Genomic DNA, 57,060 nt, shown 5'->3' with positions numbered 1-57,060 from the left:
GCCGGCCGCCGACGAGGCCGAACGGCACGGCCCAGACCGCGATGTCGGCAACGGTGCCGGATCGCCCACCGCGGGCGATCCAGCGCTTGTTGCCGAGCCAGACGGCCACGAAGACGCCGATGATGATGCAGAACGCGTAGCCGCGCAGCGGAATGGGTCCTAGATAGACCACTCCGTGTGACGGGCTGGGGATGAAGGCAAGAGTCATGGCAAAGTCGACGCTACCGTGCCGGACCGTGGCGGCGGCAACCAGCCCGGCTACGGGTCCATAACGAGACCCCCGCCCCTCCTGCCCCGCACAGGGTCTTCGTCAGGCCTTGTTGGCCGCCTGCACCATCTGCTTCAGCTTCGCCGGCGTCAGCGGGTCGGCCTGGTCACCGAACACGTTCTTCCCGTTCAGGAGCACTGTCGGCGTGCCCTGGAAGCCGCCGTCCTGGAACGCCTGGTTCGACTTCTTGACCCAGCTGTCGTGGCTGCCGCCGTCGACACACTTCTTGAAGTCCGGCGTCACCAGGCCGCCGACCTTGCCGGCCAGCTCGATCAGCTTGCCGTTGTCCGCGTAGGCGTCGTCGGTCTCCGACGGCTGGTTCTCGTAGAGGACGTCGTGGTACGGCGGGAACTTCCCGGCGTCCTGGGCACACGCCGCAGCGTTCGCCGCGCGCAGGGAGCCGCTGCCGCCCATGTTCTTGTCGATGAGTGTGGCCAGGTGGTACTGGACCTTGAGCTGCCCGGAGTCGGTCAGCTCGTGGATCGTCGTGCGGTAGGCGTCCTCGAAGGACTTGCACGCGGGGCAGCGGAAGTCCTCCCACACCGTGAGCGTCGACTTCGCGCTGTCCTTGCCGACCGGGATCGCGAGGCTGTCCTTGCCGACCGCGCCCTGTGGGGCGACGACGGGACCCGCGGCGTCGCTCTTGTCGTCACCGGTATTCGCCGCGATCACACCGATCACGGCGGCCAGCGCGAGGACGCCCACGACGGCGCCCCCCACGATCACGCCCCTGCGGCGCCTGTCCTTGGATCTCTGCTTCTCGCGCTCCTCCGCCAGCCGGTCACGGGCGGTGCGCTTTCCCTCACGGTTCTTCTCGCTCACACCCGCCAAACGAACCGGGGAGGCACCAGCGTGCCTCCCCGGTCCCAGGTCCACCCATACGGGTTACGGCGCCATGGATGACGACGTGATGGGTGATGACGACGTGATGGGTTACGCCTTGGGGCGCACCCCGTCCGAGAGATCCGCCGCGAGCGCGCGCACGGCGGCGAGTCCGGCCGCCTCGTCGTCCGCGTCGAGCATCAGCTTCACGAACGCCGAGCCGACGATGACCCCGTCCGCGAACCCGGCGACCTCGGCCGCCTGCTTCGCGTTCGAGACGCCGAGGCCGACGCAGACCGGCAGGTCCGTGGTGGCCTTGGTGCGGCGCACGAGGTCCTGGGCCTGGTTGCCGACGGACTCACGGGTGCCGGTGACGCCCATCAGGGAGGCGGCGTACACGAAGCCGGACCCCGCGGCGGTGATCGTCGCGAGGCGCTCGTCCTTGCTGCTGGGGGCGACGACGAAGACGGTCGCGAGACCGTGCTTGTCCGCGTGCTCCCGCCACGTCGCCGACTCCTGGACGGGCAGGTCGGGCAGGATGCAGCCCGCGCCGCCCGCCTCGGCGAGCTCGGCGGTGAACCGCTCGATGCCGTAGCGGTCGATGGGGTTCCAGTACGTCATGACGAGGACCGGCTTGCCGGTCGCCGCGTGGGCCTCGCGGACCGTGCGCATGACGTCGACGATCCGGACGCCGCCGCGCAGCGCGATGTCGTCCGCGGTCTGGATGACGGGCCCGTCGAGGACGGGGTCGCTGTGCGGCAGCCCGACCTCCACGATGTCGGCGCCTCCGTCGAAGACGGCCTTGATCGCCTCGATGCCGCCGTCCACGGTCGGGAACCCGGCCGGGAGGTAGGCGATGAGGGCGGAGCGGCCTTCGGCGCGCGCTGCGGCGAGGGTGTCGTTCAACAGCTCGATGTTGCCGCTCACTTGGCGTCTCCCTCGATCTCCGCGCCGGTCCCGGCCGCGTCCGCCTCGACGGCGGCGTCGGTGTCGTACAGGCCGAAGTAGCGGGCGGCCGTGTCCATGTCCTTGTCGCCGCGCCCGGAGAGGTTGACGATCATCAGCCCGTCCTTGCCGAGCTCCTTGCCGACCTCGATGGCTCCGGCGAGCGCGTGGGCGCTCTCGATGGCCGGGATGATGCCCTCGGTGCGCGAGAGCAGGCGCAGGGCCTGCATGGCGGCGTCGTCGGTGACCGCGCGGTACTCGCCGCGCCCGCTGTCCTTGAGGAAGGCGTGCTCGGGGCCGATGCCCGGGTAGTCGAGGCCCGCCGAGATCGAGTACGGCTCGGTGATCTGGCCCTCGTCGTCCTGGAGGACGTACGACCGCGAACCGTGCAGGATGCCGGGCTCGCCCGCGGTCAGCGTCGCCGCGTGCTCGCCGGTCTCGAGGCCGTGTCCGGCCGGCTCGCAGCCGATGAGGCGCACGCCGGCGTCGGGAATGAAGGCGTGGAAGAGGCCGATGGCGTTCGAGCCGCCGCCGACGCAGGCCACGGCCGCGTCGGGCAGGCGTCCGGCGCGCTCCAGGATCTGGCGGCGGGCCTCGACGCCGATGACGCGGTGGAAGTCGCGGACCATCGCCGGGAAGGGGTGGGGTCCCGCGACGGTCCCGAAGAGGTAGTGCGTGCGGTCGACGTTGGCGACCCAGTCACGGAACGCCTCGTTGATGGCGTCCTTGAGGGTGCGGCTGCCGGACTTCACGGCGACGACCTCGGCGCCGAGCATCCGCATGCGCGCCACGTTGAGCGCCTGGCGCTCGGTGTCGATCTCGCCCATGTAGATGGTGCAGTCGAGGCCGAAGAGCGCGCAGGCGGTGGCGGTGGCCACGCCGTGCTGGCCCGCGCCGGTCTCGGCGATGACGCGGGTCTTGCCCATGCGCTTGGTGAGGAGCGCCTGGCCGAGCACGTTGTTGATCTTGTGCGAGCCGGTGTGGTTGAGGTCCTCGCGCTTGAGGAACATCCGGACGCCACCGGCGTGCTCGGCGAACCGGGGCACCTCGGTGAGGGAGCTGGGCCGTCCCGTGTAGTTGACGAGCAGGTCGTCGAGCTCGGCGGCGAAGGCCGGGTCGTTCTTGGCCTTGTCGTACTCGACGGCGACCTCGTCCACGGCCGCGACGAGGGCCTCCGGGATGAACTTGCCGCCGAACGCGCCGAAGTACCCCTCGCTGGTGGGGACTTGGCCTTCCGGGTCGGGAATGAAGAAGTTACTGGGCATGCGAAACCTCGTCGTGTGAGCGGTTCGGACACTACGCGCCGTGGGGGCAGGATCAGTTGGCGGCAGCGGGCTGCCTGTGGCCGCCCGCGCCGATCCCCGCGCCCCTTATGGAGCGCAGCACCATCGCATCCCGTTGACCTGACCCGGCTCGTCGCCGATGACGTAGCGCACCCGGCGCCCGTGCACACGACGCGCCGGAGCCCGGCAGCCGCGAGGGCGGCAGCCGGGTCCGAGGCGGGCGGCAATGGGCATCGGAAAGGTCAGCTCCTGCCGTGCCGCAGGGCCGGGTGGGCGCCCGCGGCGACCAGGTCGGAGACCGCGGTGCGCGGGTCGCGGCCGGTCACCAGGGACTCGCCCACGAGGACGGCGTCCGCGCCCGCGTTGGCGTACGCGATGAGGTCGTGCGGGCCTCGCACGCCCGACTCGGCGATCTTGACGATGTGGTCGGGGATCTCCGGGGCGACCTGCTGGAAGGTGTCGCGGTCGACCTTGAGCGTCTTGAGGTTGCGCGCGTTCACGCCGATGATGCGGGCGCCCGCGTCCACGGCACGCTCGACCTCGTCCTCGTCGTGCACCTCGACGAGCGGCGTGAGCCCGATGGACTCCGCGCGCTCGATGAGCGACTCCAGGGCGGGCTGCTCCAGCGCGGCCACGATCAGCAGGGCGAGGTCGGCGCCGTACGCCCTGGCCTCCCACAGCTGGTACGAGGTGACGATGAAGTCCTTGCGCAGGATCGGGATGTCGACCTTGGCGCGCACGGCCTCCAGGTCGGCGAGCGAACCGCCGAAGCGGCGCTGCTCGGTCAGTACGGAGATGACGGCGGCGCCGCCCGCCTCGTAGTCGGCGGCGAGTCCGGCCGGGTCGGCGATCGCGGCGAGCGCGCCCTTGGACGGGCTGGAGCGCTTGACCTCGCAGATCACCTTGACGCCGTCACCGCGCAGGGCGGCCACACCGTCCTTGGCTGCGGGGGCCTTGGCCGCGCGCTCCTTGAGCTCGTCGAGGCTGACGTGCGCCTGCCGCTCCGCGAGGTCGGCACGGACTCCGTCGATGATCTCGTCGAGCACACTCACGCGAGCGGCCCCCTTCCTGACGGTGGAGCGGTGGAAGCTGATTGCCCTGAGGACAATCCACTGTTCACAGCGATGATATCCGGAGGAGGGCGAAGGCTCCGCATCCGGTTGACGCCGGTCCCACTACCTGGACAAATACTGTTGATCAAGGATGGAGCCAGCCACCCAGGGGCAGGTTCCGGACAACCGTGAAGACAAGGACCACGGCGCCCAGGGCCCACAGGTGGGGGCGTCCGAGATCGATCCGCACGGGCCGTCCGCGTACCACCCGTACGGCCCACACGACCCACAGGACGGCGAACAGGGCGTAGCCCGCGACGGCGAGGGCGTTGGCCCCCAGTGCTGCCGTGAGGTCGCCGTGCACGAGCGCGTGGGCGCTGCGCAGGCCGCCGCAGCCGGGGCAGTAGATCCCCGTGTAGTGGAGCAGCGGGCAGGCGGGGTAGTGGCCGGGTTCGTTCGGGTCGACGGACCCGACGTACGCGAAGCCCAGGCCGACCGCGGCGAGGACACCGGCGGGGACGGCCAGGCGCCGCAGCGAACCGCCGGCGCCGCTGGTCAGGGCGGCCGCGGAGGTGTCCGTTTCGGCGTTCACCCGTGAATTGTGCAACGGGCCCGCCGGGTCCGCCCGTCGGCGCGCAGCGCGTGGAAAGCGTGAGAGGCGGTCCGGCACCAGGTGCCGGACCGCCTCTCAGGACGTGCGTGAGGCTCAGGCCTCCGCGGCGACGGCCTCGGGCGAGACGGCCGGCAGCGACTGCGGCTTCGGCTTGCCGAGACCCGCGGCGCTCATGGCGCCACCGACGATGGCGGCGATGGCGAGCAGGGCCATGCCCGCCCAGAAGCCGATGGGGTCGCCCATCACCATGAAGGCGCCCGCGACGCAGAAACCGATGAAGGCGATGATGACACCGGTCCAGGCGGCCGGGGTGTGTCCGTGGCTGCTGTCCGCCATGGTTGCTCCTCGTTGCTCAATGCGTGGCTGATGCGCGGCCTCGTACCCTGCGCGTGGCACCGCGCTGGGTGTGGGCCTGACGCTCTTGCCCATTGTCCCGCACTCGCGGGCATGGGCGGCACTCGGGGTCCGGGGCCCCGCTATGCCTCGTGTGTGGGGTCCTCGCCCCGGTCGAGGGCCTTCCACAGCTCCTCGGGGCGCTCCGGGTCTACGGGGCGGGCCGCCTTGCGGGGCCGCGGGGTGCCGTCGCGCTCGTAGCGTCCGCCCATCGACGGCCAGGAGCGGCCGTAGCGCAGGGCGAGCAGACCGGCCAGGAGGATGAGCGCGCCGCCAGCGGCACCGACGTACGGCCATACCGTGTGGCCGAGCGAGCCGATGGTGGCGGCGGTGTTGCCGGAGACCTCGGCGGCCTTCTCGTCGAGGGCCGCGCTGTCGGTCGCGCCGAGGACGGCGGCGACGACGGCTCCCGCGCCGCTGAGGGCGAGGAGAGCGGCGACGAGTACGCGCCCGGCGCGGCGGACCGCGAAGACGGCGACGAGGGCCGCGAGCCCCACTATGGCGAGGGCCGCGGGCACTCCGGTGACGTCGCTGCCCTTGGCGGCGAGCGGGAAGCTGCCGCCGGGCACGGTCGCGGACCCGGAGGCCCACTCCTGCCGCGAGGCGAGCAGGGCCACCGCCGCGCCGAGGGCGCCGAACAGGAGCGCGGCGGCGAGGCTGCGGCGGCCGTTGCGCGCGGCAGCCGTCTCCGGGGAGGCGGTCCCGGCTTCGGTTCGGGGGGATGGCACTGCGGAAGTCACCTCCCCACTATCCCCCACGCCGTCAGGCGCCGTGCATCCGGTTGGCCGTGTGCACGGCGCGCAGCACCGCCGCCGCCTTGTTACGGCATTCGGTGTCCTCGGCGACGGGATCGGAGTCGGCGACGACACCCGCTCCGGCCTGCACATATGCGGTGCCGTTACGCAGGAGCGCGGTGCGGATGGCGATGGCCGTGTCGGAGTCCCCGGCGAAGTCGAGATATCCGACACATCCGCCGTACAGACCGCGCCGGGAGGGTTCGAGCTCGTCGATGATCTGCATCGCGCGCGGCTTGGGCGCGCCCGAGAGGGTGCCCGCGGGGAAGCAGGCGGTCAGGACGTCGAAGGCGGTGGCGCCCGCGGCGACCCGGCCCGTGACGGTCGACACGATGTGCATGACGTGCGAGTACCGCTCCACGGACATGAAGTCGACGACCTCGACGGAGCCCGGTTCGCAGACGCGGCCGAGGTCGTTGCGGCCGAGGTCGACGAGCATCAGGTGCTCGGCGCGCTCCTTGGGGTCGGCCATGAGCTCGTCGGCGAGCGCCTGGTCCTCCTGGGGGGTGGCGCCGCGCGGCCTGGTCCCGGCGATGGGGTGCACCATGGCGCGCCCGTCCTCGACCTTGACGAGGGCCTCCGGAGAGGAGCCGACCACGTCGAACCCGTCGAAGCGGAAGAGGTACATGTACGGCGACGGGTTGGTGGCGCGCAGGACCCGGTAGACGTCGAGTGCGCTGGCCGTGCACGGCGTCTCGAAGCGCTGCGAGGGCACGACCTGGAAGGCCTCGCCCGCCCTGATGCGCTCCTTGATGTCCTCGACGGCCGCCTGGTAGTCCGTGCCGCCCCACAGAGCGGTGAACTCGGGGAGTTCGGAGGGCGGGAGGGCGGCGGGGGCCTGGACGACGGGCCGGGAGAGGTCGGCCTCCATCGCGTCGAGCCGGGCCACGGCGTCCGCGTACGCCTCGTCGACTCCGGTGTCGAGGTCGTTGTGGTTGATCGCGTTGGCGATCAGCAGGACCGAGCCGTCCCAGTGGTCGAGGACGGCGAGGTCGCTGGTGAGCAGCATCGTCAGCTCGGGGAGCTTCAGGTCGTCGCGCTCGCCGGGGCCGATCTTCTCCAGGTGGCGCACGATGTCGTAGCCGAGGTAGCCGACCATGCCGCCGGTGAACGGTGGCAGGCCCTCGTAGTGCGGGGTGTGGAGGGTCTCGACGGTGGCGCGCAGGGCGGCCAGCGGGTCGCCGTCCGTGGGGACGCCGACGGGCGGGGTGCCGAGCCAGTGCGCCTGGCCGTCGCGGGTGGTGAGGGTGCCGGCCGAGCGGACGCCGACGAAGGAGTAGCGAGACCACGAACGGCCGTTCTCCGCGGACTCCAGGAGGAACGTGCCGGGGCGTTCACCGGCCAGCTTGCGGTACAGACCGACGGGGGTGTCACCGTCCGCGAGGAGCTTGCGGCTGACGGGGATCACTCGGCGGTCGGTCGCGAGCTTGCGGAAGGTCTCGAGATCCATAGGAGGAGCTTAGGGCGTGTACGGGCAGCTCCGGTGCGCCGCCCGGTCCGTGGAACGGGCGGCGCGGCGGCGGTCTCAGGCGCCGGTGCCCGTCACGGTCAGCTCGCCCGCGTCGAAGCAGGTGCGGTCGCCGGTGTGGCAGGCCGCGCCGACCTGGTCGACCTTCACCAGGAGGGTGTCCGCGTCGCAGTCGAGGGCGACCGACTTCACGTGCTGGAAGTGGCCGGAGGTGTCGCCCTTGACCCAGTATTCCTGGCGGCTGCGGGACCAGTAGGTGCAGCGGCCTGTCGTCAGGGTCCGGTGCAGCGCCTCGTCGTCCATCCAGCCGAGCATGAGCACCTCTCCGGTGTCGTACTGCTGGGCGATCGCGGGGACGAGGCCGTCGGCGCTGCGCTTGAGGCGGGCGGCGATCGCGGGGTCGAGGCTGCTGGGCGGGGGCGTGCTGGTCATGGGGACCATTGTGCCGCGCCCCGGCCCCTCTTCGGGCAGGCGTCCACGGGTGGTGGTCGGGTGACGGGCGATTGAGAGCAGCGGCGCGGAGCGCCACGTTGAGGGGTGGTGGTCGGGTGACGGGTGGGCGGAGCGGTCGTACGCTGACCGTATGTCGACCCATGCAAAGCGTGAACGACTTCTTCTCGCCGACCTGTTGGAGGCGTCGGGCCCTGACGCCCCGACCCTGTGCGAAGGCTGGAACACCCGCGATCTCGCGGCCCATGTGGTGGTGCGCGAGCGCCGCGCGGACGCCGCGGGCGGGATCCTGATCAAGCAGCTGGCACAGCGCCTGGAGCGGGTGCAGGCCGAGTTCGCCGAGAAGCCCTACGAAGAGCTGATCCAGCTGATCAGGACGGGCCCGCCGCGCTTCTCCCCGTTCTCCCTCAAGCAGATCGACGAGGCGTCGAACGCGGTCGAGTTCTACGTCCACACGGAGGACGTGCGCCGCGCGCAGCCGGACTGGACGCCGCGCGAGCTCGACCCGGTCTTCGCGGACGTGCTGTGGTCGCGCCTCGAGCGGATGGCCCGTGTGATCGGCCGCAAGTCGCCGGTCGGCCTGGTCCTGCGCCGCCCGGACGGCCGCACGGTGGTGGCGCACAAGGGCGCGCCCGTGGTGACGGTGACCGGTGAGCCCTCCGAGCTGCTGATGTTCGCGTTCGGCCGGCAGGACGCGGCGCAGGTGGAGACGGAGGGCGAGAAGGACGCGGTCGGGAAGCTGCACGAGGCGAAGCAGCTGGGGATCTGAGGCGGGTTCACGCCGGGAGTTCGGCGCGGCGCAGGGGCGTGCGGCACAGGCCGTAGACGCCGGCGAGGGCGCAGATCGCGGCGCTGGCCACGAAGACGGGGCCGGTGCCCCACAGGCCGACGGCCGCGCCGGTCAGCGGCATGGTGAGCGGGACGAGGCCGAGGCTGGACAGGCTCGTGACGGCGGTGACCCGGCCGATGTAGGCCGGGTCCGCGTGGGTCTGGGTGAGCGCTCCGCACAGGGCGCCGCTGAGACCGGCGAGCAGCCCGATGACCAGCGCGACGGCGACCGCGGCGGCGAGGTGCGGTACGAAGGCGAGCGCGCCGATGGCGACGGCGCCGCCTCCCATGGCTGCGGCGAGGACGAGACCCGCGCGCGGCACCCGGCCGCGGACGGCAAGGAGCAGCGAGGCCGCGCCCGCGCCGACGCCGAATCCGGCGAGCACCGAGCCCATGCCGGAGGCGCCCCAGCCGCGCTGGTCGGCGAGGAGGGTCAGGCCGACGTTCAGCGGGCCGACGAAGCCGAGGTCGCTGAGGCCGATGACGACGACCAGCGGGGCGAGGACGCTGTGGCGGCGGATGTGGCGCAGGCCGTCCGCGAGGCCGTTCCTCGCCGGGGCGCCGCTCTTGCCGCCCTCGTCGGGCAGGTCCCGGATGCGCAGGGACATCAGGAGCGGCAGCGAGATCGCGAACAGCAGTCCGGCCGCGCCGAACGCCGCCGCCGGGCCGCCGAGTGCGACGCCGAGACCTCCCAGGGGCGCGCCCACGACGTTGGCCAGCCGGACCGCGACTCCGCGCATGCCCTGGACCCTGGCGAGCTGACCGCGCCCGGTGACGCGGGCGGGCAGCGCGCCGACGGCCGGCAGGAAGAGGGCGTCTACGACGCCGAAGACGAGGCCGAGGAGGGTGAGCGGCCACAGGCCCGGCCGGGTCGCGAGGAAGAGCCCGGCGACGCCGAGGACCGCCGCGCTGCGCACCGCGTCGCCGGCTATGACGATCCGGCGCGGCCCGAGCCGGTCGGCGATCACTCCCCCGCCGAGCATCAGCAGGGCCCGGGGCGCCGCGCTCACCGCCATGACGAGCCCGGCCTGCGAGGGGCTGCCCGACTGGACGGCCGCCCAGGACAGGGCGACGTAGTAGATGTTGTCGCCGATCATCGAGGAGGCGTACGCCCCGAGCCAGCGCAGCACGTTGCCGTCGCGGTGGGCGGGCTTATCGGGGGCGGGTGTGCGGGTGAGGGGCGCGGTCACGGTCATGGGAGGTGGTCCTCTCAGGCGCGGAATCAAGCGCGGAATCAGGCCCGGAATCAGGCGCCGTATCGGGCCCGGCATCAAGCCCGGAATCAGGCGCGGAACGGGAAGCCGTACACGTGCAGCGCGACGTTCTCGCGCCCTTCGGTGTCGCCCGCGGCCTGGGCGGCGCGGCCCTGCTCGTCGTACTTCCTGATGACGGCGAGCAACTCGCTTGTCAGCTCGGTCAGTTCGGCCGCCGTGAGGGGCATCAGAGCTTCCGAGTCCGAGGACGCGGCGCGCCACTCGGACGGCCAGGTGGTGCGCTCGTCGAGGTAGCGGCGGTAGAGCTCGCTGCGCTGTTCGTAGAAGAGCCGGGTGGCCGCCTGGTGCGCCGCGGCCTTCTCGGGGGCGTCGCCGAAGTCCGCCTCGTGGATGCTGACGCCTTCGGACGCGGGCCGCCACCAGCGCTCGCGGCCGTCCCGCTGCGCCCCGGGCGCCTCTTCGATGAGCCCGGCGTCCGCGAGCTTGCGCAGGTGATAGCTGACGAGGGAGACAGCCCCGTCGACCTGCTCGGCGAGCTGCGACGCGGTCGCCGTGCGGGCGACGACCAGACCGCGGTACAGCTGCGAGCGCAGCGGGTGGGCGAGCGCCTTGAGGGTGCCGAGGTCGGTGATGCGGTGGGTCTGCTTGTCGGCCATGGCACGAGACTAGATACGAAAGAAATATTGCGCAACAGAAATTGCGCAACTGATCCTGCGCATCGGGGCCAGGCGAATCCTGCGCGTCAGGCCAGACAACGCGTCAGGCCAGACAAAAGGCCCCGGCCGCCCTTGAGGGCGACCGGGGCCTGAGAGCGTGCGCTCCCGGTGTCAGCGGACGGGGTGCCCCGCCTCGCGCAGCGTCTCCTTGACCTCGCCGATCCGCAGATCGCCGAAGTGGAAGACGGACGCGGCGAGCACCGCGTCGGCGCCCGCGGCGATCGCCGGCGGGAAGTGCTCGAGGCGGCCGGCGCCGCCGGACGCGATCACCGGCACCGTGACGTGCTTGCGTACGGCCGCGATCATCTCGATGTCGTAGCCGTCCTTCGTGCCGTCGGCGTCCATCGAGTTGAGCAGGATTTCGCCCGCGCCGAGCTCGGCGGCCTCGTGTGCCCACTCGACGGCGTCGATCCCGGCGGACTTGCGGCCGCCGTGCGTCGTCACCTCGAACGTGCCGGACGGCGTGCGGCGCGCGTCGACCGACAGGACGAGCACCTGGCGGCCGAACCGCTCGGCGATCTCGCGGATCAGCTCGGGGCGGGCGATGGCGGCCGTGTTCACGCCCACCTTGTCCGCGCCGGCCCGCAGCAGCTTGTCCACGTCGTCCGCCGTGCGGACGCCGCCGCCGACGGTGAGCGGGATGAAGACCTGTTCGGCGGTGCGGCGCACCACGTCGTAGGTCGTCTCGCGGTTGCCGGAGGACGCCGTGATGTCGAGGAACGTCAGCTCGTCGGCGCCCTCGGCGTCGTACACCTTCGCCATCTCGACGGGGTCGCCCGCGTCGCGCAGGTTCTGGAAGTTGACGCCCTTGACGACCCGGCCGTTGTCCACGTCCAGGCAGGGGATGACCCGTACAGCCAGCGTCATGACGGTGTGTCTCCTCGGTACGCCTCCACCTCGACCTCGACGACCAGGCTCGGGTCGATGAAGCCGGAGACGATGATCATGGATGCGGCGGGGCGGACGGCGTCGAACAGCTCCTTGTGGGCCCGGCCCACGTCGTCCACATCGCGCGCATGGGTGATGTACATACGGGTGCGCACCACATGTTCGCTCCCGAGTCCCAGGGTCTTGAGGGCGTCGAACGCGACCTGGAACGCGTTGAGCGTCTGCTCGTACGGCGTTCCCGCGTCGATGACGCCGTTGACGACAGACGTACAACCGGACACCAGGACAAGGCCGTTGGGCAGTTCGACCGCGCGCGAGTAGCCCACGGCCTCCTCCCACGGCCCGTCCGAGCCGACCCTGCGTACGCCGTCACTCATGACGCCACGGCGGCGAGCGCCTCTTCCAGCGTGAAGGCCTTCGCGTACAGCGCCTTGCCGACGATCGAGCCCTCGACGCCCAGCGGGACGAGCTCGGAGATGGCGCGCAGGTCGTCGAGCGAGGAGACGCCGCCGGAGGCGACGACCGGGCGGTCGGTGGCCGCGCACACGTTCTTCAGGAGCTCCAGGTTCGGGCCCTGCAGCGTGCCGTCCTTGGCGATGTCGGTGACGACGTAGCGGGCGCAGCCCTCGGAGTCGAGGCGCGCGAGCGTCTCGTAGAGGTCGCCGCCGTCACGGGTCCAGCCGCGGCCGCGCAGCGTGGTGCCGCGCACGTCGAGGCCCACCGCGATCTTGTCGCCGTGCTCGGCGATGACCTTGGCGACCCACTCGGGGGTCTCCAGGGCGGCGGTGCCGAGGTTGACGCGGGTGCAGCCGGTGGCGAGCGCGGCGGCGAGCGTGGCGTCGTCGCGGATGCCGCCGGACAGCTCGACCTTGATGTCCATGGCTCCCGCGACCTCGGCGACCAGCGCGCGGTTGTCGCCGGTGCCGAACGCGGCGTCCAGGTCCACGAGGTGCAGCCACTCGGCGCCGGAGCGCTGCCACGCGAGGGCGGCCTCGAGCGGGGAACCGTAGGAGGTCTCCGAGCCGGACTCGCCGTGCACGAGACGTACGGCCTGGCCGTCACGGACGTCGACGGCGGGGAGGAGTTCGAGCGTGCGGGACATCAGAGGGTTCCGATCCAATTCGTGAGGAGCTGAGCGCCGGCGTCGCCGGACTTCTCGGGGTGGAACTGCGTCGCCCACAGTGCGCCGTTCTCGACGGCGGCGATGAACGGCTCGCCGTGCGTGGCCCAGGTGACCTTGGGCGGGCGCATGTGGACGTTGCCGACCTCGAAGTCCCACTGCTGCACGGCGTAGGAGTGCACGAAGTAGAAGCGGGCGTCACTGTCGAGACCGGCGAAGAGCTCGGTGTCCTGCGGCGGGCGGACCGTGTTCCAGCCCATGTGCGGGACGATCTCGGCCTTGAGGGGCTCGACCGTGCCGGGCCACTCGTCGAGGCCCTCGGCCTCGACGCCGTGCTCGATGCCGCGCGCGAAGAGGATCTGCATGCCGACACAGATGCCCATCACGGGGCGGCCACCGGCGAGGCGGCGGTCGATGATCCAGTCGCCGCGGGCCTCTTTGAGGCCCTTCATGCAGGCGGCGAAGGCGCCGACGCCGGGCACGAGGAGGCCGTCGGCATTGAGCGCGGTGTCGAAGTCACGGGTGATCTCGACGTCCGCGCCCGCGCGGGCCAGAGCCCGCTCGGCGGAGCGGACGTTGCCGAACCCGTAGTCGAAGACGACGACTTTCTTGCCGGCGTTGCCGGCTTTCCCGGCGGGGTTGGCTGAAGTCATGGCTGGCTGCTCCCTGCCCCTCAGTTCCAGTAGTCGAGCCGCAGGACGCCGGAGACCAGGCACATGGCCGCGGCGATGGAGAGCAGCGCGATCAGGCCCTTGGGCAAGCCCTGCTTGAGGAAGGAGATGACGCCGCCGATCAGGAAGAGACCGACGACGATGAGGATGGTGTTGAGGCCGTTCATGGCTTAGAGAGCGCCCTTCGTGGACGGAAGGATGCCCGCGGCACGCGGGTCGTGCTCGGACGCGTAACGCAGCGCGCGGGCCAGCGCCTTGAACTGGCACTCCACGATGTGGTGCGCGTTGCGCCCGTACGGGACGTGGACGTGCAGCGCGATCTGGGCCTGCGCGACGAACGACTCCAGGATGTGCCGGGTCATCGTCGTGTCGTACGAGCCGATCATGGGGGCCATGTTCTCGGGCTCGGTGTGCACCAGGTAGGGGCGGCCGGAGAGGTCGACCGTGACCTGGGCGAGCGACTCGTCCAGCGGGACGGTGCAGTTGCCGAAGCGGTAGATGCCGACCTTGTCGCCGAGTGCCTGCTTGAAGGCGGCGCCGAGCGCGAGGGCGGTGTCCTCGATGGTGTGGTGCGTGTCGATGTGCAGGTCGCCCTCGGTCTTGACCGTGAGGTCGAAGAGGCCGTGGCGGCCGAGCTGGTCGAGCATGTGGTCGTAGAAGCCGACCCCTGTTGATACGGCCACTTCGCCCGTGCCGTCGAGGTCGATCTCGACGAGGACCGAGGTCTCCTTGGTGGTGCGCTCCACCCTGCCTACGCGACTCATGCGTTCCGCTCCTTCTTGATTGCGCGTACCGCATCGAGGAACGCGTCGTTCTCGTCCGGGGTGCCCGTGGAGACACGCAGCCACCCGGGTACGCCGTTGTCCCGGACCAGGACGCCCCGGTCGAGGATCTGCTGCCACACCGCGTGCGCGGCACCTTCGCCTTCGAACCGGCCGAACTGCACGAAGTTGGCGTCCGAGTCGGTCACTTCGTAGCCGGCTGCCCGCAGTTCGGTCACCAGGCGGTCGCGCTCGTCCTTCAGCTGCTCGACGTAACCGAGGAGCGTGTCGGTGTGCTCCAGGGCGGCCAGCGCCGTGGCCTGGGTGACGGCCGACAGGTGGTACGGCAGGCGCACCAGCTGGACGGCGTCCACGACGGCGGGGGCGGCGGCCATGTAGCCGAGGCGCAGTCCCGCGGCGCCGAACGCCTTCGACATGGTGCGCGAGATGACGAGGTTCGGCCGCCCTTCGAGCAGCGGGAGAAGGGACTTCCCGTGGCTGAACTCGATGTAGGCCTCGTCGACGACGACCATGGACGGCTTGGCCGCCTGCGCGGCCTCGTACAGGGCGAGGACCGTCTCGGGCGGGACCGCGCTGCCGGTGGGGTTGTTGGGCGTCGTGATGAAGACGACGTCCGGGCGGTTCTCGGCGATGGCCGCCACGGACGCTTCCACGTCGATGGTGAAGTCCTCGCTGCGCGGTCCGGAGATCCAGCCGGTGCCGGTGCCGCGTGCGATGAGGGCGTGCATCGAGTACGAGGGCTCGAAGCCGATGGCGCTGCGGCCGGGGCCGCCGAAGGTCTGCAGCAGCTGCTGGAGGACCTCGTTCGAGCCGTTGGCGGCCCAGACGTTCTCGATGCCGACGTGGTGGCCGCCGGTCCGCGTGAGATAGCCGGCGAGCTCGGTGCGCAGCTGGACGGCGTCGCGGTCCGGGTAGCGGTTGAGGCCGCGGGCCGCCTCGCGCACCCGCTCCGCGATCCGCTCGACGAGCGCCTCGGGCAGCGGGTAGGGGTTCTCGTTCGTGTTCAGGCGTACGGGTACGTCGAGCTGGGGGGCACCGTACGGGGACTTGCCGAGCAGCTCGTCCCGTACGGGCAGATCGTCGATGCCGGTCACTGGCCGGGAACCTTCCATTCGAACCTCGCCTTGATGGCCGCGCCGTGCGCGGGCAGGTCCTCCGCCTCGGCGAGCGTGACCACGTGGTGGGCGACGTCGGCGAGGGCGTCGCGCGTGTAGTCCACGATGTGGATGCCGCGCAGGAAGGACTGGACGGACAGACCCGACGAGTGGCAGGCGCAGCCGCCGGTGGGCAGCACGTGGTTGGAGCCCGCGGCGTAGTCGCCGAGGGACACCGGCGCCCAGGGGCCGACGAAGATCGCGCCGGCGTTCTTCACGCGCTGGGCGACCGCGGCGGCGTCGGCGGTCTGGATCTCCAGGTGCTCGGCGCCGTACGCGTCGACGACGCGCAGGCCCTCCTCGACCCCGTCGACCAGGACGATCGCGGACTGCCTGCCGCGCAGGGCCGGGACGATCCGGTCGTCGATGTGCTTGGTGGCCGCGACCTGCGGCTCCAGCTCCTTCTCGACGGCGTCCGCGAGCTCCACCGAGTCGGTGACGAGGACGGCGGCGGCGAGCGGGTCGTGCTCGGCCTGGCTGATCAGGTCGGACGCGACGTGCGCCGGGTCGGCGGTGGCGTCCGCGAGGACCGCGATCTCGGTCGGGCCCGCTTCGGCGTCGATGCCGATGAGGCCGGTGAAGTAGCGCTTGGCCGCGGCGACCCAGATGTTGCCGGGTCCGGTGACCATGTTCGCCGCGGCGCAGGACTCGGTGCCGTACGCGAACATCGCGACGGCCGTGGCGCCGCCCGCGGCGTACACCTCGTCGACGCCGAGGAGTGCGCACGCGGCCAGGATCGTCGGGTGCGGCAGTCCGCCGAACTCGGCCTGGGCGGGCGAGGCGAGGGCGATCGACTCGACCCCGGCCTCCTGCGCGGGCACCACGTTCATGATCACGGAGGACGGGTAGACGGAGCGGCCGCCCGGCGCGTACAGGCCGACGCGCTCGACGGGCACCCACTTCTCGGTGACCGAGCCGCCGGGGACGACCTGCGTGGTGTGGGTGGTGCGGCGCTGCTCGCGGTGCACGATGCGGGCCCGGCGGATCGACTCCTCCAGGGCCGCGCGGACGGCGGGGTCGAGCTGCTCCAGGGCGCCCTTGAGGGCCTGGGCGGGAACCCGTACGGACTCCAGCTTCACGCCGTCGAACTTCTCCGCGTAGTCGATCAGTGCCGCGTCGCCACGATGATGCACGGCCTCACAGATCGGACGCACCTTCTCGAGGGCGGCCGAGACATCGAAGTCGGCTCGGGGCAGCAGGTCGCGCAGTGCGGGGCCCTCGGGGAGGGCGTCGCCGCGCAGATCGATTCGGGAGATCACGTGCTCAATTCTCGCAGACGCCACATGAGCGACCGACGTCCGTATCAATGGCTGATACGGATCACCGCGCAAGACCTTCACCAATAGCGTTCAGGCCGTCACTCAGCGGGCATGAACAGTTGTACTAAACCCGCGAGTAGCGGAGCCGTACCGGGACGGGCGGGCTCCGTGAGGATCCGGGGGACTACGGGTACTACGGGGTACCACGGGGAGGATGAGAAGTCGTGGTCGACGGTACCGGCATCGGTGACCCGCCGGACGGCCTCACGGGCGCCGAGATGGGCATGTGGCAGGCCTTTCGCAACGGCAGTGTCTACGACCTGAGCTCGGGCGACCCGGACGTGGACGACCCGCACGGCGGGCACGCCTGGGGGCCCGGCCGCAGTGTGCGCGCGCGGATCGTGGCCTGGCTGCTGCTCGACGGGCCGCCCGCGCTGTCCGGGCGGGTCGCGTCGCTCAAGCTCACGGGCGTACAGATCACCGACGTCCTCGACCTCGCGGGCGGCGGCATCGTGCCGTACGTGGAATTGAAGCGGTGCCGCTTCGAGAAGGAGATCCTGCTTCCCGAGGCCCGGTTCACCACCCTGCGCCTGGTCGACTGCTCGATCCCCCGCCTGGAGGGCGCCCGCGTCCACACGGAGGGCGACCTGCACCTGCCGCGCTGCCGCTTCCACAGCGGAGTACGCCTCACCGACGCGCACATCGGCACGGATCTGCTGCTCAACCAGGCCGTCGTGTACCGCGACCGGCGCGGCAAGTCGATCATGGCGGACGGCATGTCCGTCGGCCAGGACCTCCAGGCCGAGATGCTGGAGACGCACGGCGAGGTCAGCCTGCGCGGCGCGCAGATCGGCGTGTCGCTCAGCCTGCGCGGCAGCCGGCTCTCCAACGCGTACGGGCGCCGCGCGCTCAACGCGCCGCAGCTGACGGTCGAGCGGTCCCTCTATCTGACCCCCGCCGGCGTCGGCAATCCGCTCCAGACCAGCGGCACGACGCCGGCCCGCGGGACCCGCGTGCAGCGCTTCGAGTGCCAGGGCGGGGTGCGCCTCGACGACGGCCGGTTCGGGGACGCCCTCGACCTCGACCAGGCGCGTTTCCACCTGGAGAACGACCAGGAGGTGTCGCTGCGCCGCATCCAGACGCCCGAGCTGCGCTTCCTGTGCGAGCGGCCGCAGCGCGGGCGGATCGTCCTGTCCGGCGCGAAGGTCGTCAACCTCATCGACAGGGCGGCGAGCTGGCCGGGCCCGGGCGGACTTCGCGTGGGCGGCTTCACGTACGAGAACCTCATCCCCTCCGGCCCGTTCCCGCTGGCGCGGCGCCTGGAGTGGCTGTCGGCCGCGACGCCGGAGTACAGCCCGGAGCCGTACGAGAAGCTCGCGACCGTGCTGCGCAACAGCGGCGAGGACGCCGACGCGCGGGAGGTGCTGCTCGCCAAGCAGCGCCGGCGCCGCGAGACGCTGCCGCCGGCCGCGAAGATCTGGGGGTACATCCAGGACTGGACGGTCGCCTACGGGTACCGGCCCGGCCGGGCCGCCGTGTGGATGGCCGTCCTGTGGGCGGCGAGCACGCTGGCCTTCTCCCACGCGTCACATCCGGCCATCAAACCGGGTGAGTCGCCGCACTGGAATCCGGCCCTGTTCTCGCTCGATCTCATCCTGCCGGTCATCGACCTGGGCCAGGACGGCTACTGGCAGCTGCAGGGCGGCTGGCAGTGGGCCGCGACCGCGCTGATCCTGCTCGGCTGGATCCTCGCCACGACGGTCGCGGCGGGGGCCACCCGGCTGCTCCGCAGGAACTGACCGGGCAGCCTCGCATTTTTTGCCGGACCGCGGGCAACCATGGGTGCATTTCAGCCGTCATCCCAGCGCAACCATCAACCGAGCGACGGGGAGCGGGGTCCACACCTTGGCACTGCTGCGCGCCCTCATCCGCACCGCGCGGATGGTCCGCCACACCTCGGGCCTCGCGGCCGGGCTGCCCGCCGACGACGACGTCCTCCTGGACGTCCCCGACGAACGCCTGGCCCCCGCGCTCGTCGCCGCCGGCCGGGGCGAGTACGAGGCGGCCGCCAAGCTGCTCGCCGCCACCCGCGAGGCCGGCGAGTGGGAGAACAGGGACCGCTACGTCACCCGGCTCGCCGCCTTCGCCAGATCGCGCGGCGAATGGTTCGACGACTGGCGGTTCGCGTCGCCCCACGACCCGGACGCCCTCCTCGTCAAGGCCGAGCTGGAAGTCGCGCGCGGCTGGGAGTCGCCCGCCCGCGCCGAGCTGCTGCGCGAGGTGACCCCGCTGATCACCGCCGCCGCCGAGGGTGACCCCGGCGACCCGGTGCCCTGGCGGGTCGCCCTCGACCACGCGCGCGGCACGAACGCCTCGCACACCGTCTTCGAGAGGCTCTGGGCCGAGGCCATAAGGCGCTCCCCGCACCACTACGGCTGCCACGTGTCGGCGCTCCAGTACCTGTCGGCCGCCTGGTACGGCTCGCACCGCGAGTGCTTCGACTTCGCCGAGCGCGCGGCCCAGGACGCCCTGCCGGGGTCCCTGGTACAGGCGCTGCCGGTGCGGGCCGCGTTCGCGTACCTGACGAGCGGACAGGGCCCGGGACCGGCCGCGAAGGTGCCCCGCGGGCGCCTGGACGAGGCCGCCGACCTGGCGATCGCCCTGTCCCGTGAATACACCGCCGACGACCCCTGGCCGGCCGAGGTCCGCAACCTCCTCACCTACGTCCTGGTCCGCCTGGAGCGCTGGTCCGACGCCCTGGACCAGCTGCGCCTGACCGGCCCGTACGCGACGTCGTTCCCCTGGGACCGGATCTCGGACGACCCGCTCGGACAGTTCCTGGAACTGCGCGACGGCGTACGGATCGAGGTCGCCGCGGCCCGTCCCCTCGGCGGTCGCGACGCCGGTCGCGGGCCCCTCGCCTCCGGCTCCCATTAGGCTTGACCGTCGTGACCACCGTCCGGCTTCCGCTCTTTCCGCTCAACTCGGTGCTGTTCCCGGGACTCGTGCTCCCGCTGAACGTGTTCGAGGAGCGCTATCGCGCCATGATGCGCGACCTGCTGAAGACCTCCTCCGGGGGTTCCGAGGCCTCCGGCGACCCCGCCGACTCCGACGAGCCGCGCCGGTTCGCCGTCGTGGCGATCCGCGACGGCCACGAGGTCGCGCCCACCGCCCCCGGCATGCCGGACCAGACAACGAAGACCGCGGCCGAGGCGGGCCCCGCGGCCGGCTTCGGCGACGACCCGGTCAAGGCCCTGCACGGCGTGGGCTGCATCGCGGACGCCGCGACGATCCGGGAGCGTGCCGACGGCAGCTTCGAGGTGCTCGCCACCGGCACGACCCGCGTGAAGATCCACTCGGTCGACGCGTCGGGCGCCTATCTGACCGCCGAGGTCGAGGAGCTGCCCGAGGAGGCCGGCGACGAGGCGGGCGCCCTGGCCGAGGGGGTGCTGCGCGCCTTCCGCTCCTACCAGAAGCGGCTCGCGGGCGCCCGCGAGCGCACTCTGGCGACGGGCGCCGAACTGCCGGACGACCCGTCCGTCGTGTCCTATCTGGTGGCGGCGGCGGCCGTCCTCGACGTACCGACCAAGCAGCGCCTCCTCCAGGCCCCGGACACGGCGTCGCGCCTGCGCGACGAGCTGAAACTCCTTCGCTCCGAGACCGCGATCATCCGTAATCTGCCGTCCTTGCCGGCCGGCGACCTGACCCGGCAGGCGACCAGCCTCAACTGACGTGGCCGGTCCTGACTGACGTAAGGCATGAGGACGTTGGCGAAGAAGTCCAAGAAGCAGCAGTCCGGCGGAACCCCGGCGACCGTGGCGCTCACGGCCGCGGGTACGCCTTTCACGACGCACGCGTACGAGCACGACCCGGCCCATCCCTCGTACGGGGACGAGGCGGCGGAGGCGATGGGGGTCTCCCCCGACCGGGTGTTCAAGACGCTCGTCGCCGATGTGGACGGCGAGCTGACCGTGGCCGTCGTGCCGGTGGCGGGCCAGCTCGATCTGAAGGCCCTGGCCACCGCCGTCGGCGGCAAGCGCGCCGCGATGGCCGACCCGGCGGCGGCGGAGCGCACCACGGGCTATGTACGGGGCGGCATCTCCCCGCTGGGTCAGCGCAAGAAGCTGCGTACGGTCCTGGACGACTCGGCGCGGGCGCACGACACGATCTGCGTCTCGGCGGGCCGCCGCGGCCTGGAGGTGGAGCTGGCACCCACGGACCTGGCGACGCTCACGTCCGCAGTCCTGGCCCCCATCGGCCGCACCTGACCCCGACCGGAATCGCCGCCACCTCTCGACGCACGACATGTCCTCGGCTAAGTACCGAGGACATGTCGAAGAGGACGCGCAAGCGGAAGTGGCGGATCAGGAAGCACAAGGCCAATCACGGGCGCAGGCCCGCCTGAGAGGCGCCCTCAGGCCGCCGGAGGGCTGTCCTGCGGGTAGCGGGTGTCGAAGTACGGGTCGGGATCGCGGGGCCCGAACAGGCCGGTCAGACCGAGGTGGACGATCATCGCGGCGAGCGGCCAGGCGAGGAGCGCGCCCTTCGCCTTGAGTTCGAGCGGCGCGTCGAACGTGACGCCCTTGCCGACCTCCTTGGCATGGGCGGCCACGTCCTGCGTGGGGCCGAGCCAGATCCCGAACCGCCAGGCGAGGAGACCGCCGAGGAGTCCGCCGACGGCCAGGGCCACGACGAGCGGCACGCCGCCGCGCTTGCGCCACAGGAACACGGCGACCGCGCTGACGACACCGAACGCGATGCCGAGCAGCGTGAACGTCCCGTCGACGCCGACGGCCTGCTCGCCCTCGGTGTCCTTGAGGTAGACGGCCTGGGCGTCCGCGATGAGCGGCACGTGCGGCGCGAGCCACAGCCACAGCGCGCCCAGCAGCAGCCCGCACACGGCCGACGCGACCGCGACGACGGCGGCCTCCCGCAACTCGGTCCTCATCCCTGGCCCGTCCTCCTGGTGCTCGTGAGCGTGCGACGGCACAGCACCCGCGGGCCCGGAGGCCTGCCAGGGGTCGTGCTGGGGTTGCTGGGGTCGTGGCGTCAGCGGTGCGGTCACCCTGCCATCGTGCCAGGCCCCTGCGAGACGCGCGTCACCGGACGGCTGCCCGGCGGTACGCCCAGGTGGCGAGAGCCAGCGAGGCGACGCCGACGCCCGCGCAGACCCCCAGATCGAGGAGCACGACGCCCCAGTCCGGATGGTCCCCGAAGGTACGGGCGAAGGCCTCGACGCCGTACGTCGACGGCAGCAGATCGCGCGCGTACTGGATGATCCCCGGCATCCGGTCGGCCGGCAGGACGCCGAGCAGGAGGGCCGCGGACATGCCCAACTGACCGAGCAGCGTGGCCAGTTCGGGCCGCGGCGCGAGCAGCCCGAGCGCGGCACCGAGCCCGGAGAGCGCGGCACCGGCGAGCGGGATGACGGCGGCGAGCACCCACAGGTGCGCGAGCGGGAGCTGGAACATGACACAGCCGACGACGGCGGTCACCACGGTCCCCGGCACGGTGAAGGACGCGTACGCGCCGGCGGCGCCCAGCACCACGGCGGCGGGCGGCACGGGCAGCGTCGCGTAGTGATCGAGCCCGCCGGCGGCCCGCAACTGCCCGAAATACTGCGCGAGCAGATTAAGAGCCACGAACGCCACAACCAGCACACTGGACCCGGCGACAACGGCCTGGGCCTCCCGGCCCCCGTCCACCACGCCCCGCATCAGGATCATGATGCCGACGGACTGGAAGGTGGCGACGAAGAGGAGCGGGATCCTGGCGACGCGCGCCCGCGAGAGCTGCGCGCGGTACACGGCTGCGAGGGACGGCAGCAGCCGGGCCCGCGGGGCGAGCTCGCCGACGGCATCGCCCTCGGCACTCCGCCCGCTCGCGCCCGTCCGGGCGCCGCCCTGAAGGACCTCAGCGGGTACGACACTCACGGTGCGTGACTCCTGTCGTGACTGTTCCGTCGGGTACCGGGGCCGCCGTGTTCACGACTTCACCAGCCCCTTGGCCTCGCCGCCGAGCGCCAGGTACACATCTTCCAGGCTCGGTGTGGTCAGGGAGAAATCGTCCAGGTCGGAGAACGCGGGACCGCCCGTGACGGCGGCGACGGCGGCCCGCGCCTCGTCCGGGCCCAGCCGCAGCGACCAGCGGCGCCCGGACTCGACGGCGAGAGCGCGCAGCGCGGCGACGGCAGGTACATCGAGCGGCGCCCGTTCCCGCCACACGAGCTCGACACGCACGTCGCCGGCGACCTTCTCCTTCAGCCCGGCCGGGGTGTCGCAGGCGATGACGCGCCCACGGTCCAGAACAGCGACACGATCGAGCACGGTCTCGGCCTCGATGACGTTGTGGGTGACCAGGACAACTGTGGTCCCGCTCTCGGCCCGCCGCCGGTCGACGGCGGCCCAGACGGCCCGGCGGGCGACGGGATCCATCCCCGTGGTCGGTTCATCGAGCACCAGCAGCGGCCGCTCCCCCACCAGAGCAGCGGCAAAGCAGGCAAGCCGGCGCTGCCCGCCGGAAAGCTTCTTCAGGGGCCGCGACGCGATCGCCCCGAGCCCCAGCTCCTCCAGCACGGCGTCCCGCTCGGCGCGGGCCGTACGCAGATCGAGCCCCCGCAGCCGCCCGGTCGTCTCGGCGGCCAGCGACACGGTCAGCTCGTCCAGAGCGCTCGACTCCTGCCCCAGATAGGCCAGGATCCGTGAGGCCCGCTCCGGATACCGCACGATGTCGTGCCCAAGAATCCCGACGCTCCCGCTGTCGGGCCGCATCAGCCCGGTCAGCTGGCGTACGAGGGTGGACTTACCGGCGCCGTTGGGCCCGAGCAACCCGAAGATCTCCCCGCGCCGGATCTCGAGGGACACCCCGTCGGTGGCCCGGATCGCAGCACTCCCGGGCGCTCCACGACGCCCGCGGGTGGCGGGATACGTCCGCACGAGATCCCGCACGACGCACACCAGATCTCCCCGTCGCCCTCTGGGGGCCGCCTGTGCCGTGCGCGTACTCACGAAGGACGAGACTACGGGGTCGCACCCCTCGCACGACCCCCGGGTCAGGACATGCCACCGAAACCGGACGAGCCCCGCACCCATTCACGTACAAGGCCGGAGACCCCCGGCCCCGAACCAGTCGCACCCGCAACAGAACGGAAGGGGACGGGCCGGTATGTCCGCCCGGAGCCGGCACCCACTACCGACGCCCACAAAATCCAACGCCGAACCATCCAAGCGAGGACGGACATACCGGCCCGGCCCCGCACCCCCCACCGGCACAAGCGAACCCAGAACAAGCCCGCACCCGAAACCGCACCCCGGCACCGGCACCGGCACCGGCACCGGCAAGCGCAGCACCACCCCCGGCAAACAACCCGCCGCCCCCTACTCCGCAGCCACCCGCTCCGCAGCACTACGCACATCGACCTCACGCCAGAACCCGGCCCGAATCGCATAGCGATCGTGCTCGTCGATCTGATCGTCCTTGTGGGCGAGCAGCCCGAACCGCGCGGCATACCGCAGCAGTTCCCCGTCGATGCGATGCGGCACCCGCGGATACATGGTGGACAGCTTCTGCAACTGAACCTCGTCCCCCAGCCGCTCCATCCACCGCCGGGCGAACACCTGCCCCACCTCGAAGGGGTCACCCCCGACGGTGGTGATGTCCTCCTCGCGGTCGGCCCACCGCTGCTCCGCGGTGGTCAGCTGGGCCAGCGTCGGCAGGGACGCCGCGTCCGCGGACTCCCCCACGACCCCGGGCCGCTCGACCCACCCCTTGTCGGACGACCACCGCAACGTCGCGTTGGCGGGGTGCTGCCCGGGATGAACCTGGGGATGCCCCCCGAGCCCCGGCGCGGCGCCGGGCCCCCGCAGGGCGGCGAGGTCCTTGGGCGTGGGGACACCCTTCCCCGCACCACCCCGCTCGTCCTCGGTCCCCCCACCGTCGCCCTCACGAGGAGCCACCCCATGGTCCACACCGGAACCGGCCGCCGCACCCCCTTGCCCGGCACCGCCGGGGCCGCCGCTGCCCGCCACATCGGACAGATCCGCGGAGCGCCCCGCCGCGGAGGCGAGCGCGGACTCGGGCAACGGCGCGGACAGAATCGCCGCGATCTCCGGCCGCGGAGCGGGCTGGGGCGTGCAGATCCCGCCGAGTTCCTTGGCCCGCACGGCCTTGGTGATCCAGGTCCGGTCGAGCACGCGCCGCTCATCGGCCTCGGCGACGAGGTCCTCGGACTGGTTGTAGTCGCCGTCGGCGGCCTGCACGGCCCACAGATGCACGGCGACCCCGTGCTCCTTCGCGGCCATCATGCCGGGGAGCAGATCACCGTCGCCGGTGACGAGCACGATGTCGGAACAGGCACGGTTACGGGCGAGTTCGGTCAGCTCGGCGTGCATCGCCGCGTCGACACCCTTCTGCGCCCACCGCCCGTCACTACGGGTGAGTGCGCCGAGTCGTACGGTCACTCGGGGCATCACGCGGAGCCGGCGGTGCTCGGGCTGGGGCACCCGGTCCGGAGCTCCGTCGAACCAGTAGATCCGCAGAAGTGGCCGCTCGGTGTCGGATTCGGCGCGTTCACGCAAGCCCTGGATGAGGGAGACGTGATCGACGGTGATCCGGGACCGGGACGGCTCCCCCGCGAGGAGACTCGCGGCGGCCCCCAGCAGGTAACCGGCGTCCACCAGGACGATGCAACGGTCCACGCGATCCACCCTCTTTCGCTGAATTACCGGCGTCCGGAGGTCCCACGGTGTTGACGATCGCGGGTTCGCTTCGGGTTTCCTTCGAGTCTGCCCGACCACGCGGGGGTTAACGGCCCGAACTCGATCTTCGGCGTGGCGGATCGGACGAATTCCCGAATCGGCCCGCTCACAGAACTCCCGATGCGACTCCGACAACGCCCTGACAGCGCTTATTACGCACGGTAATTCTCTGAAATGCGTGCCTCGTCAGCATATGTGAATCTGAATCCGGCCCTGGCCCCTAGACCCCCCGCAGGAGGCAGTCACCATGGCCAAGAACAAGAACCGCAAGCAGGGCGACCAGCGCAGCCGCGCTTCCGCCTCCGAGCAGGCTTCCGAGCAGGCCAAGTCGGCCGGTATGGAAGCACAGTCGGAGATGCAGTCGCAGGCTCAGGGCACCCCCGCGGACGTTGCCCGTAAGCACCAGCGCCGCTTCGGCCACAACTGACGCCTTGCGCAAGGCTAGTGGCCCTTCGGTCACACAGTGAGGGGCGCTCCCGGAATCTTCCGGGAGCGCCCCTCACTCATGTAACGGCCAAATCCCCAGGGCCTCTCAGCCCGCGAGGCAGGACGGCCCGAGGAGCACCTTCAGGTCGCCGAAGAGCGCGGGATCGGGCTGCACGCGGTGCCGGTCGAGCCGAAGCACCGTTGTCTTGCGGGCCCCTTGGAGCTTGATCCGCACTTCGCTGTTGCCCCGGTGGTGGCTGAGGATCTCGCCGAGCCTGCTGACCATCGGCGGGGTCACCTTCACCGTGGGGATGGTGATCGTCACGGGCGCGTTGGTCCCGGCGTTCGACAGGTCGGGGACCATGAGCTCCATCGCGACGAGGCGCGGCACGTCCTCGCGCTTGTCGAGGCGTCCCTTGACGAACACGACGGCGTCCTCGACGAGTTGGGTCGACACCAGCTGATACGTCGCCGGGAAGAACATGCACTCGATGGAGCCGGCCAGGTCCTCGACCGTCGCGATGGCCCAGGCGTTGCCCTGCTTGGTCATCTTGCGCTGGAGGCCCGAGATGATGCCGCCGATGGTGACGATCGAGCCGTCCGAGTAGTCGCCGCCGGTGAGTTGCCCGATGCCCGCGTCCGCCTTGTCAGACAGGACGTGTTCGAGACCGAACAGCGGGTGGTCGGAGACGTACAGGCCGAGCATCTCGCGCTCCTGGGCGAGGAGATACGTCTTCTCCCATTCGTCCTCGGAGAATTCGACGTCGAGCCCGAAGCCCGGCTCAGTGCTGTCCTCCTCGCCCATGCCGCCGAAGAGGTCGAACTGGCCCTCGGCCTCCTTGCGCTTGACCTGCACGACGTTGTCGATCATCGGCTCGTACTGTGCGGTGAGGCCCTTGCGGGTGTGCCCCATCGTGTCGAACGCGCCGGCCTTGATCAGCGACTCCGTGGTCCGCTTGTTGCACGCGGCGGCCTCGACCTTGTCGAGGTAGTCGGGGAAGGAGGCGTACTTCCCCTTCGCCTTGCGGCTGCGGATGATCGACTCGACCACGTTCGTACCGACGTTGCGGACGGCGGAGAGGCCGAAGAGGATCACATCGTCGCCCTGGGCGGCGAAGTTGTGCTCGGACTCGTTCACGTTCGGCGGGAGGACCTTGATGCCCATGCGCCGGCACTCGTTCAGGTAGATCGCGGACTTGTCCTTGTCGTCCTTGACCGAGGTGAGCAGCGCGGCCATGTACTCGGCCGGGTAGTTCGCCTTGAGGTAGGCGGTCCAGTAGGTGACGAGGCCGTACGCGGAGGAGTGCGCCTTGTTGAACGCGTATCCGGCGAAGGGCACCAGGACGTCCCACAGGGCCTGGATCGCCGCGTCCGAGAAGCCCTTCTTCTTGGCGCCGCCCTGGAAGAGGACGAAGTTCTTCTCCAGCTCCTCGGGCTTCTTCTTGCCCATCACGCGGCGCAGGATGTCGGCCTCGCCGAGCGAGTAGCCGGCGATGATCTGGGCGGCCTTCTGCACCTGCTCCTGGTACACGATGAGGCCGTAGGTGAGACCGAGGGTCTCCTTCAGCGGCTCTTCGAGCTCCGGGTGGATCGGGGTGATCTCCTGGCGCCCGTTCTTGCGCTCCGCGTAGTTCGTGTGGGAATTCATTCCCATCGGGCCCGGTCGGTACAGGGCCGAGACGGCGGAAATGTCCTCGAAGTTGTCGGGCTGCATCTGGCGCAGCAGGGAGCGCATCGGACCGCCGTCGAACTGGAACACGCCGAGCGTGTCACCGCGGCACAGCATCTCGTACGTCTTGGGATCGTCCAGGGGCAGCGCGAGCATCTCCAGGTCGATGCCCTTGTTGGCCTTCACCATCTTGACGGCGTCGTCCATGATCGTGAGGTTGCGCAGGCCGAGGAAGTCCATCTTCAGCAGGCCGAGCGACTCGCACTGCGGGTAGTCCCACTGCGTGATGGTCACGCCGTCCGTGTGCCGGACCCAGACCGGGGCGTGGTCGACGATGGGCTCGCTGGACATGATGACGCCGGCGGCGTGCACGCCCATCTGCCGGACCAGGCCCTCGACGCCCTTGGCGGTGTCGATGACCTTCTTGACGTCCGGCTCGTTCTCGTACATCCCCCGGATCTCGCCCGCTTCGCTGTAGCGCGGGTGGGAGGGGTCGGTGATGCCCGACAGGTCGATGCCCTTGCCGAGGACGTCGGCGGGCATCGCCTTGGTGAGGCGGTCGCCCATCGCGTACGGGTAACCGAGGACGCGCGCCGAGTCCTTGATCGCGTTCTTGGCCTTGATCTTTCCGTAGGTGCCGATCATGGCGACCTTGTCGGCGCCGTACTTCTCGGTCACGTACCTGATCACTTCGACGCGCCTGCGCTCGTCGAAGTCGATGTCGACATCGGGCATGGAGACGCGCTCGGGGTTGAGGAAGCGCTCGAAGATCAGTCCGTGCGTGATGGGGTCGAGGTCGGTGATGCCCATCGCGTACGCCACGATCGAACCGGCCGCGGAGCCTCGGCCGGGGCCCACCGCGATGCCGTTGTTCTTCGCCCACATGATGAAGTCGGCGACCACGAGGAAGTATCCCGGGAACCCCATCTGGATGATGATGTCCATCTCGTACTCCGCCTGCTTCTGGCGGTCGTCGGGGACACCGTCCGGGTAGCGGCGGTTCATGCCGACCCGGACTTCCTCCTGGAACCAGGTGACCTCGGTGAAGCCTGCCGGGATGTCGAACTTCGGCATGAGGTCGCGCTTCTCGAACATGCCGGTGGTGTCGATCTGCTCGGCCACCAGGAGCGTGTTGGCGCAGCCCTCCTGCCAGGCGTCCGAGGAGTCGACGGCGTACATCTCGTCGGTCGTCTTGAGGTAGTAGCCGGTCCCGTCGAAGCGGAAGCGGTCCGGGTCCGAGAGGTTCTTGCCGGTCTGGATGCAGAGCAGGGCGTCGTGCGCGGTCGCCTCGTGCGCGTACGTGTAGTGCGAGTCGTTCGTCACCAGGGGCGGGATGCCGAGCTTCTTGCCGATCTCCAGGAGTCCGTCGCGGACCCGGCGCTCGATCTCGATGCCGTGGTCCATCAGCTCCAGGAAGTACCGGTCCTTGCCGAAGATGTCCTGGTACTCGGCGGCCGACTTGAGGGCCTCGTCGAACTGGCCGAGGCGCAGGCGCGTCTGGAGCTCGCCGGACGGGCAGCCGGTCGAGGCGATCAGCCCCTCCGACCACTGGGAGATCGTCTCCTTGTCCATACGGGGCCACTTCTGCAGCCAGCCCTCCGCGTACGCGTCCGAGGACAGGCGGAAGAGGTTGTGCAGGCCCGTGCTGTTCGCCGCCCAGATCGTCTTGTGGGTGTAACCACCCGAACCGGACACGTCGTCCCGCTTCTGGTGCGGCTGGCCCCACTTGACCTTCCGCTTGTTGCGCCGGGACTCGGGGGCGACGTACGCCTCGATCCCGATGATCGGCACGACCCCGGACTTCTTCGCCGTGTGGAAGAAGTCGTACGCCCCGTGAAGGTTGCCGTGGTCGGACATGGCGATGTGCGTCATGCCCATTTCATTGCAGGCATTGAACATGTCCTTGAGCCGCGCGGCACCGTCCAGCAGCGAATACTGGGTGTGGACGTGCAGGTGCGTGAACGGCGGCTTTGACACGGTTTCGGCCTCCAGCGAGAACGGACGGAAACGGACCGGTGACGGGCAGCGGTCGGTCTCGGGGGACAGCTTGGAAGTCTACGGGTGGGCACTGACAACCGGTGGGCACTCGGGGGTACGGTCGTGCGTTGGACAGAACAGAATCTCTGTTCCTCACCTCACGATCCACGGCACAAGCCCGCACCAGGAGGCACCCCGCGATGTCGGTCCCGCAGCCCACCGCTGAGCAGCGCGGCGAGCAGATCCTCACCGTCTTCGACACCGCGTTCGGCGAGCTCCTGGCCGCCGACCCGGCGGCGTTCCGCGTCAAGTTCCGCAAGATGGCGTCGTCCGCGTTCGCGTTCTACCGCGGGACGGCGTGCCTGTTCTACGCGGACCTGGAGCGCGAGCGACACGGCGGCCCGTACCTGGACGACCGCACGGGCCGGGTGTGGATCCACGGCGATCTGCACGCGGAGAACTTCGGCACGTACATGGACTCCACGGGCCGCCTGATCTTCAATGTGAACGACTTCGACGAGGCGTACGTCGGCCCCTTCACCTGGGACCTCAAGCGCTTCGCCGCCTCGGTGGCCCTGATCGGCTACTCCAAGGCGCTCGGCGACGAGCAGATCACCGAGCTGGTGCGCACGTACGCGGGCGCGTACCGCGAGCGGATCCACGCGCTGGCGACGGGCGCCAAGAGCGACGAGGTGCCGCCCTTCACGCTGGACACCGCCGAGGGCCCGCTCCTGGACGCGCTGCGTGACGCCCGCTCCCTGACGCGCTTCGGGCTGCTCGACTCGATGACGGAGATCCGCGACTTCGAGCGCCGCTTCGCGCCCGGCGGCGGCTCCATCGAGCTCGACGCGGCGACGCGCTACAAGGTCCTCGCGGCCTTCGACGGATACCTGGAGACGCTCCCCGACTCGTCCCTGACCCGTCCCGACTCCTACCGCGTCAAGGACGTCGTGGGGCGGCGCGGCATCGGCATCGGCTCCGCGGGCCTGCCCTCGTACAACATCCTTCTGGAGGGCAACAGCGACGCCCTGGAGAACGATGTCGTGATCTATCTCAAGCAGGCGCAGACGCCGGCCGTGTCGCGGCACATCACCGACGCGGCGATCCGCGACTACTTCCAGCACGAGGGCCACCGCACGGTGATCTCGCAGCGTGCTCTCCAGGCGCATGCAGACCCGTGGCTGGGCTGGACCGAGCTGGACGGCTCGGGGCAGCTGGTCGCCGAGGTGTCGCCGTACGCGGTGGACCTCGACTGGTCGGACATCGACGACCTGGACGAGATCGCCGCGGTCGTCGCCGACCTCGGCCGGGCCACGGCGACGATGCACGCGGCGGCCGACGACCTGTCCGGGCAGTCCCTGGTGCCGTTCTCCACGGAGCGGGCCATCGACGCGGCGATCGCGGCGGACGAGGACGGCTTCGCGGGTCTCCTGGTCGACTTCGCGCACGACTACGGCGCACGCGCACGTGCGGACCACCAGATCTTCGTGGACCTCTTCCGCAACGGCCGGATCCCGGGCCTGTAGGCCACACGCGCCGACAACGCTCCCGTAACGCACAGCGACCCTTTAGGGGTCCCTTACAGGAACGCATGGGACACTCCTCCGCGATGGACGACATATCCGGGACCCAGCTCAGAGCCGTGCGCGCGGCGCTCTTCACGGCGCTCGTCGTGACGCTCTCCGCCGCGTCGCACGTCCTGCTGTCCCGGGTCCCCCTTCCCGTGGTGACGGTGGCGGCCACGGCCCTCGCCGTCTTCGTCCTCGCGTACGCGCTGGCGGGGCGTGAGCGCAGCTTCGGCCGGATCGCGGCCCTGCTCGTGCCGCTGGAGCTGGCCGCCGACACCGTGTTCACCACCGGCCAGCACGTCTGTTACGGCCAGGCGGGCGGGCCCGTCGCCGGGCCGCTGCGCGCGGTCGGTCTCGACGTCCTGTGCGGCGGCAGCGTCGGTACGCCGCTGGCCGGGATGACCGGCGGCCACACCGACAAGGCAGCCGCGCTCCTCGCGCACACGGATCCGGCCGCCGCCTGGCTGCTCCTCGGCGCGCACGTCGCCGTGGGGCTCCTCGCCGCCGCCTGGCTGCGCCGCGGCGAGCAGGCGCTGGCCCAGCTGCTGCGCGCGGTCGCCGGGTTCTCCTTCCGCCCGCTGCTGATCGCCTTCGCCGCGGTGCGGGCCCGCCTGGAGCCCGTACGCCGCCTGCCGCGGCGGCCCTCGCGCGGGGTGCGGGCCGCGCGTACGCAGCTGTGGGCGCACTCCGTGGGACGGCGCGGACCGCCGTGCACGGTCCTGGCCGCCTGAGGCCCGGACCCAGCACAGCAGTCCCCCTGAAGACTTCGCAGAACCCACACGGAGAACGATCATGAGCCAGAGGAACAGCCAGGCCGCGAAGACGGCGGCCCGCGAGCGGCTTCGCGTCGAGCGCGAGAAGCAGGCCAAGAAGGACAAGGCGAAGCGCCAGGCGACCGTCGCCGGTGGCGTCGTCGCGGTCCTCGCGATAGCCGGCGGCATCGGCTTCGCCGTGATGCAGGGCAACAAGCCCTCCTACTGGGAAGCGGCGAAGGACGACAAGCTGGTCGCGCCCAAGAACACCACGGGCAAGAACAACACGACGGTGACCCTCGGCAAGGACTCCGCCAAGAAGACGCTCATCGCCTACGAGGACTCGCGCTGCCCGGTCTGCGCCGCCTTCGAGCAGACGGTCGGCCCGACGGTGAAGAAGGACCTCGACGACGGCAAGTACAAGATCCAGTACGTCGGCGCCACCTTCCTCGACAAGAACCTCCAGGGCGAGGGTTCCAAGAACGCGCTCAGCGCCCTCGGCTCCGCCCTGAACGTCTCCAAGGACGCCTTCTGGGACTTCAAGGAGGCGCTGTACTCCACGAAGTGGCACCCGGAGGAGACGGACGACAAGTTCAAGGACGACGCGTACCTCATCAAGATCGCGAACACGGTCCCGGAGCTGAAGAACGACGCGGCCTTCCAGAAGGACGTCAAGGACGGCACCTTCGACAAGTGGGCGCTGGAGATGTCGAAGAACTTCGACAAGAACAAGTACGGGGTCCAGGGCACCCCGTCGTTCGTGATGGACGGCAAGCAGCTCACCGGCTCCGACGGCAAGACCGCGCCCAGCACCGTCGCCGACTACAACACCGCGGTCGACAAGGCGCTCAAGGGCTGACGCGAATCGGCGGCCTCAGCGGCTGACGCGAGCCGGCGGCCTCACCGGCTGACGCGCCGTCGAAGTGTGGGCGAACTCTTCGGAGTTCGCCCACACTTTGCTCTTACTGATCAGTAATGTGATCACTCGTGACCAGTCGACTCAACATAGACAGCCCTCTCGGCAACGCTGCCGGAACGGCCAACTCCCTTGCCCCGCGCCGCCGTTCGGTCGTGAAGGCCGCCGCCGCCACGGCAGGCGCCGCCGCCCTCGCCCCGCTCGCCACCGCGCCCGCCGCACACGCGGCCGACGGGCCCGCCTTCCTGCACGGCGTCGCCTCGGGTGACCCGCTGCCCGACGGCATCCTCCTGTGGACGCGCGTGACGCCCACCCCCGACGCCGTGCCCGGCTCCGGAAAGGGCGCCGACACGGACGTCCGCTGGGAGGTCGCGCAGGACAAGGACTTCCGCCAGGTCGTCGCCCACGGCACGACCACCGCGCGGGCGTCCGCCGATCACACCGTCAAGGCCGATGTAAGGGGCCTGCTCCCGGCGAGCGTCTATTACTTCCGCTTCTCCGTAGAGGGCACCTTCTCGCCCGTCGGCCGTACGCGCACGGCGCCCGCGCTCGACGCGCAGGCCACGGGCGTCCGGTTCGGTGTGGTCTCCTGCGCCAACTGGGAGGCCGGCTACTTCTCGGCGTACCGCCATCTCGCCGCCCGCACCGACCTGGACGCGGTCCTCCATCTCGGCGACTACATCTACGAGTACAAGACCGGCGAATACCCCGAGGCCAAGTACGTCGTACGGCAGCACGAGCCACGGCACGAGATCCTCACGCTCGCCGACTACCGCGTGCGCCACGGCCTGCACAAGACCGACGCCGACGTGATGGCCGTGCACGCCGCGCACCCGCTCATCGCCATCTGGGACGATCACGAGTTCGCCAACGACGCCTGGTCGGGCGGCGCCGAGAACCACACGCCCGGCACCGAGGGCGACTGGGCGGCGCGCCAGCAGGCCGCCAAGCAGGCCTACTTCGAGTGGATGCCGGTGCGCCCGTCCATCGCGGGCACGGTCTACCGCCGCCTGCGCTTCGGCAAGCTGGCCGATCTGCACCTGCTCGACCTGCGCTCCTTCCGCTCCCAGCAGTCGACCGTCGGCAACGGCGACGTGGACTCCCCCGAGCGCTCCATCACCGGCCGCGCCCAGCTCGACTGGCTGAAGGCGGGCCTGGCCGCGTCCGACGCCTCGTGGAAGCTGGTCGGCACCTCGGTGATGATCTCGCCGGTCGCCTTCGGCTCGCTGCCGGCCCATCTGCTGGAGCCGCTCGCCGAGTTGCTCGGCCTGCCGACCGGCGGCCTCGCGATCAACGTCGACCAGTGGGACGGCTACACGCACGACCGCAAGGAGCTGATCGGGCACCTGCGGGACAAGGCGATCCGCAACACGGTCTTCCTGACCGGCGACATCCACATGGCGTGGGCGAACGACGTACCGGTGACGGCCGGAACGTATCCCCTCTCCCCGTCCGCGGCCACCGAGTTCGTCGTCACGTCGGTGACCTCCGACAACCTCGACGACATCCTGCACGTGGCCCCGAACACCATCTCGACCGTGGCGGAAGGCGCCATCAAGGCGGCCAACCGCCATGTGAAGTGGCTGGACATGGACGCGCACGGCTACGGCGTCCTGGACGTCACCGCCGAGCGCTCGCAGATGGACTACTACGTCGTCTCCGACCGCAAGGATCCGGCCGCGACGACCTCCTGGTCCCGCTCCTACCGCACCCTCAGCGGCACGCAGAAGGTCGAGCGGGTGAACGCTCCGGTGCGCTGACCCACACCTCGGGTCGCACACGAGGGGCCAATTCCAGCCACTCGCCGGTGCATTAACAGCAGATCACACCGCTACGGCGGGTGGTGCTGCCCGCGGATCGAATGCGGACACACCACCCGTCGCGGTAGCCGCTCCCGTTACGTCGGCGTCTCAAACTCCGGACGCCACACGAAAATTTCTTCCCGATGCCCTGAATTGCCGGAGGAAGAGCGGCGATTGATTGGGCCAGAACTTCGCTCTTCAAGCGATGACATGGCCACGTAATCTCCCCGCGGCGGCGAGGAAGTTCCTCTCCCCACCCGTCCGCGAGGAGTCCGCATGACCACGCTTGCCCGAATATCTCCGTTGATGCGCCGCCGCCTGCTCGGCACCGCGCTGGTGGCCGGAACCCTGGCCATCGCCCCGCTGTCCGCCCCCTCAGGCAGCGCCGCGACCGCCAAGGCGTCGGCCTCGGCGGAGAAGTGCGCCGACAGCGGCAACGCCGTGGCACGCGAGAAGAAGCCCACCGGCGCCGACCACGCGCAGGAGCCCAACGAGGTCAGCGCGGCCAAGGCCAAGTCCATGGACACGGACATGCAGCGCAGACTCGACAGGATGCGCGCCGACGGCACGCTCTCCAGAGGCCTGGCCGCCGCGTCGACCACGATCCCGGTCTACGTCCACGTCATCCACGACGGCGCGACCGGCAATCTCACGTCGACCGACATCGCCAAGCAGATCGACGTCCTGAACGCGGCCTACAGCGGCCAGGGCACCGGCAACAACGACTCGGGCTTCACGTTCACGCTGGCCGGCACCGACTACACGGACAACGCCGCCTGGTACAACGGCATCACGCCGGGCTCCGCCGCCGAGAAGTCCATGAAGTCCTCGCTGCGCAAGGGCGGCGCGGGCGCGCTCAACTTCTACACCGCCAACCTCGGCGACGACCTGCTCGGCTGGGCGACGTTCCCGTCCTCGTACAAGTCGAACCCGTCCGACGACGGCGTGGTCGTCCTCGACACCTCGCTGCCGGGCGGCTCGGCCACCAACTACAACCAGGGCGACACGGGCACCCATGAGATCGGCCACTGGATGGGGCTGTACCACACGTTCCAGGGCGGCTGCAGTGGCAACGGTGACTACGTCAGTGACACCCCTGCCGAGAAGAGCGCCGCGTTCGAGTGCCCGACCGGGCGCGACACCTGCACCAACAAGACGGGCGTCGACCCGATCCACAACTTCATGGACTACACGTACGACTCCTGCATGTACCAGTTCACCGCGGGCCAGGTGCAGCGCATGAAGGACAGCTGGACGGCGTACCGCGCGGGCTAACGGACCGCGGTACGGCCTAGAGCGAATCGAGGAAGCCGAGCGCCACCCGCCAGGTGGCCTCGGCCGCCTCCGCGTCGTAGTCCGGCAGTTCGGGGTCGGTGTAGAGGTGACCGGCGCCCGGGTACCGGTAGACCTCCACGTCGGCGCCGGTCCGGCCCATCTGGAGGTACCAGGCGCTCAGCCAGTCGTCGGTCTCGAACGGGTCGGGCTCGGCGACGTGCAGCTGGACGGGCAGCTCGTCCACGGACGCGTTCTCGGCGATGTCCGACGTGCCGTGCAGGAGGAGCAGGCCGCGCGCCTTGTCGTCACCGAGGGCCAGGGTCTGCGCGATCGAGGCGCCGAGGGAGAAACCGGCGTAGACGAGCCCGCGCTCGGAGTAGGGAGCGGCGGCGAGGATGGCGCGCTTGAGCAGCTCGTCCTTGCCGATCTCCTCGTTGAAGGCCATGCCGTCCTCGACGGTGTCGAAGGTGCGGCCCTCGAAGAGGTCCGGGGTCCACACCTCGTGTCCGGCGGCCCGCAGCCGGTCGGCCGCGTCACGGACGGCGGGACGCAGGCCGTACGTCGAGTGGAAAAGCATGATGTTCATGGGGCCCATGGTGCCATCCGGGGGCGCCCGTCACCGTCAGCGGCCACGCTCCTCAGCGCAGGCTGCGCACGTCGAGGTGGCGCAGCACGCGGTCCACGATCTCGGGGTCGGCGCCCGGCTCGCTGCGCGCCGCGAGCACCTCGTGACGGGCGGCGGAGAGCATCTCGTTCTGGATGTGGCGCACGCGCTTGATCCTTGAGAAGCGCTTGGCCTGGGCCTCCTTGCGTTCCTCGCTGCCCAGTTCGGGGTCGATGCGCAGCCCGATGTCGTAGGCCCTGCGCGCCATCTGGTCGGAGAGGTCGTCGGGGAGCTCCTCGACCTCCTCGATCTCCTTGAGGCGACGCTTGGCGGCCCTGGCCGCGCGGAGCGCGAGCTGCTGCTCGAACTCCTTCTCCTTCTCGGCGTCCGCCTTGACCCCCAGCTTCTTCACCAGCCAGGGCAGGCTCAGCCCCTGGAGCACGAGGGTGCCCATGATGACGCCGAACGCGATGAAGACGATCTCGTCGCGGTCGGGGAACGGTGACTTGTCGTCCATCGTGAACGGGATGGCGAGGGCCAGTGCGACGGAGGCGACCCCGCGCATTCCGGCCCACCACATGATCACGGTCTCGCGCCAGGAGATGGGGATGTCCTCGTCGAGGTCCCGCCGCGCATGCAGACGCCGCGTCAGCCAGGTAGCCGGAAGCAGCCACAGCAGGCGTACGAAGATGACGACCGCCACGACGGTGCCGGCCCAGCCGAGCATCTCGCCCCAGCGGCCGGACGCGGTCCTGATCGCGTTGTGCAGTTCGAGGCCGATGAGGCCGAAGGCGACGCCGGTGACGAGTGTGTCGACGATGTCCCAGAAGGCACGGCCGGTCAGCCGGGTCATGACGTCGTCCGCGTCGAACGCGTACTCGGCGAGGAAGAGCGCCGTGACGAGTACGGCGAGCACTCCGGAGCCGTGCAGCTCCTCGGCCAGCACGTACGAGGCGAACGGCATCAGGAGCGTCAGGCCGATCTGGAGTGTGGAGTCGTCGAGGAAGTTCATCAACTTGTTGGCCGCCCAGCCGATCACGAGACCGACGACGAGGGCGACGACGGCGGACAGGAGGAGCGAGACGACGGCCTCCGGCCACGAGAAGCTGCCACTCACGACGGCGGCGATGGCCACGTGGTAGAGCACGATCGCGGTCACGTCGTTGAACAGGCCCTCGCCCTCCAGAGTCGACACTAGGCGGCGGGGCAGGCCGAGTTGGCCGGCCACCGCCGTCGCGGCGACGGGGTCGGGCGGCGCGACGAGAGCGCCCAGCGCGACGGCCGCGGCGATCGGCAGGCCCGGCACGATGGCGTTGGCGACGAACGCGACAGCCGCCGTGGTGACGAAGACCAGCGCCACGGCGAGCAGGAAGATCGGTCTCTTGTTCGCAGCGAACTGGCGCCACGACGTGCGCTTCACGGCCGCGTAGAGCAGGGGCGGCAGCAGGATCGGGAGGATCAGGTCGGGCGGGACCTCGACGTTCGGCACGAACGGCAGGAGCGCCAGGCTGATCCCGAGCAGGGTCATCAGCACGGGCGCGGGCAGCCCGAGCCGGTCTCCGAGCGGCACGCTCAGTACGGCCCCGAGCAACAGCACGAACAGCAGGGCCAACTGATCCACGGTGCGCACCCCGGCGAGTAACGGCGGTCAAGCCATCGGACGATCAAGTCCCCAGCGTGCCACGCACATCGCTCTGTGGTGATTTGTGGCGCGAGTCGGCTGCGTCGAGACGCGAGTGGGCGGCGTTGAGACCAGGCCGCGCAGCCCTAGCGGGCGTCCGCCTGCCCCAGCGCCTTACGCATCGCCCGGTGCGGAATGCCCGCGTCGGGAAACTCCGGCCCGTACACGGCATAGCCGAGGCGCTCGTAGAACCCCAGCGCATGAGTCTGCGCGTGCAGGTCCACGGCGACGAGCCCACGCTCCGCCGCGGCGTCCTCGATGGCCCGCACGAGGGCCGCGCCCACGCCGAGCCCGCGCGCGGCCTTCGCCACCGCGAGGCGCCCGAGCGCGCCCACCCCGGCGTCCCCGCCGTTCTTCGCCACGGCGGCGGCGCCGGTCAGCAGCCGCCCCGTGCCGAGCGGCTCACCGTCGGCGCGCAGCGCCAGCACGTGCACCGTGCCGGCCCCCGCGTCGTACTCGTCGTACTCGAGCTCCTCGGGAACCCGCTGCTCGACGACGAAGACCTCCTGGCGCACGGCGAAGCACGCCTTGCGGTCGGCCTCGCTGTCGGCGACCCGCACCATGTACGCGGAAGAGGGCTGCGGCACGGTCACGAGCTCTCGGCCCGGACCCGGTCGAGGGCCGTCTGCAGGTCCTCGGGATAGTCGCTGGAGAACTCGACCCACTCGCCGTCGGCCGGGTGCTCGAAGCCCAGGCGCACGGCGTGCAGCCACTGCCGGGTGAGGCCGAGCCGCTTGGCGAGCGTGGGGTCGGCGCCGTACGTCAGGTCGCCGACGCAGGGGTGCCGGTGGGCCGACATGTGCACGCGGATCTGGTGCGTACGCCCCGTCTCCAGCTTGATGTCCAGGAGGCTGGCGGCGCGGAACGCCTCGATGAGGTCGTAGTGCGTGACGGAGGGCTTGCCCTCCGCTGTCACGGCCCACTTGTAGTCGTGGTTCGGGTGGCGCCCGATGGGGGCGTCGATCGTGCCGCTCATCGGGTCCGGGTGCCCCTGGACCAGCGAGTGGTAGCGCTTGTCGACGACGCGCTCCTTGAACTGGCGCTTCAGCGTCGTGTACGCGCGCTCCGACTTGGCGACGACCATGAGGCCGGAGGTGCCGACGTCGAGCCGGTGGACGATGCCCTGGCGCTCGGCGGCGCCGGACGTGGAGATCCGGTACCCGGCGGCTGCGAGGCCGCCGATCACGGTCGTCCCGGTCCAGCCGGGGCTGGGGTGCGCGGCGACACCGACCGGCTTCATGATCACGACGATGTCGTCGTCGTCATGGACGATCTCCATGCCCTCGACGGGCTCGGCGACGATCTGCACCGGGGCGGGCGCCTGCGGCATCTCCACCTCGAGCCAGGCACCGCCGTGCACCCGCTCGGACTTCCCGACCACCGAGCCGTCGACCGCCACCTTCCCCGCCGCGGCGAGCTCGGCGGCCTTGGTGCGGGAGAAGCCGAACATGCGGGAGATGGCGGCGTCTACACGCTCGCCCTCCAGGCCGTCGGGCACGGGCAGGGTTCGGATCTCGGGAATCGTGCTCACCCATTGAGTATGCAGGAGCCCGCCGACACTCCGGACCGCGCGAGGGAAAAGCCCCTGGCCTCCCGGCCCTGGGCCCGGCAGGCCCGCAAGCCTGCAGACCCCGGTCCGTCAGCCCCTGAGTCCCTCAGTCCTTGTGAACGGTCCCGTCCGGGTCGAGCCCGCGGAACGACAGGAGCACGATCAGGATGCCGCCGCACACGATCGCCGAGTCGGCGAGGTTGAACACGGCGAAGTTCTTCGGCGCGATGAAGTCGACCACGGCCCCTTCGAAGACGCCGGGCGAGCGGAAGATCCGGTCGGTGAGATTGCCGAGCGCCCCGCCGAGGAGCAGCCCCAGGGCGATCGCCCAGGGCAGGCTGTAGAGCTTGCGCGCCAGCCGGGCAATCACGACGATCACGGCCGCGGCGATCACCGTGAAGATGATCGTGAAGGCCTCGCCGATGCCGAACGCGGCGCCCGCGTTCCTGATCGCCTCGAGCCGCAGCCAGTCACCGAGGAGCTCGATCGGCTCATGGTGCTCCAGCTTCGCGACCACGATCATCTTGCTGACCAGGTCGAGGGCGTACGCGAGGGCGGCCACCGCGAACAGCACGGCGATCTTCCGCTTGCCCTTGGGCCGCTCCTGGGTCTCCCCGCCGTTGTCCGGCCCCTCTGCCCCTGCGTCCGGGGTGTCCGGAGTACCGATGACGCGCTCCGCCTCTGCCACGTGAGTCCCTCAACCTAGGTACCTGACTGAGGACGAGAGTACGGCACACACGTACGCCCTCAGCAGCCCAGGAGCGACTCCGTCACGCCGCACGGTGCCGGGTCAGTAACGGCGCTCCTGCTTCTGCTTGCACTCGACGCACAGGGTCGCCCGCGGGAAGGCCTGCATCCGCGCCTTGCCGATCGGATTCCCGCAGTTCTCGCAGATTCCGTACGTGCCCGCGTCGAGCCGCTCCAGGGCGCGCTCGGTCTGCTGGACCATCTCCCTGGCGTTCGCGGCGAGCGACAGCTCGTGCTCCCGCGTGATGTTCTTGGTGCCGGTGTCCGCCTCATCGTCGCCGGCGCCGTCCCCGGAGTCCCGCATGAGCCCGGCCAGCGCCTTCTCCGACGACTCGATCTCACTGTTCAGGCGCAGCGCCTCGCTCTGGAGCTCCGCCCGCGCGTCCTCGACCTCGGCCGGGGTCCAGGGGTCCTCGCCCGGCCGTACCGCGAGCTCGCCCGGCTTCGCGGCCGCGACCCTCGCCTTCGGCACCGCGCGGGACTTCTTCGCCGTGGCCGTGCCGGGGGTCTTCTTCGCAACCACAGTCGTGGCTCCCGTCGTCTCCGCGGCCGACGCCGCGCCATCGGCCGCGGACGCGACCGCCTTCTTCTCCGCGCTCTTGTGGCCGGTGGCCTTCTTGACCGCGTTCTTCCTGGCGCCCGTGCTCCCGGCCGCGCCCTTCTCGGCGACGGCGCTTTCCGCTTCCGCGGCGGCCTGCGCGGACTTCGCGCTCTTCGCGGCCTCCGCAGACTTTGTCGATTTGGTGGTTTTAGCGGTCTTGGCGGGCTTGGTGGGTTTGGTGGGCTTGCTTACGGGCTCGGCCGCCGTCTTCGCGGTCTTCGCCGTCTTCCTGGCGGCCGCGGTCTTCGTACCCGCGCCCTTCGCAGTCGTCGCCTTCGTAGTAGTGGCCTTGGTCTTCGCAGCCGCCGCGCTCTTCTTGGTCGCCGCCTTCGCTTCGTCGGGGTCGCTCTTCTTCCCGGAGGCCGGCCTCTTCGCGGCCGGGGACGCCTTTGCCCCCGCCTTCGCGGGCACCGCCTCCTCGACCGCGGCCTTCACGCCGGCGGATGCCTCACGCACCCCCGCCGCACTCCTTTTCGCCACCATGGCCGCGGCCCCTTCACATTCTGTGATCTTGCACGCGAGTCGTGCTGGGACGATAAATCGACTTCTGACCCGCGGCAACGGGGCACACCGCCCGATGCGCCCGCCCCGCACGTCCCGCGCGGCAGACTTGCAAGCGTTGTGCCCAGCTCCCCGCCGGGTAATCCGCCGAGCCCCCTGCCCCGTGATCCGGCGGGCCCCGTGTCGCCATTCGGGTCAGCCCGCACGGCCGCGACCTGCCCGGCGAAAGCCCCTGACGGCACCGCCGGGCAGAGCCTCAGGGGAATAAAATGGGGCAAAAGCAGAGAAGGTGCATGATCATGCGCAAAGTAGTCGACTGCCGTGACGTGCCGAGCGAGACGAACTGCACGCTCGCCATCACGGGCGAGGAGGACGAGGTGGTCCGCGCCGCGGCCGAGCACTCCGTGTCCGTCCACGGTCACACCGACACCCCCGAGCTGCGGAACATGATCCGCAGCAACCTCAAGGACGAGATCCCTCAGCACGCCTGACACCGACCGCCCCGGGCCCCTCCGGCCGCCCGCCCGGAAACCGGTCGGCCGCGCGCGCCCGGGCCCCGTACACTGGGCGGAGCGAGAAGCGTGGATGGGGCCGAGTAGCGGCGTACGCAGCCAAGAGCGACCCGGGGACGGTGGAAGCCCGGGGGCGAGCGCGACGCGAAGATCACCCCGGAGCCGCCGGAAGAAAGCCCCGCTCGCGGGGCGATTAGAACCGGCATCGCGACCCCAATGAGGGGGCTCACCGGAGCAGCCAGCGCCCCGGGGGGCCAAGGAGGGTGGTACCGCGGGAGCGCGCCGCACACGGCGTACGTCACAGACGAAGCTCTCGTCCCTCCGACGGAGACGGAAGAACAGTGTCCGCCGGAGGAAGATCGATGACGTACCGCCAGGTGCCCGCCCAGGTAGACCTGCCCGCCCTCGAGCACGCCGTGCTCGACTTCTGGCGCGAGCAGAAGATCTTTGCCAAGAGCTTGGAGCAGTCCGAGGGACGCCCCGAGTGGGTGTTCTACGAGGGCCCGCCCACGGCCAACGGCATGCCGGGCGCCCACCACATCGAGGCCCGCGTCTTCAAGGACGTCTTCCCGCGCTTTCGCACCATGCGCGGCTACCACGTGGCCCGCAAGGCCGGCTGGGACTGCCACGGCCTGCCCGTGGAGCTGGCCGTCGAGCAGGAGCTCGGCTTCAACGGCAAGAAGGACATCGAGGCCTTCGGCATCGCCGAGTTCAACGCCATGTGCCGCGAATCCGTGACCCGCCACACCGACGCCTTCACCGACCTGACGACCCGCATGGGTTACTGGGTCGACCTCGACGACGCGTACCGCACGATGGACCCCGAGTACATCGAGTCGGTCTGGTGGTCGCTCAAGGAGATCTTCAACAAGGGCCTGCTGACCCAGGATCACCGCGTCGCCCCCTGGTGCCCCCGCTGCGGCACCGGGCTCTCGGACCACGAGCTGGCGCAGGGCTACGAGACGGTCGTCGACCCCTCCGTCTACGTCCGTTTCCCGCTCACCTCCGGTCCGCTGGCCGGCGAGGCCTCGCTCCTCGTCTGGACGACGACCCCGTGGACGCTCGTCTCGAACACGGCGGTCGCCGCACACCCCGACGTCACCTACGTCGTCGCGACGAACGGCGAGGAGAAGGTCGTCGTCGCCGAGCCCCTCGTCGAGAAGTCGCTCGGCGAGGGCTGGGAGACGACCGGCCAGTCCTTCACCGGCGCCGAGATGGAGCGCTGGAACTACCAACGTCCGTTCGAGCTGGTGGAGTTCCCGGCGCCCGCCCACTACGTGGTGAACGCCGAGTACGTCACGACCGAGGACGGCACCGGTCTCGTCCACCAGTCCCCCGCGTTCGGTGAGGACGACCTCAAGGTCTGCAAGGCGTACGGCCTGCCGGTGGTGAACCCGGTCCGTCCCGACGGCACCTTCGAGGAGGACGTCCCCCTCGTGGGCGGTGTCTTCTTCAAGAAGGCGGACGAAAAGCTCACCGAGGACCTCAAGGACCGCGGCCTGCTCTTCCTGCACGTCCCGTATGAGCACAGCTATCCGCACTGCTGGCGCTGCCACACGGCGCTGCTCTACTACGCGCAGCCGTCCTGGTACATCCGCACCACGGAGATCAAGGACCGCCTGCTCCAGGAGAACGAGGGAACCAACTGGTTCCCGGAGAACGTGAAGCACGGCCGCTTCGGCGACTGGCTGAACAACAACATCGACTGGGCGCTCTCCCGCAGCCGCTACTGGGGCACCCCGCTCCCGCTCTGGCGCTGTGAGGACGATCACCTCACCTGCGTCGGCTCGCTGGCCGAGCTCGGCGAGCTCACCGGCACCGACCTGGCCGACCTCGACCCGCACCGCCCCTTCATCGACGAGGTCACCTTCGCGTGCCCCCAGTGCGAGAAGACGGCCACGCGCGTGCCCGAGGTCATCGACGCCTGGTACGACTCGGGTTCGATGCCGTTCGCGCAGTGGGGATACCCGTACAAGAACAAGGAGCTCTTCGAGAGCCGGTACCCGGCGCAGTTCATCTCGGAGGCCATCGACCAGACCCGCGGGTGGTTCTACACCCTCATGGCGGTCGGCACGCTCGTCTTCGACAAGTCGTCCTACGAGAACGTCGTGTGCCTCGGCCACATCCTCGCCGAGGACGGCCGCAAGATGTCCAAGCACCTGGGGAACACCCTCCAGCCGATCCCGCTGATGGACCAGCACGGCGCGGACGCGGTGCGCTGGTTCATGGCCGCCGGCGGTTCCCCGTGGTCCGCGCGCCGCGTCGGCCACGGCACGATCCAGGAAGTGGTCCGCAAGACCCTTCTGACGTACTGGAACACGGTCGCCTTCCAGGCCCTGTACGCCCGTACGTCGGACTGGTCGCCCAGCGAGGCCGACCCGGCCCCCGCCGACCGCACCGTGCTCGACCGCTGGCTGCTCTCCGAGCTGCACGCGCTCACCGACCAGGTGACGCAGGCCCTGGAGGCGTACGACACCCAGCGCGCCGGCAAGCTGCTCTCCTCGTTCGTCGACGACCTGTCGAACTGGTACGTGCGCCGCTCCCGCCGCCGCTTCTGGCAGGGCGACAAGGGGGCCCTGCGCACACTGCACGAGGTCATCGAGACGGTCACGCGTCTGATGGCGCCGCTGACGCCGTTCATCACGGAGCGGGTCTGGCAGGACCTGGTGGTCCCGGTCACGCCGGGCGCCCCCGAGTCGGTCCACCTGTCCTCCTGGCCGGAGGCGGACCTCTCCGCCATCGACCCGGACCTGTCGCGGCAGATGCTCCTCGTCCGTCGCCTCGTCGAGCTGGGCCGCGCCACGCGCGCGGAGTCGGGTGTCAAGACCCGTCAGCCGCTGTCGCGCGCGCTGGTCGCGGCCGCGGGCTTCGAGACGCTCGATCCGGAACTGCACGCCCAGATCACCGAGGAGCTCAACGTCTCCTCCCTGGCGTCGCTCTCCGAAGTCGGCGGCTCCCTGGTCGACACGACCGCCAAGGCGAACTTCCGCGCCTTGGGCAAGCGGTTCGGCAAGGGCGTCCAGGCGGTCGCCAAGGCGGTCGCCGAGGCGGACGCCGCCGCGCTCTCGCTCGGCCTGCGCGAAGGCACGGCGTCGGTCGAGGTCGACGGCGAGACGATCACGCTGGCGCCCGACGAGGTCATCATCACGGAGACCCCGCGCGAGGGCTGGTCCGTCGCCTCGGACTCCGGCGCGACGGTCGCGCTCGACCTGGAGATCACCGAGGAGCTGCGTCAGGCCGGCCTGGCCCGTGACGCGATCCGCCTGATCCAGGAGGCCCGTAAGAACAGCGGCCTGGACGTCGCGGACCGGATCGCCCTTCGCTGGACGTCCACGGAGCCCGCGGTCGTCTCGGCCCTGTCCGAGCACGCGACGCTGATCGCGGACGAGGTCCTCGCCACGGACTTCGCCCAGAGCGAGGCGGACGACACCTACGGCGAGACGTTCACGGACGAGCCTCTCGCCCTCACGTTCCGCCTCCGCAAGGCGTAACCCACGACCGAAGGCCCGGTCCCGCCAAAGATCTTGGCGGGACCGGGCCTTCGGCATTTCGTACTCACGCACAGTTGAACGTTTCTGCACCGCGCCGACACCGCGCCAGGACCGAGCCGGCACGGAGCCGGCACCGCGCCCAGGGCAGCATCTGCCCCCTGGACCACCGCAGCATCCACGCCTGGCTCACGGCAGCTTCCGCACCCTGACCACGGCAAAGGGCCGGGCCCCCGGAAATCCGGGGGCCCGGCCCTTGAACGCTGCCGACGCCTAAGGCGTGGTCACGCCCGTCAGTTGTCGTCCTCGTCGATGAGGAAACCGCGCATCGGCGACGGCGCCTGCTGCATCGGCGCGGGACCCTGCGGCCGCACCGGCGCCATCGGCTGAGTCATCGCCGGCGACATCTGCTGCTGGCCACCGTAGGACGGACCGGCCTGCGGCTGGTTGCCGCCCATGGTCTGGTTGCCACCGTAGGACGGGGCACCCGCACCGGCCGACGCCATGGAAGGCGCGGGCGACGGCGGCAGCGACGCGGTCGCCGGCGTCCGCGGGGGAGCCAGCGAGTCGTCGGCCTGGGTCTCCAGCTGACGCAGCTGCGACTCGAGGTAGGACTTCAGACGCGTGCGGTACTCGCGCTCGAAGCCACGCAGGTCCTCGACCTTGCGCTCCAGCGTGGCGCGGGCGGACTCCAGGGAGCCCATCGCGACGCGGTGCTTCTCCTGCGCGTCCCGCTCCAGGGCGTCGGCCTTGGCACGGGCGTCACGCTCGAGACCCTCGGCGCGGCTGCGGGCCTCGCCGACGATCTTGTTGGCCTCGGAACGGGCCTCCGCGATCGCCTGGTCGGCGGTCTGCTGCGCAAGAGAGAGGACACGGGCGGCGCTGTCGCCACCGGGGCCCTGACCGGGCTGCGGCATCTGCGGACCGTGACCGCCCATGGGGCCACCCATGGGACCGCCCATCGGGCCGCCCATCTGCTGCTGCAGCTGACCCTGGCCCATCTGGCCCTGGCCCATCTGACCCTGACCGAGCTGGTTCTGGCCGGGGTGACCCTGACCCATCGGACCCTGGCCCATCGGGCCGGGACCCTGCGGACCGGGACCCTGCGGACCATGTCCACCGGGACCTGCGGGCAGCTGCGGCGCACCGCTGGGCAGCTGGGGCGGGCCGCCCATGGGGCCACCCATCTGCTGCTGCGGCTGCACCGGCTGCGGGCCCGATATTGCGGCGGGTACCGGCGCACCGGGTCCGCGCTGGTCCTGCGGTTCCGGAGGCTTGCGCATGCCGCCCTGCTGCTGGTTCTGCGCAGCGGCGCGGGTGGCTGCGGCAAGCTTCGCGCGCAGGTCCTCGTTCTCTCGGAGAAGGCGAGTCAGTTCGCCTTCGACCTCGTCGAGGAAGGCATCGACCTCGTCCTCGTCATAGCCTTCTCGGAGGCGGACGGTCGTGAACTGCTTGTTCCGCACGTCCTCGGGGGTCAACGGCATCTCTTCACCTCAACGTAGTCGTCGGCATTCGGCAAGACCGTATCGTTCACAGCCGGCTCACGACGGAGATCAGGATGTAGACGATGATCATCAGTACGAAGAAGGACAGGTCGAGCGCCACGCCCCCGAGACGCAGCGGCGGAATGAACCGCCGCAGAAGCTTGAGCGGTGGATCAGTGACAGTGTAGGTGGCCTCTAGTACGACCACCATCGCCTTGCCGGGTTGCCACGAGCGGGCGAACTGGAAGACGTAGTCCATGACCAGCCGGAAGATCAGCACGATGAGGAAACACATCAGCGCGATGTAGACAACATCCAAAACCACGCTCATGTTCGCGGTTCCCTCTCCCCTGTGTCTCGTGCTTCGTGGCTAGTAACTGCACCGGCACTTCACCGGTGCTGCGTCTCAGCTCTGGTTGAAGAACCCGCCCTCTGCGATGCGGGCCTTGTCCTCCGCCGTGACATCGACGTTAGCAGGCGACAACAGGAACACCTTCTGCGTCACCCGCTCAATGCTGCCGTGCAGACCGAAGACGAGACCGGCGGCAAAGTCGACAAGTCGCTTCGCGTCGGTGTCGTCCATCTCCGTCAGATTCATGATCACCGGAGTGCCTTCACGGAAGTGTTCCCCGATGGTACGGGCCTCGTTGTACGTCCGGGGGTGCAGCGTCGTGATGCGGTAGGGCTCCCGCTCGGACACAACCTTGGGCATGATCACCGGTGCGTTCTTCTCCAGGCTCTGGCGTTCAGGTGTGATGGATGCCACGGGGGCGATTCGCGCCGGACGTCCGGATTCCGCGGGCAGCGGGGCCGGTTCGCGCTGGGCGGGAGGCTGCACCACTCGTACCGATTCGTCCCGTTGGGACTGGTGTGGCTGATGAGTGTTGTGCGACTGATGCGACAGTTCGTGCCGCCTGCGGTCCCGCTCGGGCTCGGGGTCCAGCTCGGGCTCGAAGTCGTCGTCGGGGTCGAAGCCCCGGCCGTCGTACCCATCGTCCTCCACGAGGCCGAGGTAGACCGCCATCTTGCGCATCGCGCCGGCCATTGCTCTGAGTCCTCCGCTCTGTGGTGGATCGGCTGACGTCAACCAAAGTGCCTGCGATCCACGCGATCTCCCCGCCCATCAGCGAGAATGACCATATTTTCTGCTGTGGTCCGACTTCTTGGCGACGTTACCCGAGCCTGGGTCGGACTCCGAGTACCGCCGTACCGACGCGCACATGTGTCGCTCCGGCCGCCACGGCCTGTTCGAGGTCCGCACTCATCCCTGCTGACACCATGTTCGCAGCCGGATGAGCCCGGCGCAGGTCAGTCGACAAATCCATCAGCCGCTCGAACGCCGCCTGTTGGCGGTCCGCGTACGGACCGGTCAGAGGTGCGACCGTCATCAGACCGTCGAGGCGCAAACCGGGAGCGTCCGCCACAAGTGCGGCCAACTCCTCGATTCCGCCCGGCCCCACGCCCCCGCGCTCGCCCCGCCCGTCCTCCTCGGCGTCGAGCGCGACCTGGATCAGGCAGCCGAGTTCGCGCTCCGCGCGCACGGCCGCCGTCGACAGTGACGTGACGAGCTTCGGCCGGTCGACGGACTGCACGACATCGGCATAACCGACCACGGAGCGAACCTTGTTGGTCTGCAACTGACCGACAAAGTGCCACCGCAGCGGCAGGTCCGCACATTCCGCCGCCTTGGGCGCCGCGTCCTGGTCGCGATTCTCGGCGACATCGCGCACACCGAGTTCCGACAAGATCCGCACATCGCTCGCGGGGTAGGTCTTGGTGACCACGATCAGGGTCACTTCCTCGCGCTTACGGCCCGAGGCGATGCACGCCGAAGTGATGCGTTCCTCTACCTGTGCGAGATTTGCTGCGAGTTGAGTCTTACGGTCCGTCATGTCCCATCAGTCCAGCCAGACATAGCCAGCGAGCCGACCGGTGGTGCGGTCGCGGCGGTACGAGAAGTGGTCGTGCGACTCCAGGGTGCACACCGGCGACTGCTGCCGGTCGCGCACCCCGAGGCGCTCCAGCTGGGCATGCACTCCGGCGGTCACATCGACGGCAGGGGTGCCCCAGCTGGTTTCGGCGTACGCCGCGGGTTCCACGGCGGCCACCTCGGCGCGCATCCCGTCCGGGACTTCGTAGCACTTCCCGCAGACTGCGGGGCCGGTGCGGGCCACGATGCGTGCGGGTTCGGCGCCGAGTTCCGTCATCGCCTTGACCGCCGCGGGGACGACTCCGGCGACCATGCCGGGGCGTCCGGCATGGGCGGCGGCGGCGATTCCCGCGACCGGGTCGGCGAGCAGGACCGGAGTGCAGTCCGCGGTGAGCACCGCGAGGGCGAGTCCGCGCCGTGCGGTGACGATCGCGTCGACGGACGGGATGCCGGCCGCCGGACCCCAGGGCCCGTCGACCACCGCCACGTCCGGGCCGTGCACCTGGTTCATCCAGACCACGTGCGCCGGGTCGAGGCCGAGCGACTGCGCCGCACTCCTGCGGTTGGCGTGGACGGCGGCCGGGTCGTCACCGACCGCGCCGCCGAGGTTGAGCTCCTCGTACGGAGCGGCGCTCACCCCGCCCCACCGGTCGGTGAAGGCGAAGTGGGCGCCGCTCGCGTGGTCGCGCTGTCCTATCACTTCAGGAGGTCACTTCTGCAGGTCACTTGTGCCGGTCACTTCAGGAAGTCCGGCACGTCCAGCTCTTCGGCCTGGCTGTCCTGGTAGGGACGGGCCGGCGGAACCTGCGGCGTGACGACCGGGGCGGACGGCATCTCGTTCGCCGGGGTGGCCTCAACGGGCTCCGGAGCCTGCGGCTCGTCGCGCGGGGTGACGCTGCCGAGGCTGCCGAACGACGGGCGGGCCTCGGTGGCTCGCGGCGCCGGCTCCTCGCGCTTGGCGGACGTGCCGCCAAGGACGGTGTCCCGCTTGGACGGCGGCTGACCGCCGTCGAAGCCGGCCGCGATGACCGTGACCCGCACCTCGTCACCCAGGGCGTCGTCGATGACTGCGCCGAAGATGATGTTGGCCTCGGGGTGCGCGGCCTCGCTGACCAGCTGCGCCGCCTCGTTGATCTCGAAGAGACCGAGGTCGGAGCCGCCGGAGATGGAGAGCAGCACGCCGCGGGCGCCGTCGATGGACGCCTCGAGGAGCGGCGAGGAGATCGCCATCTCCGCGGCGGCCACCGCGCGGTCGTCGCCGCGGGCCGAGCCGATGCCCATGAGCGCCGAACCGGCCTCGGACATGACCGACTTGACGTCGGCGAAGTCGAGGTTGATCAGGCCGGGCGTGGTGATCAGGTCCGTGATGCCCTGGACACCGGAAAGCAGGACCTGGTCGGCCGACTTGAAGGCGTCGAGGACGGAGACCTGCCGGTCCGAGATGGACAGGAGACGGTCGTTGGGGATGACGATGAGGGTGTCGACCTCTTCGCGGAGCTCGGCGATGCCGTCCTCCGCCTGGTTCGCGCGACGCCGGCCCTCGAAGGTGAACGGCCGGGTGACCACACCGATCGTCAGGGCGCCCAGTGAGCGTGCGATGTTGGCGACGACAGGTGCGCCGCCGGTGCCGGTGCCACCGCCTTCGCCGGCGGTGACGAAGACCATGTCGGCCCCCTTGAGGACCTCCTCGATCTCCTCGCGGTGATCCTCGGCCGCCTTGCGTCCGACGGCCGGATTGGCTCCGGCGCCGAGTCCGCGGGTGAGTTCACGGCCGACGTCGAGCTTGACGTCCGCGTCGCTCATCAACAGGGCTTGCGCGTCGGTGTTGATGGCGATGAACTCGACGCCCTTGAGACCGACCTCGATCATCCGGTTGATGGCATTGACACCACCGCCGCCGACACCGATGACTTTGATGACTGCGAGGTAGTTCTGCGGTGCTGCCACGTCGAAGGCCTCTCGCCTCGAGTTACGTGTCGTCGCCTCGCATTGATACGTTGCGACGACTGATGCCGAATTGGGGCGGCCCGGACTACTTGTCTGCCGACCCGAACCCTAACGCTGAAGTTTAGGGTTACCAGTGTGTCTGTTCCCTGGACTCTTCCGAACAGGACACTAAGTCGACAAGTGGCGCACGTTCAACGAACACGCCGAACCTCCCGTTTTTCTTTTCACCCTATGTGATCAGCCGTAGCAGTGCCCAACCAGGGTGCTGGCCTGCGCTGATGTGCGTCAACTACCCGATGACGCAGGGGCGGTGGGGACACTTACGTCGAAGTGCCTGGCCTTCGGGGCGGCTTTCATGAGGGCGGTGAGCGTGGTCGCCTTCGTGTCGCCCTTCTCACCACTTCCCCATGCGACGGTGCGGCCACGGCTCAGTTCCAGGGACACGGAGTCGTACGAACGGACCCTGAGCGCGCGGGTGTCACGGGCCACGGCCGGGGGCAGATCGCCCGCGACGCGGACCGCCTCGCGCACAAGACGGTCGGGGCCGAAGCGCCGAAGGCTTGCGGCGGCGGCGGACTGATCCGGCGTCAACTCCAGTCGGGGAACGCCTCGAGGGGCCTTCCGAACGGTGGCGAACCGGACACCCTTGACGTCAATTTCGACGAACTTGCCCGCATTGGAGTCGCCTTCGCGATTGTCGCTGTGTTCGTCATTTTTACTGTTTGCGTCGTTTTCGGCAATCAGGACCGGCTTGCGCTCGGTCACTTTCAATCCGATTCCGTGCGGCCAGGAACGTGTGACTTCAACCGAGTCAATCCGGGGCAATTTTCGCCGGAGTCGGTCCTCAATGGAGCCCGTGTCGACGGAAATCAGCGGGGCGCCGACCGGAACGGCGGCAGCCGCCCGCACTTGAGCGGGCGTCAGAACCGCGGTGCCCGAGGTCGTCACGCGCTCCACCTTCAGCCACTGAGATCCGTACAGCAGCCAGATGGTGCCGGCGCCGAGGAGGAGCGCGGCCCCCAGCACGATCAGGACGCGCGGGCGCGGCAGGCGCAGGCGGCTGCCCCGAGGGGGCCGGGGCGGGCCGGACTTCGGCTTGTGCCGCTCGCCGCGGTCTGCGGTCGTCGGTCCGGCCACGCGCACTCCCATTCCTGGCTCGGTTCACCTCCGGGGCGCCTCGGCCGGTGTCGGGAGCCCGACCGTGCTCAGCCCTTCGGGCCTCCGCGCGCTCGACCTCTCGACACCGGCGCGCCCCTTCGGCTCACTCGCCGGTGTCTTATTGGCGGTGCCGCGACGCGATCGCCTCGTACACCATGCCGACGAGCAGTTCGTCGGCGTCCCGGCGGCCGAACTCGGAGGCGGCGCGGGACATCTCGTACAGCCGGTGCGGGTCGCCGAGCACGGGCAGGACGTTGCCCATGATCCACTCGGGCGTCAGTTCCGCGTCGTCGACCAGCAGTCCGCCACCGGCCTTGACCACCGGCTGGGCGTTGAGCCGCTGTTCGCCGTTGCCGATGGGCAGCGGGACGTAGGCGGCGGGGAGCCCGACGGCGGAGAGTTCGGCGACGGTCATCGCGCCCGCGCGGCAGAGCATCATGTCGGCCGCGGCGTACGCGAGGTCCATCCGGTCCACGTACGGTACCGGGATGTACGGGGGCATCCCCGGCATCTGCTGGACGTGCGGCAGTTCGTTCTTGGGGCCGACGACGTGCAGGATCTGGATGCCGGACTGCTGGAGCAGCGGTGCGACCCGCTGGACGACCTCGTTGAGGCGGCGGGCGCCCTGGGAGCCGCCGGAGACGAGCAGTGTCGGCAGGTTCGGGTCGAGGCCGAAGGCGGCGCGCGCCTCGGGCCGCACGCGCGCCCGGTCGAGCGTGGCGATGGTGCGGCGCAGCGGGATGCCCACGTAGCGGGCGCCGCGCAGCTTGCTGTCGGGCGTCGAGACCGCGACGCCCGCGGCGTAACGCGAACCGATCTTGTTGGCCAGGCCGGGACGGGCGTTGGCCTCGTGCACGATGATCGGCACACCGAGGCGCTTGGCCGCGAGGTAGCCGGGCAGGGCGACATAGCCGCCGAAGCCGACGACGCAGTCCGCCTTGGTGCGCTCCATGATCTGCTCGGCCGCCTTGATGGTGCCGCGCAGCCGGCCGGGGACGGTGATGAGTTCAGGGGTTGGCTTGCGCGGCAGCGGTACGGCGGGGATCAGCGCGAGTTCGTATCCGCGCTCGGGTACGAGCCGCGTCTCGAGCCCCTTCTCCGTACCGAGGGCCGTGATGCCCACGGTCGGGTCCTGCCTGCGCAGGGCGTCCGCGAGGGCGAGCGCGGGCTCGATGTGGCCGGCGGTCCCCCCGCCGGCGAGTACGACATGCACCGAAATTCACCGCTCTCCGGACGTACGCGCCGTGGCGCGCCGTCGCATCGTGTTCCATCTCATCCGAGGCTGCCGCATGGCCAGGGCCGCCCGCGCCGCGGGTTCGTCACGCGCGAAGGCGATCAGAAGTCCTACGGCGAACATGGTCGGCAGCAACGCTGACCCCCCGTACGAGAACAGCGGGAGCGGGACACCGGCGATCGGCAGGAGACCGAGCACCGCACCGAGGTTGACCACGGCCTGGGCCGTGATCCAGGTGGTCACGCCACCCGCGGCGTACCTCACGAAGGGGTCCTCCGTGCGTCCGGCCACGCGGATACCCGCATAGCCTAGAGCCGCGTACAGGGCGAGCACCGACAGCGTCCCTGCAAGGCCCAGTTCCTCACCGGTGATGGCGAAGATGAAGTCGGTGTGCGCTTCGGGGAGTTGGCCCCATTTTTCCACACTCGCACCGAGTCCGGATCCGAAGAATCCACCCGAGGCGAGCGCGTAGATGCCGTGCAGTCCCTGCCAGCAGATGTCGTCGGGTCCCGCGTCGGTGGAGCCGAGGCAGGACAGGCGTGCCATGCGGTTCGGGCTGGTCTTGATGAGGAGGACGCCGATCGCGGCCGCGACGGAGAGCACGCCGGCGAACAGGCGGGTGGGCGCCCCGGCCAGCCAGAGCAGTCCGAAGAGGATGGCGGTGAGCAGGATCGCCGTGCCCATGTCGCCGCCGAGCATGATCAGTCCGAGCAGCAGGAACGCCACCGGGACGAGCGGTACCAGCATGTGCTTCCACTGGGTCAGCAGCCGCTTGTCGTGCTTGCGCGCCATCAGGTCCGCGCCCCACAGGACGAGGGCCAGCTTCCCGAACTCGCTGGGCTGGAGCATGAAGGGGCCGCCCAGCGAGATCCAGTTCTGGTTGCCCCCGATGGAGACCCCTATCCCCGGCACCTGCACGAGGACCATCAGGAAGACGCTGACGGCGAGCAGCGGGTAGGCCAGCGCTCGGTGCAGCTTCACCGGCATCCGCATGGCGGCGAACAGGAGGGCCCCGCCGATCGCCGCCGCGAGGAACTGCTTGCGGAAGTAGTACGAGCTGGGCAGCCCGTTCTGCAGGGCCGTGATCATCGAGGCCGAGTAGACCATCACGAGGCCGAGCACGGTGATCAGGAGGCTGGAGCCGAGGATCAGGTAGTACGCGGTGAGGGGGCGGTCCCAGGCGCGGCGGGCCTGGTTGTAGAGGCGTCGTACGGGGCTGACGCGGGCCGGCCGGGCCGGCTTCCTGGGGGGACGCGCCGCCGGGGGCCGCCGGGCCGCCCGCGCGCTGCTGCCGGGCATCAGCGCACCCGACCGTTGTACGACGATGACGCTGCCACGATCCCCTCCCGAGGGTGCCCGGCGTCACCGGGCACCCGAAGGCCCCGTCAGACGCTCGTGGAGCCGAGTTCGCGGACCGCTTCCGCGAACGCGTCGCCACGCTTGTTGTAGTTGGTGAACATGTCCATCGACGCACAGGCCGGGGCCATCAGCACGGTGTCCCCCGGCCGGGCGAGCCGCGCGGCCTCCTGGACCGCCTGCGACATCGCCCCAGTGTCAGTCCGGTCGAGGTCGACCACCGGGACTTCAGGGGCGTGTCGCGCGAGGGCTTCCCGGATCAGCGCGCGGTCCTGGCCGAACAGGACGACCCCGCGAAGCCGCTTCGCCGACTTGGTGACGAGCTCGTCGAAGGACGCGCCCTTGGCGAGCCCGCCGGCGATCCACACGATCGACTCGTAGGCGGCCAAGGAGGCTTCCGCGGCATGGGTGTTGGTCGCCTTGGAGTCGTCGACATAGGCGACCGAGTCGACGTCGGCGACGTGCGCGATGCGGTGCGCGTCGGGTGTGAAGGCGCGCAGTCCGTCGCGCACGGCGGCGGGCTCGACGCCGAAGGCGCGCGCGAGGGCGGCGGCCGCGAGGGCGTTGGCGATGTTGTGCGGGGCGGGCGGGTTGACGTCCGCGACCTCGGCGAGCTCCTGGGCGTTCTTGTGACGCTGGTCGACGAAGGCCCGGTCGACCAGGATGCCGTCCACGACGCCGAGTTGGGACGGGCCCGGCGTGCCGAGGGTGAAGCCGATCGCGCGGCAGCCCTCCTCGACGTCGGCCTCACGGACCAGGTCCTCGGTGGACGGCTTGTCGGTGGCATCGACGTTGTAGACGCAGGCGACCTGATTGCCCTCGTAGATACGGCCCTTGTCGGCGGCGTACGCCTCCATGGAACCGTGCCAGTCGAGGTGGTCGGGCGCGAGGTTGAGGACCGCCGCGGAGTGGGCGCGCAGCGAGGGCGCCCAGTGCAGCTGGTATGAGGAGAGCTCGACGGCGAACACGTCGTACGCATCGTCGCCTTCGAGTACGACGTCGATGATCGGCGTACCGATGTTGCCGACGGCCGCCGTGCGCAGGCCCGCCGCCTCCAGGATCGACGCGAGCATCTGCGTCGTGGTGGTCTTGCCGTTGGTGCCCGTGATGGCGAGCCAGGGAGCGGCGCCGGGGCCGCGCAGGCGCCAGGCGATCTCCACGTCCCCGACGACGTCCACGCCGGCCTGCGCCGCCGCCGCGAAGAGCGGGGACGAGGGCTTCCAGCCCGGTGACGTGACGACGAGTTCGGTGCCCTCGGGGAGCGTCTCGGCGTCCCCGAGGCGCGCCGTGACGCCGAGCTGTGCGAGCTCGGCCGCCTTGGCGCGGTGTGCCTCGCTGTCACCGCCGTCCACGACCGTGACCGAGGCGCCGAGGCCGGCCAGGGCGCGGGCGGCGCTGACGCCGCTCACGCCGAGACCGGCGACGGTGACCCGCTTGTTCTGCCAGTCGGACCCAGTGGTCACTTGTCGGCTGCCCATCCCGCGTAGAAGAGGCCGAGTCCGACGATCACGCACATGCCCTGGATGATCCAGAAGCGGACCACCACAAGGACTTCGGACCAGCCCTTGAGTTCGAAGTGGTGTTGCAGTGGCGCCATACGGAAGACGCGCTTGCCGGTGAGGCGGAAGGAGCCGACCTGGATGACCACGGACATGGTGATCAGGACGAACAGGCCGCCGAGCAGGGCGAGCAGGAACTCCGTACGGGAGCAGATGGCGAGACCCGCGAGGGCGCCGCCGAGCGCGAGGGAGCCGGTGTCACCCATGAAGATCTTCGCGGGCGAGGTGTTCCACCACAGGAAGCCGAAGCAGGCGCCCATCAGGGCCGATGCGACGACCGCCAGGTCGAGTGGGTCTCTGACCTCGAAACAGGCGGCGGGGTTGGTGAGGGTCTGCGCGTTGGCGCAGGACTCCTGGAACTGCCAGACACCGATGAAGGTGTACGCGCCGAAGACCATCACGGAGGCGCCGGTGGCGAGGCCGTCGAGGCCGTCCGTCAGGTTCACGCCGTTCGACATCGCGAGGATCATGAACAGCGCCCAGACCACGAACAGGACCGGGCCGATCGTCCAGCCGAAGTCCTGCACGAAGGAGAGCTTCGTGGAGGCCGGGGTGTTGCCGCGGTTGTCGGCGAACTGGAGCGAGAGCACCGCGAAGGCGATGCCGACGGTCAGCTGTCCGGCCATCTTCGCCTTGGCCCGCAGGCCGAGCGAGCGGCGCTTGACGATCTTGATGTAGTCGTCGAGGAAGCCGACCAGGCCCATGCCGCCCATCAGGCCGAGCACCAGCAGGCCCGACAGGGTCGGCGCGGCGCCGGTGATGATCTTGCTCATGAAGTACGCGATGAACGTCGCCAGGATGAAGGCGATACCACCCATCGTCGGCGTACCGCGCTTGGCGTGGTGCTC

56 protein-coding genes (2 of these 56 running past the window's edge) are annotated in these 57,060 nt (G+C 70.3%); 13 read left to right on the top strand and 43 right to left on the bottom strand.

All coding sequences use genetic code 11. From position 1 onward, the window contains the following. The 11 genes from lgt to hisI all read right to left on the bottom strand — a co-directional run. Positions 1–208: the start of a prolipoprotein diacylglyceryl transferase gene (gene lgt / locus AC07EJ_RS06635; RefSeq protein ID WP_389475081.1), read on the bottom strand. The gene continues 836 nt to the left of window position 1, outside the view; 208 of the gene's 1,044 nt are visible here — the first part of the coding sequence; the start codon lies at positions 206–208; the stop codon falls past the left edge of the window. A gap of 102 nt (positions 209–310) precedes the next feature. Then, complete coding sequence (locus AC07EJ_RS06630; RefSeq protein ID WP_478883878.1) at positions 311–1,090, bottom strand: DsbA family protein; 780 nt, start codon at positions 1,088–1,090, stop codon at positions 311–313. Between the two features lie 111 nt (positions 1,091–1,201). Continuing rightward, positions 1,202–2,017, bottom strand: a complete 816-nt coding sequence (gene trpA / locus AC07EJ_RS06625; protein ID WP_393582336.1) for a tryptophan synthase subunit alpha — start codon at positions 2,015–2,017, stop codon at positions 1,202–1,204. Further along, entirely contained in the window at positions 2,014–3,300 is a 1,287-nt protein-coding gene (trpB, locus tag AC07EJ_RS06620) for a tryptophan synthase subunit beta (protein ID WP_389475075.1), read from the bottom strand. The genes trpA and trpB overlap by 4 nt, the downstream gene beginning before the upstream one ends. A 105-nt stretch (positions 3,301–3,405) precedes the next feature. Further along, positions 3,406–3,552 carry a tryptophan biosynthesis modulator TrpM gene (trpM, locus tag AC07EJ_RS06615; RefSeq protein WP_389475073.1) on the bottom strand — a complete coding sequence of 49 codons (147 nt, stop codon included), beginning with the start codon at positions 3,550–3,552 and terminating at the stop codon, positions 3,406–3,408. 8 nt (positions 3,553–3,560) lie between these two features. Further along, positions 3,561–4,370, bottom strand: a complete 810-nt coding sequence (trpC, locus tag AC07EJ_RS06610) for an indole-3-glycerol phosphate synthase TrpC (protein ID WP_376258609.1) — start codon at positions 4,368–4,370, stop codon at positions 3,561–3,563. 145 nt (positions 4,371–4,515) lie between these two features. Then, positions 4,516–4,962 (bottom strand): DUF2752 domain-containing protein, encoded by a 447-nt coding sequence (locus tag AC07EJ_RS06605; RefSeq protein WP_389475071.1) that lies wholly within the window; start codon positions 4,960–4,962, stop codon positions 4,516–4,518. Between the two features lie 114 nt (positions 4,963–5,076). Further along, entirely contained in the window at positions 5,077–5,319 is a 243-nt protein-coding gene (locus AC07EJ_RS06600; protein ID WP_389475069.1) for an HGxxPAAW family protein, read from the bottom strand. A gap of 140 nt (positions 5,320–5,459) precedes the next feature. After that, entirely contained in the window at positions 5,460–6,116 is a 657-nt protein-coding gene (locus tag AC07EJ_RS06595) for a TIGR02234 family membrane protein (RefSeq protein ID WP_478883877.1), read from the bottom strand. A 22-nt stretch (positions 6,117–6,138) separates the two neighbouring features. Next, on the bottom strand, positions 6,139–7,620 hold the full coding sequence (locus AC07EJ_RS06590; RefSeq protein WP_389475065.1) for an anthranilate synthase component I: 1,482 nt from the start codon (positions 7,618–7,620) through the stop codon (positions 6,139–6,141). A 75-nt stretch (positions 7,621–7,695) separates the two neighbouring features. Beyond that, positions 7,696–8,070: a phosphoribosyl-AMP cyclohydrolase gene (gene hisI, locus AC07EJ_RS06585; RefSeq protein ID WP_389475063.1), complete on the bottom strand. Its 375-nt coding sequence runs from the start codon at positions 8,068–8,070 to the stop codon at positions 7,696–7,698. A 151-nt stretch (positions 8,071–8,221) separates the two neighbouring features. Here hisI and AC07EJ_RS06580 point away from each other — a divergent pair, with 151 nt between their 5' ends. Continuing rightward, entirely contained in the window at positions 8,222–8,857 is a 636-nt protein-coding gene (locus AC07EJ_RS06580) for a TIGR03085 family metal-binding protein (protein WP_389475061.1), read from the top strand. Between the two features lie 7 nt (positions 8,858–8,864). Here AC07EJ_RS06580 and AC07EJ_RS06575 read toward each other — a convergent pair whose 3' ends face one another. From AC07EJ_RS06575 to hisD, 10 genes are all read right to left on the bottom strand, one after another. Continuing rightward, complete coding sequence (locus AC07EJ_RS06575) at positions 8,865–10,112, bottom strand: MFS transporter (protein ID WP_389475059.1); 1,248 nt, start codon at positions 10,110–10,112, stop codon at positions 8,865–8,867. An 86-nt stretch (positions 10,113–10,198) separates the two neighbouring features. Further along, the gene (locus AC07EJ_RS06570) at positions 10,199–10,786 is read right to left on the bottom strand and encodes an ArsR/SmtB family transcription factor (RefSeq protein ID WP_389475057.1); all 588 of its coding nucleotides are present in this window, start codon (positions 10,784–10,786) and stop codon (positions 10,199–10,201) included. Between the two features lie 171 nt (positions 10,787–10,957). Then, positions 10,958–11,713, bottom strand: a complete 756-nt coding sequence (gene hisF / locus AC07EJ_RS06565) for an imidazole glycerol phosphate synthase subunit HisF (RefSeq protein WP_100592253.1) — start codon at positions 11,711–11,713, stop codon at positions 10,958–10,960. Beyond that, positions 11,710–12,111 (bottom strand): RidA family protein, encoded by a 402-nt coding sequence (locus tag AC07EJ_RS06560; RefSeq protein ID WP_389475054.1) that lies wholly within the window; start codon positions 12,109–12,111, stop codon positions 11,710–11,712. Before AC07EJ_RS06560 ends, hisF begins: the two co-directional genes overlap by 4 nt. Next, complete coding sequence (gene priA, locus AC07EJ_RS06555) at positions 12,108–12,836, bottom strand: bifunctional 1-(5-phosphoribosyl)-5-((5-phosphoribosylamino)methylideneamino)imidazole-4-carboxamide isomerase/phosphoribosylanthranilate isomerase PriA (RefSeq protein ID WP_389475052.1); 729 nt, start codon at positions 12,834–12,836, stop codon at positions 12,108–12,110. The genes AC07EJ_RS06560 and priA overlap by 4 nt, the downstream gene beginning before the upstream one ends. Beyond that, entirely contained in the window at positions 12,836–13,507 is a 672-nt protein-coding gene (gene hisH, locus AC07EJ_RS06550; protein WP_389475050.1) for an imidazole glycerol phosphate synthase subunit HisH, read from the bottom strand. Before hisH ends, priA begins: the two co-directional genes overlap by 1 nt. A 20-nt stretch (positions 13,508–13,527) precedes the next feature. Beyond that, positions 13,528–13,692, bottom strand: coding sequence for a hypothetical protein (locus AC07EJ_RS06545; protein ID WP_478883876.1), 165 nt, complete (start codon positions 13,690–13,692; stop codon positions 13,528–13,530). A gap of 3 nt (positions 13,693–13,695) precedes the next feature. Beyond that, the gene (hisB, locus tag AC07EJ_RS06540) at positions 13,696–14,289 is read right to left on the bottom strand and encodes an imidazoleglycerol-phosphate dehydratase HisB (RefSeq protein ID WP_362905439.1); all 594 of its coding nucleotides are present in this window, start codon (positions 14,287–14,289) and stop codon (positions 13,696–13,698) included. After that, positions 14,286–15,419, bottom strand: a complete 1,134-nt coding sequence (locus AC07EJ_RS06535) for a histidinol-phosphate transaminase (protein WP_478883875.1) — start codon at positions 15,417–15,419, stop codon at positions 14,286–14,288. Before AC07EJ_RS06535 ends, hisB begins: the two co-directional genes overlap by 4 nt. Continuing rightward, a complete protein-coding gene (gene hisD / locus AC07EJ_RS06530) occupies positions 15,398–16,720 on the bottom strand; it encodes a histidinol dehydrogenase (RefSeq protein ID WP_389475044.1) in 1,323 nt (440 codons plus the stop codon). The genes AC07EJ_RS06535 and hisD overlap by 22 nt, the downstream gene beginning before the upstream one ends. Positions 16,721–16,944: 224 nt before the next feature. Between hisD and AC07EJ_RS06525 the strand changes: the two genes are divergently transcribed. The 4 genes from AC07EJ_RS06525 to ybaK all read left to right on the top strand — a co-directional run bounded on the left by AC07EJ_RS06525 (position 16,945) and on the right by ybaK (position 20,988). Further along, positions 16,945–18,519 (top strand): oxidoreductase, encoded by a 1,575-nt coding sequence (locus AC07EJ_RS06525; protein WP_478883874.1) that lies wholly within the window; start codon positions 16,945–16,947, stop codon positions 18,517–18,519. A 142-nt stretch (positions 18,520–18,661) separates the two neighbouring features. Then, positions 18,662–19,657, top strand: a complete 996-nt coding sequence (locus tag AC07EJ_RS06520; RefSeq protein ID WP_389475640.1) for a hypothetical protein — start codon at positions 18,662–18,664, stop codon at positions 19,655–19,657. 11 nt (positions 19,658–19,668) lie between these two features. Beyond that, complete coding sequence (locus AC07EJ_RS06515) at positions 19,669–20,451, top strand: LON peptidase substrate-binding domain-containing protein (RefSeq protein WP_389475040.1); 783 nt, start codon at positions 19,669–19,671, stop codon at positions 20,449–20,451. 36 nt (positions 20,452–20,487) lie between these two features. After that, complete coding sequence (gene ybaK, locus AC07EJ_RS06510; protein WP_100592244.1) at positions 20,488–20,988, top strand: Cys-tRNA(Pro) deacylase; 501 nt, start codon at positions 20,488–20,490, stop codon at positions 20,986–20,988. A gap of 146 nt (positions 20,989–21,134) precedes the next feature. Here ybaK and AC07EJ_RS06505 read toward each other — a convergent pair whose 3' ends face one another. From AC07EJ_RS06505 to AC07EJ_RS06490, 4 genes are all read right to left on the bottom strand, one after another. Continuing rightward, positions 21,135–21,785, bottom strand: a complete 651-nt coding sequence (locus AC07EJ_RS06505; RefSeq protein WP_389475038.1) for a hypothetical protein — start codon at positions 21,783–21,785, stop codon at positions 21,135–21,137. Between the two features lie 34 nt (positions 21,786–21,819). Continuing rightward, complete coding sequence (locus AC07EJ_RS06500; RefSeq protein WP_393582340.1) at positions 21,820–22,653, bottom strand: ABC transporter permease; 834 nt, start codon at positions 22,651–22,653, stop codon at positions 21,820–21,822. A gap of 51 nt (positions 22,654–22,704) precedes the next feature. Next, positions 22,705–23,727 carry an ABC transporter ATP-binding protein gene (locus AC07EJ_RS06495; protein WP_389475034.1) on the bottom strand — a complete coding sequence of 341 codons (1,023 nt, stop codon included), beginning with the start codon at positions 23,725–23,727 and terminating at the stop codon, positions 22,705–22,707. 369 nt (positions 23,728–24,096) lie between these two features. Further along, the gene (locus AC07EJ_RS06490; protein WP_393582341.1) at positions 24,097–25,416 is read right to left on the bottom strand and encodes an NYN domain-containing protein; all 1,320 of its coding nucleotides are present in this window, start codon (positions 25,414–25,416) and stop codon (positions 24,097–24,099) included. A 307-nt stretch (positions 25,417–25,723) separates the two neighbouring features. Here AC07EJ_RS06490 and AC07EJ_RS06485 point away from each other — a divergent pair, with 307 nt between their 5' ends. Next, positions 25,724–25,903: a hypothetical protein gene (locus AC07EJ_RS06485; protein WP_116502594.1), complete on the top strand. Its 180-nt coding sequence runs from the start codon at positions 25,724–25,726 to the stop codon at positions 25,901–25,903. 105 nt (positions 25,904–26,008) lie between these two features. Here AC07EJ_RS06485 and dnaE read toward each other — a convergent pair whose 3' ends face one another. Continuing rightward, positions 26,009–29,548 (bottom strand): DNA polymerase III subunit alpha, encoded by a 3,540-nt coding sequence (gene dnaE, locus AC07EJ_RS06480; protein WP_389475030.1) that lies wholly within the window; start codon positions 29,546–29,548, stop codon positions 26,009–26,011. A gap of 200 nt (positions 29,549–29,748) precedes the next feature. Here dnaE and AC07EJ_RS06475 point away from each other — a divergent pair, with 200 nt between their 5' ends. The 5 genes from AC07EJ_RS06475 (at position 29,749) to AC07EJ_RS06455 (ending at position 35,861) form a co-directional block, all read left to right on the top strand. After that, a complete protein-coding gene (locus AC07EJ_RS06475) occupies positions 29,749–31,074 on the top strand; it encodes a DUF2252 domain-containing protein (RefSeq protein WP_389475028.1) in 1,326 nt (441 codons plus the stop codon). An 83-nt stretch (positions 31,075–31,157) separates the two neighbouring features. Beyond that, positions 31,158–31,847, top strand: a complete 690-nt coding sequence (locus AC07EJ_RS06470) for a hypothetical protein (RefSeq protein ID WP_478883873.1) — start codon at positions 31,158–31,160, stop codon at positions 31,845–31,847. Between the two features lie 61 nt (positions 31,848–31,908). Next, positions 31,909–32,727: a thioredoxin domain-containing protein gene (locus AC07EJ_RS06465; protein WP_393582342.1), complete on the top strand. Its 819-nt coding sequence runs from the start codon at positions 31,909–31,911 to the stop codon at positions 32,725–32,727. Positions 32,728–32,855: 128 nt separating this feature from the next. After that, positions 32,856–34,544: an alkaline phosphatase D family protein gene (locus AC07EJ_RS06460; protein WP_389475022.1), complete on the top strand. Its 1,689-nt coding sequence runs from the start codon at positions 32,856–32,858 to the stop codon at positions 34,542–34,544. Between the two features lie 318 nt (positions 34,545–34,862). Then, positions 34,863–35,861 (top strand): zinc metalloprotease, encoded by a 999-nt coding sequence (locus AC07EJ_RS06455; protein WP_389475020.1) that lies wholly within the window; start codon positions 34,863–34,865, stop codon positions 35,859–35,861. Between the two features lie 16 nt (positions 35,862–35,877). Here AC07EJ_RS06455 and AC07EJ_RS06450 read toward each other — a convergent pair whose 3' ends face one another. The 6 genes from AC07EJ_RS06450 to AC07EJ_RS06425 all read right to left on the bottom strand — a co-directional run bounded on the left by AC07EJ_RS06450 (position 35,878) and on the right by AC07EJ_RS06425 (position 41,526). Next, positions 35,878–36,447, bottom strand: a complete 570-nt coding sequence (locus AC07EJ_RS06450) for a dienelactone hydrolase family protein (RefSeq protein WP_362905413.1) — start codon at positions 36,445–36,447, stop codon at positions 35,878–35,880. Positions 36,448–36,499: 52 nt separating this feature from the next. Then, positions 36,500–38,086 carry a Na+/H+ antiporter gene (locus AC07EJ_RS06445; protein WP_389475017.1) on the bottom strand — a complete coding sequence of 529 codons (1,587 nt, stop codon included), beginning with the start codon at positions 38,084–38,086 and terminating at the stop codon, positions 36,500–36,502. A 146-nt stretch (positions 38,087–38,232) separates the two neighbouring features. Further along, positions 38,233–38,709, bottom strand: a complete 477-nt coding sequence (locus AC07EJ_RS06440) for a GNAT family N-acetyltransferase (protein WP_393582478.1) — start codon at positions 38,707–38,709, stop codon at positions 38,233–38,235. A 26-nt stretch (positions 38,710–38,735) separates the two neighbouring features. Further along, on the bottom strand, positions 38,736–39,677 hold the full coding sequence (locus tag AC07EJ_RS06435; RefSeq protein WP_389475015.1) for an RluA family pseudouridine synthase: 942 nt from the start codon (positions 39,675–39,677) through the stop codon (positions 38,736–38,738). A gap of 124 nt (positions 39,678–39,801) precedes the next feature. After that, the gene (gene lspA, locus AC07EJ_RS06430) at positions 39,802–40,383 is read right to left on the bottom strand and encodes a signal peptidase II (protein ID WP_389475013.1); all 582 of its coding nucleotides are present in this window, start codon (positions 40,381–40,383) and stop codon (positions 39,802–39,804) included. 102 nt (positions 40,384–40,485) lie between these two features. Next, on the bottom strand, positions 40,486–41,526 hold the full coding sequence (locus tag AC07EJ_RS06425; RefSeq protein WP_478883872.1) for a TraR/DksA family transcriptional regulator: 1,041 nt from the start codon (positions 41,524–41,526) through the stop codon (positions 40,486–40,488). Between the two features lie 317 nt (positions 41,527–41,843). On the opposite strand from AC07EJ_RS06425, the gene AC07EJ_RS06420 reads away from it, so the two are divergent. Both AC07EJ_RS06420 and ileS read left to right on the top strand, forming a co-directional pair. Next, the gene (locus AC07EJ_RS06420; RefSeq protein WP_100592229.1) at positions 41,844–42,035 is read left to right on the top strand and encodes a DUF1059 domain-containing protein; all 192 of its coding nucleotides are present in this window, start codon (positions 41,844–41,846) and stop codon (positions 42,033–42,035) included. Positions 42,036–42,418: 383 nt separating this feature from the next. Next, complete coding sequence (ileS, locus tag AC07EJ_RS06415) at positions 42,419–45,547, top strand: isoleucine--tRNA ligase (protein ID WP_389475009.1); 3,129 nt, start codon at positions 42,419–42,421, stop codon at positions 45,545–45,547. A gap of 290 nt (positions 45,548–45,837) precedes the next feature. On the opposite strand, the gene AC07EJ_RS06410 is transcribed toward ileS, so the two are convergent. The 11 genes from AC07EJ_RS06410 to mraY form a co-directional block, all read right to left on the bottom strand. After that, positions 45,838–47,028 (bottom strand): DivIVA domain-containing protein, encoded by a 1,191-nt coding sequence (locus tag AC07EJ_RS06410; protein WP_389475007.1) that lies wholly within the window; start codon positions 47,026–47,028, stop codon positions 45,838–45,840. A 46-nt stretch (positions 47,029–47,074) separates the two neighbouring features. Then, a complete protein-coding gene (locus AC07EJ_RS06405; RefSeq protein WP_033318070.1) occupies positions 47,075–47,359 on the bottom strand; it encodes a YggT family protein in 285 nt (94 codons plus the stop codon). A 75-nt stretch (positions 47,360–47,434) separates the two neighbouring features. Further along, positions 47,435–48,073, bottom strand: coding sequence for a cell division protein SepF (locus AC07EJ_RS06400; RefSeq protein WP_362905400.1), 639 nt, complete (start codon positions 48,071–48,073; stop codon positions 47,435–47,437). 127 nt (positions 48,074–48,200) lie between these two features. Next, complete coding sequence (locus AC07EJ_RS06395) at positions 48,201–48,920, bottom strand: YggS family pyridoxal phosphate-dependent enzyme (protein ID WP_478883871.1); 720 nt, start codon at positions 48,918–48,920, stop codon at positions 48,201–48,203. Between the two features lie 6 nt (positions 48,921–48,926). Then, a complete protein-coding gene (gene pgeF / locus AC07EJ_RS06390; RefSeq protein ID WP_478883870.1) occupies positions 48,927–49,658 on the bottom strand; it encodes a peptidoglycan editing factor PgeF in 732 nt (243 codons plus the stop codon). A gap of 35 nt (positions 49,659–49,693) precedes the next feature. Beyond that, entirely contained in the window at positions 49,694–50,905 is a 1,212-nt protein-coding gene (gene ftsZ, locus AC07EJ_RS06385; RefSeq protein ID WP_389475000.1) for a cell division protein FtsZ, read from the bottom strand. A 285-nt stretch (positions 50,906–51,190) separates the two neighbouring features. Beyond that, positions 51,191–52,042 carry a cell division protein FtsQ/DivIB gene (locus AC07EJ_RS06380; protein WP_389474998.1) on the bottom strand — a complete coding sequence of 284 codons (852 nt, stop codon included), beginning with the start codon at positions 52,040–52,042 and terminating at the stop codon, positions 51,191–51,193. Between the two features lie 139 nt (positions 52,043–52,181). Next, a complete protein-coding gene (gene murG, locus AC07EJ_RS06375; protein ID WP_362905390.1) occupies positions 52,182–53,276 on the bottom strand; it encodes an undecaprenyldiphospho-muramoylpentapeptide beta-N-acetylglucosaminyltransferase in 1,095 nt (364 codons plus the stop codon). Positions 53,277–53,282: 6 nt separating this feature from the next. Beyond that, positions 53,283–54,596 carry a putative lipid II flippase FtsW gene (gene ftsW / locus AC07EJ_RS06370; protein WP_362905388.1) on the bottom strand — a complete coding sequence of 438 codons (1,314 nt, stop codon included), beginning with the start codon at positions 54,594–54,596 and terminating at the stop codon, positions 53,283–53,285. Positions 54,597–54,682: 86 nt separating this feature from the next. Further along, the gene (gene murD, locus AC07EJ_RS06365) at positions 54,683–56,131 is read right to left on the bottom strand and encodes a UDP-N-acetylmuramoyl-L-alanine--D-glutamate ligase (protein ID WP_389474995.1); all 1,449 of its coding nucleotides are present in this window, start codon (positions 56,129–56,131) and stop codon (positions 54,683–54,685) included. Beyond that, positions 56,113–57,060: the 3' portion of a phospho-N-acetylmuramoyl-pentapeptide-transferase gene (gene mraY / locus AC07EJ_RS06360; RefSeq protein ID WP_100592220.1), read on the bottom strand. Its footprint extends 126 nt past the window's final position; 948 of the gene's 1,074 nt are visible here — the last part of the coding sequence; its start codon lies off the right edge, out of view; the stop codon is at positions 56,113–56,115. The genes murD and mraY overlap by 19 nt, the downstream gene beginning before the upstream one ends.

This window comes from Streptomyces sp. NPDC045026, from assembly GCF_056432625.1.
Note: the sequence above shows the minus strand (reverse complement) of the source record. Positions and strands in the feature narration are given on the sequence as shown.

Bases quoted from the DNA above. Each gene is read 5' to 3' on its own strand.
- priA (WP_389475052.1), bottom strand. From the start codon at position 12,836: ATGTCCCGCACGCTCGAACTCCTCCCCGCCGTCGACGTCCGTGACGGC.
- AC07EJ_RS06535 (WP_478883875.1), bottom strand. From the start codon at position 15,419: ATGGAAGGTTCCCGGCCAGTGACCGGCATCGACGATCTGCCCGTACGG.
- trpM (WP_389475073.1), bottom strand. From the start codon at position 3,552: ATGCCCATTGCCGCCCGCCTCGGACCCGGCTGCCGCCCTCGCGGCTGC.
- hisI (WP_389475063.1), bottom strand. From the start codon at position 8,070: ATGACCAGCACGCCCCCGCCCAGCAGCCTCGACCCCGCGATCGCCGCC.
- AC07EJ_RS06465 (WP_393582342.1), top strand. From the start codon at position 31,909: ATGAGCCAGAGGAACAGCCAGGCCGCGAAGACGGCGGCCCGCGAGCGG.
- AC07EJ_RS06440 (WP_393582478.1), bottom strand. From the start codon at position 38,709: ATGGTGCGGGTCGCCGACAGCGAGGCCGACCGCAAGGCGTGCTTCGCC.
- AC07EJ_RS06570 (WP_389475057.1), bottom strand. From the start codon at position 10,786: ATGGCCGACAAGCAGACCCACCGCATCACCGACCTCGGCACCCTCAAG.
- AC07EJ_RS06425 (WP_478883872.1), bottom strand. From the start codon at position 41,526: ATGGTGGCGAAAAGGAGTGCGGCGGGGGTGCGTGAGGCATCCGCCGGC.
- AC07EJ_RS06455 (WP_389475020.1), top strand. From the start codon at position 34,863: ATGACCACGCTTGCCCGAATATCTCCGTTGATGCGCCGCCGCCTGCTC.
- trpB (WP_389475075.1), bottom strand. From the start codon at position 3,300: ATGCCCAGTAACTTCTTCATTCCCGACCCGGAAGGCCAAGTCCCCACC.
- AC07EJ_RS06450 (WP_362905413.1), bottom strand. From the start codon at position 36,447: ATGAACATCATGCTTTTCCACTCGACGTACGGCCTGCGTCCCGCCGTC.
- AC07EJ_RS06420 (WP_100592229.1), top strand. From the start codon at position 41,844: ATGCGCAAAGTAGTCGACTGCCGTGACGTGCCGAGCGAGACGAACTGC.
- murD (WP_389474995.1), bottom strand. From the start codon at position 56,131: ATGGGCAGCCGACAAGTGACCACTGGGTCCGACTGGCAGAACAAGCGG.
- AC07EJ_RS06520 (WP_389475640.1), top strand. From the start codon at position 18,662: ATGGTCCGCCACACCTCGGGCCTCGCGGCCGGGCTGCCCGCCGACGAC.
- AC07EJ_RS06400 (WP_362905400.1), bottom strand. From the start codon at position 48,073: ATGGCCGGCGCGATGCGCAAGATGGCGGTCTACCTCGGCCTCGTGGAG.
- AC07EJ_RS06405 (WP_033318070.1), bottom strand. From the start codon at position 47,359: ATGAGCGTGGTTTTGGATGTTGTCTACATCGCGCTGATGTGTTTCCTC.
- ileS (WP_389475009.1), top strand. From the start codon at position 42,419: ATGACGTACCGCCAGGTGCCCGCCCAGGTAGACCTGCCCGCCCTCGAG.
- AC07EJ_RS06485 (WP_116502594.1), top strand. From the start codon at position 25,724: ATGGCCAAGAACAAGAACCGCAAGCAGGGCGACCAGCGCAGCCGCGCT.
- AC07EJ_RS06410 (WP_389475007.1), bottom strand. From the start codon at position 47,028: ATGCCGTTGACCCCCGAGGACGTGCGGAACAAGCAGTTCACGACCGTC.
- hisF (WP_100592253.1), bottom strand. From the start codon at position 11,713: ATGACGCTGGCTGTACGGGTCATCCCCTGCCTGGACGTGGACAACGGC.
- AC07EJ_RS06590 (WP_389475065.1), bottom strand. From the start codon at position 7,620: ATGGATCTCGAGACCTTCCGCAAGCTCGCGACCGACCGCCGAGTGATC.
- AC07EJ_RS06395 (WP_478883871.1), bottom strand. From the start codon at position 48,920: ATGACGGACCGTAAGACTCAACTCGCAGCAAATCTCGCACAGGTAGAG.
- AC07EJ_RS06545 (WP_478883876.1), bottom strand. From the start codon at position 13,692: ATGAACGGCCTCAACACCATCCTCATCGTCGTCGGTCTCTTCCTGATC.
- AC07EJ_RS06600 (WP_389475069.1), bottom strand. From the start codon at position 5,319: ATGGCGGACAGCAGCCACGGACACACCCCGGCCGCCTGGACCGGTGTC.
- ftsW (WP_362905388.1), bottom strand. From the start codon at position 54,596: ATGCCCGGCAGCAGCGCGCGGGCGGCCCGGCGGCCCCCGGCGGCGCGT.
- AC07EJ_RS06580 (WP_389475061.1), top strand. From the start codon at position 8,222: ATGTCGACCCATGCAAAGCGTGAACGACTTCTTCTCGCCGACCTGTTG.
- AC07EJ_RS06475 (WP_389475028.1), top strand. From the start codon at position 29,749: ATGTCGGTCCCGCAGCCCACCGCTGAGCAGCGCGGCGAGCAGATCCTC.
- hisH (WP_389475050.1), bottom strand. From the start codon at position 13,507: ATGACTTCAGCCAACCCCGCCGGGAAAGCCGGCAACGCCGGCAAGAAA.
- AC07EJ_RS06560 (WP_389475054.1), bottom strand. From the start codon at position 12,111: ATGAGTGACGGCGTACGCAGGGTCGGCTCGGACGGGCCGTGGGAGGAG.
- hisB (WP_362905439.1), bottom strand. From the start codon at position 14,289: ATGAGTCGCGTAGGCAGGGTGGAGCGCACCACCAAGGAGACCTCGGTC.
- AC07EJ_RS06470 (WP_478883873.1), top strand. From the start codon at position 31,158: ATGGACGACATATCCGGGACCCAGCTCAGAGCCGTGCGCGCGGCGCTC.
- AC07EJ_RS06575 (WP_389475059.1), bottom strand. From the start codon at position 10,112: ATGACCGTGACCGCGCCCCTCACCCGCACACCCGCCCCCGATAAGCCC.